Origin of the sequence: Eisenbergiella tayi (assembly GCF_001881565.1) — a bacterium.
GTDB classification, from domain to species: domain Bacteria; phylum Bacillota; class Clostridia; order Lachnospirales; family Lachnospiraceae; genus Eisenbergiella; species Eisenbergiella tayi.
In genome coordinates this window covers 125,966-183,636 of record NZ_MPDJ01000001.1, presented here as the reverse complement: position 1 = coordinate 183,636, position 57,671 = coordinate 125,966, and the positions used below count along the sequence as shown (strand labels likewise).

Here is a 57,671-nt window from a genome sequence, read left to right as displayed (position 1 = left end):
ATGTAAAGTCGGCGCTCTGCCGATACGATATGCGGGCCTGGATGGCGTGCGCCAGGAGTATACCGCCGAACGGCTTACCCATGACAGGAAACCGCCTGTTTAGCTCCGAACACTTCCTGCTTTTCTCTTTTGACTGGCTGTATTTCATTACACGGCAGAAATTGGCGAGGAATTGAGGGAATGATGAAGAGCCCCCTCTTTATTTACCAATAAAACCTTAGCATACACAGATCATAAAATAACAAGGCTGTTCCCCACCGGAGCCGTCCTTCCTCCATTCATATCCCTACCTAATATTAAGGAAATTGAAACATCCCGTCCCCGCCGCCCGCCCTTGCCTCCCAGGGTAGCAGGGCAGGGAGGCAAGGGCTGCGGCGGGGACGGGATGTTTCAATTTCTACCCCCTTCCGCAAAATTTACCGTTGTGAACTACCGCCGGATATGGTACTATTTATGGAAAAGAATTTTTTGGGAATCTTAACAGAAATGTAGGAAAAGACAGGAGAGGAGAGAACGACTTGAGTACAAAAGAGCAGAAAGTAAAAGTAGATGCGGATTATTCCCTGATGCCCGTACCCGGGCACGCGCGCCGGAATATCGTGACCATGTTCATGATTATGCTGGGGTTCACCTTTTTTTCGGCAAGCATGTGGACCGGCCAGGAACTGGGGGCCGGACTTGATTTAAGCGGTTTTATCGGATCTTTGCTGCTGGGCGGCATTATTCTTGGTATTTATACGGCATTACTGGCCTATGTTGGCTGTAAAACCGGATTATCCATGGATTTGCTGGCCCAGCATTCTTTTGGCAAAAAGGGATCTTACCTTCCTTCCGCGCTGATCAGCTTCACGCAGATAGGATGGTTTGGTGTCGGCGTGGCCATGTTCGCCATTCCCGTAGCCAGGCTGCTCGCGCCGGATAAACCCTGGATGGTTCCGCTTCTGGTTGCTGTCGCCGGAATCTGTATGACCGGCTCCGCTTTTTTCGGAATCCGTGCCATGACCATTGTAAGCTATATTTCCGTGCCCCTGATTGCCATGCTGGGGATTGCGGCCATGGTGATCGCGGTGCGTACCGGGGATGCCAGCCTGACGGAAAAATTTGCGGAAAGCCAGGGACTGAGCATCATAACCGGAGCGGGAATGGTTATCGGCTCCTTCGTCAGCGGAGGTACGGCCACCCCCAACTTCGCCCGTTTTGCAAAGACACCGAAAGCGGCTGTCTGGACAACCATCATCGCCTTTTTCCTGGGGAACAGCCTGATGTTCTGCTTCGGCGCATTCAGCGGTGTGTATGTGGGCGGAAATGATATTTTTGAGGTTATGATCGCCCTGAACCTCACGCTGTTCGCCGTCATCGTACTGGGACTGAATATCTGGACCACCAACGACAACGCGCTGTATTCCGCAGGACTTGGCCTCTCCAATATTACAAAAATAAAGAAAAGCCCGCTGGTTCTCATTTCCGGCGCGCTGGGTACCATCACCGCTATCTGGCTTTATAACAACTTCACAGGCTGGCTGAACGTTCTCAACTGCACCCTTCCTCCGGTAGGCGCCATCCTTGTGCTGGGATTTTTCTGCCATAAGGAGGACTATGCCCAGGATAAGGAAAATACCCTGGAGGTGAACTGGTTTGCCATAGCCGGAGTCGTCCTGGGCGCGGTCATCGCCAATGTGGTGCCGGTGGGAATCGCATCCATTAACGGCATGGCTGTGGCCTGCATCTGTTACCTGGTGGGAGAAGCGGTAAATAAGAAAGGGAAATAAGAAATGCTGATTAAGAATATTCATCTGGAAAACAGTGTGGAATGTACGGACATCCGTGTTTCAGACGGAGTTTTTGAAAAAATCGAATCCGGGATAGATGCCCTGCCGGGAGAAGAGGTGATAGACGGAACCGGATGTATGATTCTGCCGCCCTTCATTGAATCCCATGTACATCTGGATACCTGCCTGACCGCCGGGGATCCGGTGTGGAATATGTCCGGAACTCTGTTTGAAGGAATTGAGTGCTGGAGTCAGAGAAAAGAGAAGCTCACCAAACAGGACGTGAAAGACCGTGCGGGAAGGGCGATCCGCATGCAGGCGGCAAACGGAGTACAGTTTGTAAGAACCCATGTGGATGTGACGGATCCCACACTGGTGGCTATGGAGGCCATGCTGGAGCTGAGGGAAGAACTGAAGGACGAGATCACCATTCAGATAGTGGCGTTTCCCCAGGAAGGTATTTTAAGCTATCCTAACGGAAAAGAGCTGATGGAAAATGCGGTGAAAATGGGAGCCGACTGTGTGGGCGCCATCCCCCATTTTGAATTCACGCGGGAATACAGTGTGGAATCCCTGAACTTTGCCATGGATCTGGCGTACCGCTATGACCGCCTGGTGGATGTACACTGTGATGAAATAGATGACGAAGCATCCAGAGGCCTGGAAACGCTGGCGGCGAGGGCCTACGAAATGCAGATGTTCGATAAGGTGACGGCGAGCCATACCACGGCCATGCATTCCTATAATAATGCCTATGTCAACCGGCTGATGAGGCTTTTGAAAATGAGCCGCATTAATTTTGTGGCGAATCCCCTTGTGAATACCCATCTGCAGGGACGCGTGGACACCTATCCCAAGCGCCGCGGCGTAACCAGGGTAAAAGAGCTTCTGGAGGCCGGCCTGAACGTTTCCTTCGGCCATGATGACATTTTCGACCCCTGGTATCCGCTGGGAACCGGAAATATGAGGGATACCGTGTTCATGGGCCTGCACGTATGCCAGATGATGGGCTATGAGGACATCATGAATTCCTATAAGCTCATCACACACAATGCGGCCCGTACCCTTCACCTGGGAGAAAGCTACGGAATCCGGGAAATGAATCCTGCTGATTTCATTATTCTGAACGGGGATAATTTCTACAATGCCCTGAATAAAAAGAGCGAAATCCTGTATTCCTTCCGGAAGGGAAAAATGCTTGCCAAAACCATTCCTGCGCAGACAGAAATCTGTTTCTGACAGCTGACGGAAGGTAAGTTAATATTGTCAAAGAGCCAATGCGGCTTTTGAATAACCCAATTAACTATTAAACTTATGAGGAGGAAATGTAATTATGGGTGAAAAGACCATGAGGCAAAAGCTGATTCTGGGCATTCAGCACACCCTCGCCATGTTCGGGGCCACCGTACTGGTTCCCGCGCTGACCGGGCTGAATACCTCGATCACACTGTTTTGTGCCGGCCTGGGTACACTGCTGTTCCATTGGATCACAAAGAAAAAGGTGCCCGTTTTCCTGGGCTCCAGCTTCGCATTTATGGCGGGTATTATGGCCATTATCGGAGACTCCAGGATGGGGGATCCGGATTTTATGGACAAGCTGGCTTCTGTAAAGGGGTCACTGATTATCGCCGGTCTGGTTTATGTATTGTTCGCCGGCCTGATCAAGATTTTCGGGTATGAAAAGGTGAACAAGCTGCTTCCCCCTATCGTAACCGGGCCTATCATCATTGTAATCGGGCTGCGTCTGAGCAGCACAGCCATCAGCAGTGCATTCTATTATAATGGGGAATTCAGCCTGAAGGCCGTACTGGTCACTGTGGTTATCCTGACGGTAGTAATATGTGTATCCATTTTCGCAAAGGGTATCTTTAACCTCATGCCCATTTTATTTGCCATCATTGCAGGCTACCTGGTATGTCTGCCTCTTGGCTTCTGTGATTTTACCGCAGTAAGGGAAGCTCATTTCCTGTCCTTCATGGATAAGGATATTATGGCACAGCTGCTGTGCATACCTAAATTCAGAGCGGATGCCATCCTGGCTATCGCGCCTATCGCCCTGGTAACCATGATTGAGCATGTGGGCGATATTACTACCAACGGAGCGGTGGTAGGAAAGAATTTCATGGTGGATCCTGGAATTCACAGAACCATTCTGGGCGATGGTCTCGCTACCGCGCTGGCAGGCCTTCTGGGCGGCCCCGCCAATACGACCTATGGGGAAAACACCGGCGTTCTGGCTGTTACCAAGGTATACGACCCTTCCGTTATCCGTATTGCGGCGGTATTCGCCATGATTCTGGGTATCTTCGGAAAGTTCGGCGGCTTTATAACCAGTATTCCTTCCCCTGTTACAGGCGGTATCAGCATCGTGCTTTACGGTATGATTTCCGCGGTAGGTGTCCGTATCCTGATTAACTCCAGGCTGAACTTCGGCAACAGCCGCAACCTTCTGGTTGCTGCCATCATCCTTGTCCTGGGTATCGGCTGCGACAGCATTCCGGTATACGGCGCCGTTACTATTTCCGGCCTGGCGCTGGCGGCAGTTGTGGGAATTATTCTGGCATTCATCCTTCCTGAGGGAGAGGACAGTGTGCTGAGCTAAAAAGAAAAGGCAAAAAGGTATCGGAAGCGGCAGAAAAATCTGCGTTGCTTCCGGTACCTTTTTTAATTTTTGCGGCAAATTATAGTAATCCTATTTCTCTTTTATAGGTGTGATGGATAACGTATACCCTAATGGTGCAAGTACCTTGAGCAAGGTATCAAGCTGTGGTGTGGATTTCAGACTTTCTATTCTTGCGATTGCGGGTTGTTTCACTCCGCTTAATTCAGCAAGTTCTCTCTGTGAATATCTTTTTTTCTCTCGAGCTTCAATCATTTTTCCTATGAGTTCCACTTCAAGATTTGTCTTTCCTTTCCCCAAAACAGATAGATATAGGAGTATTGACTAATAAAAAAGTATTGCCGGAGCGTATTTGGAAGCAGACGGACAAAATGTTCCGCCATGAACAAAATGTTCCAAAACGTCCTGTAATCCGGCCGGAACATTTTGCATGCCGCAGAATTTTCTGGCAGTTGAAAAAGCTTAAAGAAGAGCCTTATACTTAGCCCTGTCGAACGGACATTCAAACAGCCGGAAAATAGAAAGGCGGATAGGATGCCGGTAAAAGGATTGGAGGATAAATATGGAAAAGAGCACGGCAGGGTTTATTGGCAGACAAAAGAAGCCCGGCGAAAAAAAGAGATACGGAAGAGGGGTTATCAAGGAAAATATGCAGATTTATGCATTGATGCTTCCTACCCTGGTACTGATATTTATTTTCTGTTACATACCCATGTACGGACTTGTGATAGCTTTTCAGGATTATGTGCCGGGAGCCCCGTTCCTGGGAGAAGGAGTAAAGTGGGTAGGATTAAGGTGGTTTGATAAATTTATTTCCGGCCACTATTTTTCAAGGCTGATAAAAAATACTCTTATCTTAAGCGGCCTGAATCTGCTGTTTGGTTTTACCGCACCGATTTTTTTCGCATTGCTGCTGGATCAAATCAAGCATACCCGTTTTAAAAAATTTATCCAGACGGCCAGCTATATGCCCTATTTCATTTCTACTGTGGTAGTGGCAGGCATGGTTATCTCGTTCATAGACACAGACGGGCTGGTAACAAATCTGCTTATGCTGCTGGGGTTTGACCGGAAGAATTATCATGTGGAGCCATCCGCCTTTCCATGGATATATACGATTACTAATGTATGGAAAAATTTCGGATTCGGAAGTATTCTGTACTGCTCCATTATATCCTCCATCGATCCCGGACTTTATGAGGCGGCCAAGCTGGACGGCGCCAACCGCTGGCAGCAGGTCTGGCATGTGACTATTCCGGGACTGCAGGCAGTAATTGCCATCAACCTGATTACCACGGTGGGAGCTATCCTGGCTGCAAACTCCGAACTGATACTGCTGCTGTATACACCCGCTACTTATGATGTGGCAGATGTTATCGGCACCTATACTTACCGGCTCGGTATTCTGGAAGGGCAGTACAGCTATACAACGGCTGCAGGATTGTTCACAGCTGTCATCGGTTTTGCCTTTACCTATGCGGCCAATAAAATCAGCAATAAACTGACAGGTTTCGGTTTGTGGTAGAGGAAGGAGAAGGAACAGGGATGAAAAAGCAGAATAAAAACAAAATCAAAGAGGGTAACCGGGCTGTAACGGCAGTCCTTTATATCCTTGCGGCAATAGCGGCATTCATAACTCTTTACCCTATGTATTATGTCCTTATTTTATCGCTCAGTGAACCGGCCTATGCCGCAACCATGCGGGTTTATCTGGTACCGAAGGGGTTTAATCTTTCCGCCTTCCAGGTGCTGGTCACCGATATGAAAATGTGGAGGGCATATGCCAATACGGTACTGTATGTGGTACCTACCACGATACTTATGATTGCCACAAGCACGGTAGTGGCATTCGGCCTGAATTATAAAAAGCTGATGGGAAGAAAATTTTTAACCATGTTTCTTCTGATTCCCATGTATTTTGCAGGCGGGACGATTCCCTCTTTTCTTCTTATCGTAAAACTGGGATTATATGACAGCCCATTTTCCCAGGTTATTCCGGCCTGCTTCTCCATATGGAATATCATCCTGGTAAAGGCTTATTTCCGTTCCATACCGGAATCTCTGACGGAGGCGGCAAGGATTGACGGGGCCAGCCTGTTACAGGTGCTTCTTAAGGTATTTGTGCCTCTGGGGAAACCTATTTTTGCGGTTCTTGCGGTTTATACGATTGTGGGTGTCTGGAACAGCTGGTTTTCCGCCATGCTTTACCTTCCTCATACGGAATGGCAGCCGCTTCAGATGTATCTGAGAAGGATACTGGTGGAATCCAAACAGACGCTGACACAGGTAATGGATGCGGCAACGGCCAAAGAACTGGCCATGAGGCAGCTTTCCAATGCACAGCTGAAGTATGCCATGATTATATTTACGACACTTCCTGTGTTGTGTACCTATCCTTTTTTCCAGAAGTATTTTGTCAAGGGTATGGTATTGGGCTCTTTAAAAGAGTGAACGATTAAGATTTCATCCTTTTCCTTTCGGGGAAAAGATGTAATATATTGAATAAGAAGAAGGAGGAAGTTATGCAAAGAACAAAGAAATTCCAAAAGGTATGGGCGGCGGTGCTGTCGGCGGCGATGATAGCGGGTACGCTTACAGGGTGTGCAAAGGAATCCGGCACGGAACCCGGGGAAACCGGATCGGCAGCGGCGAGTGCTGCGGCGGAGGCCGGAGAGGAGCTGACAACTATCAAGATTCTTGGCGTGGACAACAAGGCCACGGATGATTCCGGAAATGCCGTTTATTTATCGGACTGGGTGAACGGGGACAGCAAGATGTGGCAGAAGCTGACGGACGATCTGGCTGAAAGAGGGCTTCGTCTGGAACTGGATCTGATTCCGGAGGATCAGTATGAAACGGTAGTGCAGACTCAGATTGCTGCGGGACTTACCTGTGATATCGTAAATATCAACGGAAGTACAAGCAATAAAAGGACAGTGGATTATAAAACACTGATGAATCTGGTTAAGCAGGGAAAGCTGGTTGCCCTGAATGATATCTGGGACAATTATTCCGACGGTACGGCCAAAGAATTTTTTACCACGGGGTTCGGATCGGAAGTGGAAAAATTGAATGTTATGGAGGATGGAAATATTTACTGGCTTTCCGCCTGTACAATCGGGGACTATAATGGCGATGTATGGGGCGGTTTTACCGGGTCGATGATCCGGAAGGACTGGCTGGATAAGCTGGGTCTGGAAAAACCGGAAACTACGGACGAACTGTTTGAAGTGCTCTCTGCCTTCCAGACGCAGGATGCCAATGAGAACGGGGAGCCGGATGAAATCGTAACGGTGGACTATAACACATTCGGAAACGGTATCGCACAGTTTTTCGGACTGGGCACGCAGGCCTGTTTTGTGGACTATAATACAGGAAAGGCAACAAGCCCCTGGTACCAGGATGGTGTGAAGGATTATATTGCCTTTATGAAAAAGCTGTGTGATGCAGGCCTGCTGGAAACCTCCGGACAGGGAAATGAGAAAAAGGCTGAGAATAAGGTTTCCATGATCAGCAGCTGGTGGATATCCACCTGGGACGAACCGGGAGTCATTGTGAAAGAGGGACAGGCGGCGCCTTATTTTGTAGGGACACTCTGCCGGGGAGTGGAAGGGATCGATCCTCTTGTCACCAGACAGAACGGAATTCAGAAGGGAACTTATGAGTATGCGGTAACATCCAATGCAGATAAGGCAGCGATAGGAAAGCTTCTTGATTATCTGGCTAGTGAAGAGTACAGCGTGCTTTCCGAATTCGGTATTGAGGGTTATACCTATGAGGTAACGGAAGACGGCAAGAAAAAGAAATTACCGGCCAATGATATCAGTGAGGTACAGATTATGTCTAAGCTGCCGGCACTGTGGGTAAATAATTCCATTCTTCCCCGGGTAGAGGTGACGGATCGGGCACAGGAGCTGATTACCTGTGAGGAGGCCGGCCTTACGATGGGATATCCGGATACCGGCTTTAAAGAAAAGGCGGAGGTTATCAAGGATATCTATGAGAATGAAGAGAAATACAGCTATGCCATTATGGATACGGAAGCCAATCTCGCGGCGGCTACGGAAGAGGAAACGGAACGGATGACGGAAATCAAAGCGGATTTCGACACCTATTATCAGGAACTGCTTACCAAACTGATTTTGGGGCAGGCATCCATGGATGACTGGGATTCTTATATCAGTGACATGAAGGAGCTTGGCCTGGACGAATTAATTTCCATAACACAGGAAAGATATGACAGGGCACAGCAGTAGAAAACAGAATAACGGAAATAACGCCGGAGCGAGAGCACTTTAGTTGTTCCGCGTCCGGCGTAAGTGTATAATAGCTGTATCAATTCGGGGGATGGTGGGGTTATGTTTGGGTTTTGGGAAAATAAGTTTTTCAGGAATCTGTTTCTCACATTTTTCTGGCTGATGGCGGTGCTGATACTGGTTTTTGGGGGTATCATTTCCTTTCAGCTGGAAAAAGGAAGACAGGCGTCCGTACAGCAGGAGCTTCTGCGTAAGGTGGAACGGATGACACAGGCGGTGGATGAAAAGTTTTCTACGGTGGATATGATTGCCACCCAGATCGCATCCAGTACCTGGATTCGTTATGCAGGGACGCAGTCCGATATTTTGTATTCCCGGATGGATACTTTGAAAAAACAGGAAATTTCCCAGACAATAGGCAACGAGAACGATATTCTCAAAATTGCCAAATCCACTGCAGTCCTGTTCCCTCAGAAAAATATGGCTATAGACAGGGTATCCTTCTGGGAATGTGAAAGGTACTTTAATTCCGTAGGCCTGTATCCGGAGCTGTTGGATAAACTGATGGAGGCACTGAAGGGAAATTACAGTACCCAGGTACTGTATACCGATGAGCAGGTGAAAGCGGGCTATGACAATTTTATTATTGTGAAGCAGCTGCAGTATGATGACAAGCCGAGACAGGTTTTGCTTATCTATGTGGATGGAAAGCTGTTTGACAAGTTTATCAGGGACAATGTTTCAGACACGGTCCGGTTTGGACTGTCCTTTGACGGTATGCCTGTTTATGAATGGAACAGCAAAGATGCGGAGACCGCCGGGGAACAGATATTTGTGAAAGAGGTGCCCTCAGGGATGTACCGCTGGAATTATGAATTCACTGTGGATATGAGTTATATCAATGGAAGCGGGCCGGCGGCCTATTCTCTGATTTTAGGCTGCTGCGGCCTTTTGCTGCTTGCGTTCGCGGCTTCTTATCTTCTTGCCAGGCTGACACACAGGCCGATCAGCATCCTGGCAGAGCGGTTCGGAATGAAGAAGTCCCACCATGTATATGGCCTTGAAGATATCGAAAAATCCTATCAGGAGCTGAACACAGAAAAGGAAGGGATGGAATCCCTGGCCAATCAGTATTATGAAATTGGAAAGGATGATTTCCTCGGCAGCCTTCTGGAGGGAACCTGTGAAAAGGAAAAGATAAAGGAGCATATAAAGCAGTATCATCTGGGGTTTCAGGAGGATATGGCTTATCTGATAATACTGCTTCCGTTTTGGGAAGAGGATCGACAGAAGGCATTTATCGGAGCGCTGCTGCAGCTTCAGCTGGATTGCTACAAGGACGGTTTTCCGGTGGCGATGTACCATACCCAGGGTATGTATTATCTGATTCTGCCCTCGGAGCAGGGGAAAGAAGCGCTGCTGAGAAAAACGGAGCAGCTGTGCATCATGGTGGATGAACTGCTTCCGGATATGGATGTGGAGCTGTATTTCGGGCGGCCCCATCATGGATTCCAGGGAATTCACAGGGCATATGATGAAGCGAGGGAAAAAATGCTGGGAGGAAACAATCCGGATAAAATCAGATATTACTATCCGCTGGAACTGGAAATAAAAATTATTAATTATATGAGGATTGGCCATTTTGAAGATGCGGAAGAAATCTGCAGGCATATCAGGGAGGAAAACCAGAGAAGACAGCTGCTTCCCGGTGAAGCCCGGAAGGTTACGGGACTGCTTTTTGAGGTGTTCTACCGGTTTTCTGTGGACATGCAGTTTGAACTGCAGAGAGATACCTGTGGATATGCGGAAGCAGAAGAGGTTCAGGATGTGGATAACATGTGGGACGCATTGCTGGAAATCCTGGAGGCCCTGAAGAGAAGCTTTAATGAAAACCAGAACCTAAAGTCTCTGGGGTATGACATCGTGGAATATGTCAAAGCGCATTTTACCTCTTCCGGACTTTCCCAGCAGGATATTGCGGATCATTTCCGGGTATCCAGGCCTACGGTTTCCAAGGTCTTTAAGGAAACCATGAAGGTGAATTTTATTGATTACCTGCATAAGCTCCGCGTGGAGCAGGCCAAGATATTTTTTGAGCAGGAAAACTATAATGTTCCCGCAGTAGCACAGCTTTGCGGATATGAAAATGAAATTACCTTTAAGAGGGCATTTGTGAAAAATGAAGGAATGACGCCCAGAGAATATGTAAAAACAATGGATGGAAGGCTGCGCGATCCATCCATATGTTCAATGAAAAGCGGGAGAAAAGCGGAATGAATAAATTAAAAGCAACGGGACTGTCCCTTAAGGGCAGCTATTGCCAGGAAGGGAAATGGTATGATATACCGGAGGAATCCATAAATGACAATGGTTTTTTCTATGAAAAGGAAGGCGCGGCCTATTCCCTCAGGCTGACGGAAACGGAATATGGCTGCGATTACAGGCTGGAACAAAAGGCATCCTGTAACACCAGGCTGCGTTTCCGGCTGCAGGGAGAAGGAGAGGAAGCTTTCCATGTGATTCCCTGCAATATTTACGGTGACAATAATATTGACCGGGTTAAGCCGGGAGAGTTCCCCAGTCTGACAGACAAATACCCGGGAACCCGGTTTTGTTCCCCGTTCTGGGCGTTCCGGGCGGACAGAGCGGCCATGCCGCTGACGGCAATGGTCATGGGAGAGCTCTCCGTGGGTATTTCCATAGATCCCTATTCCGATGTGCAGGGCGGATACATACACAACGGTATAGAGGCAGGCCTCCCTGCGCTGGTGGGAGTTTCCATTGGTTATGAAAATTTCCCTTCCACCTTTGTGGACAAGGGAAATGCAGGAGAGCCCACTTCGGAATATGCCTTGCAGGCATCTGCCGGAGGTTCCGTTTATCTGTATCCTCACGGAGGGAAAGAGGCAGTCCATCAGATGATCCGGGAAGAATACGGGAAGAGACATGAAAGGGCTGTTTATAAAAACAGCCTGCAGGAAGCGGCAGCCGCGATGGTGGATGCGTTTATCCGTCTGAACTGGAACGAGGAGTGGCAGGCTTATACGGATATGTCCTGTAAACCGACGGAAAACACCGAACTGAAAGCATGGAGGCCGGTATATGAAATAGGCTGGACGGGAATCGGGGAGCTTGCCTGCCCTCTTGTGGCGGCGGAGGAACTGCTTCCGATTTCCCGGGAGTCTTTTGGAAAGGCAAAAACAGGGGAAGAATTAATCGATCAGATAGTGGGGGCATATAATCCGGTTTCCGGCCTGCTGAACGATCTTGTGGCTCCCATTGATTCCTCCGGTTCCCTGGTGAACGGGTGGTGGATTTGGTATCATATAGCCTCCGACTGCCATTGTGCCTATAACAATGGAAAGGCGGTTCATGAAATCCTGAAAACCGTCTGCTTCCTGAAAAAGAGAGGGAAGGCCTATCCTGTAAACTGGCTGGATACCTGTCTTAAGGTGCTGGATACCATGTGTATGCTTCAGGGGGAAGATGGAAATTATGGTTATACATACAGTACGAAGGAGAAAAAAGTGCTGGACTGGGACGGTTTTGCCGGCTGCTGGTTCCTTCCCTGTATGGCTTATGCCTATTCGCTGACCGGAAAAGAAGCCTATCTGGCAAGCGCCCGGAAAGCTGAAACCTTTTACCGGAAATATGTAAAGGAATTGAATTGCTACGGAACACCCATGGATACCTGGAAGGCGGTGGACGAAGAAGGAAATCTGGCGTTTATCCGCGGTACAAGGCTTCTTCATGAAATAACCGGAGAGAAGGAATATCTGGAGGATTTGGAGAGCGGCGCCTGTTACGAATATTTGTGGAGATACGGTTTCCGGACGAGACCGGAATACGCCCCTGTAAATAGCGGCTGGAATGCCTGCGGGGGTTCAGTCACCAGTATATCCAATCCCCATATTCATCCGATGGGGGTGATCGCAGATGATGATTTACGATATCTGGCAGATCAGACCGGAGATGAATATCATCGTTCCAGGGCGGATGACAGTACGGTCTGGCTGATGCAGAACCTGGAGTGCTATCCTGAGAAAACCGGATACGGAAGGTATGGAGTGGTTTCCGAACGCTGGTGCCCCAGTGACGGCCTGGTAACCGAAAGGTACAGTGACGGTACGCCCTATAGTTCCTGGTTTACCTATAATATGTGGTCGGCTGCCAATATCCTCGAGGCCCTGACAGACATTATCGGCAAAGAAGTGTAAGGCGTTTGGAACGGAATCAGAAAGGTTTGGGTTTGTAAATGAAAATTCAGAAATTGAATAATAACTGGCAGATGAGAATAGCCGGTGAGGATATCTGGCTTCCGGCCAGGATTCCCGGTTCCATTTACCAGGATCTGACAGATGGCGGAAGGCTGGACGACCCTTACTGGAGGGATAATGAAAAGAAGGCCCTGGCCATTATGGAGAATCATTTTGTATACCGGTGTGTTTTCCGGAAAGAGGAAAAGGAATATTCCGAAGCAATTCTGCGGTTTGAAAGCCTGGATACTCTTACAGAGATACATCTTAATGGAAGAAAACTGGGAAATACGGAAAACATGCACCGTATTTATGAGTATGAGGTGACAGATATTCTGGCGGAAGAAAATCTGCTGGAGATTTTCTTCCGCCCGGCACTTTCCTATATCCGGGATTGCCAGGAAAAGGTACGGGCAGAAGGCTGTATCGATGCCATGGACGGCTTTGCCCATATAAGAAAGGCTCATTCTATGTTTGGCTGGGACTGGGGGCCCAGGATTCCTGATGGGGGGATTCTCAGGGATGTGACTGTGTGTTACAGGGATGCTGCCTGGATAGAAGATGTTCATATCAGGCAGAGGCATGAAGAGGGATATGTGACACTGGCCATTCAGGCAGAGATGGGAAAAGGCGGCAGGGAAGACCTTCCTTTATTCTATGAGGTATCGGTTACGGCTCCGGACGGTGCAAAACTCAGGGAAACAGGCTCACCCCGTGAGATCAGGATAGACAACCCTATGCTGTGGTGGCCTAACGGCCTGGGCAGTCCGAATCTCTATGAAGTGGAAATACGGCTGTTTGCGGGGGACAGGCTTCTTGATACCTGGAAAAAAAGAATCGGTCTGCGCACCATAACCATACGGCGGGAAAAGGATGCCTATGGAGAAAGCTTTGCCACGGAAGTCAACGGGCAGCAGGTCTTTGCCATGGGCGCCGATTATATCCCTCAGGATAATATTTTCGGGCGGATCCGGAAGGAACGCACCAGGAAGCTGCTGGAAAGCTGTGTTATGGCTAACTTTAATACCATCCGCGTATGGGGCGGCGGCTATTATCCGGAAGATTATTTTCTGGATCTCTGCGATGAACTGGGGCTTATGGTCTGGCAGGATTTTATGTTCGCCTGCGCAGTTTACGAGCTTACCGATGCCTTTGAGGAAAATATAAGGGCGGAATTTGCCGACAATATCCGGAGGATGCGCCATCATGCATGCCTTGCGCTCTGGTGCGGCAATAATGAAATGGAAATGTTCGTGGCCGGCGGCGGATGGGGAAATACGCCAAAACAGATGAGTGATTATTTTAAGATGTATGAATATATTATTCCCAAAATGCTGAAGGAATACGATCCGGATACCTTTTACTGGCCGGCAAGCCCTTCATCCGGAGGAGGCTTTGATGATCCGAACTGTTATGACCGGGGAGATGTGCATTATTGGGATGTTTGGCATGGAGGAAAGCCCATAACGGAGTTTCGGAAATTTTATTTCCGCTATCTCTCCGAATTCGGCTTCCAGTCGTTTCCCACGATGAAAACCGTGGAAAGCTTTACCCTTCCCCGGGACAGAAATATTTTTTCTTATGTTATGGAAAAGCATCAGCGTAATAATTCTGCGAATGGTAAGATAATGACTTATATGGAACAGGAATACCTTTATCCTTCTGACTTTGCGACCCTGCTGTATGCTTCTCAGATGCTTCAGGCCGAAGCGATAAAAAATGGAGTGGAGCATCTGCGCAGACACAGAGGACGCTGTATGGGAGCCGTTTACTGGCAGCTGAACGATATCTGGCCGGGGGCTTCCTGGTCTTCCATTGATTATTACGGCAGATGGAAAGCGCTTCATTATTATGCAAAAAGATTCTTTGCCCCGGTACTGCTTTCCTGTGAGGAAGAAAGCCGGATGACACAGGAGCGGAATATTAACGCGGAGAAGCCGGATTTCAGAAAGTCTGTAAGATTCAATATTTCCAATGAAACCTTTGAAGAAAAGCATATGGAAGTTTCCTGGACAGTGAGAAATGTCGGCGGCGGGGAACTGGACGGAGAGAATATAATGCTTACCATCCCTCCTTTTTCCTCCGAATGGACACGGAAATGGGAGCTTCCCGATCTGGATGCGTCCAGGGAATATGTAAGCTATTCTCTGAAAGAAAACGGTGCCGCAGTTTCACAGGGAAGCGTATTATTTACCATGCCGAAGTATTTTGAATTCATGGATCCCGGGCTGACTGTGAGCAGCGATGGGGATACAATAACGGTGCAGGCGGAATGTTACGCCAAGGGTGTAGAAATCAGGAATGAGAATGAGGATCTGATTTTATCCGATAATTATTTTGATATGGACGGCGGGGAAAAAACAGTGCGTATTCTTTCCGGCAAGCCGGATGGGTTAAGAGTAAGAAGTGTCTATGATATCCGCTGATGTGAGAATCGGAAGTATTCTATACTGAAAAATACAACAGACCGGGGCAGCTTACGTGATTGTAATCACAGCTGCCCCGGTCCGTTATTTTACTTTTTATTTCGTATAATTATATCACCGGAACTGCATTCCACGCGGATCCAATTTTCATATTCTTTCTCAAAGGTATAGTAAACCTCACCCAGTTTGTGGTCGGCCACTTTGATTTCACCGTAGTCGGTCTTTAAATCATATCCGTAGCTTTCTGACGATGCAGGGGCGATATCCACATAACCATAGTCGGATTTGACGGTAAGATTGCTGAAGAGGAAAGCGTCTGCGGTCATATTCCCGCTGCTGAGCTTAAGGCTGGCATCGGATGCGGAAATCTCATTCAAATCCACATCACCGTAATCGCTGTCGGCGCTGAACCGGCCCAGTGAGGAATTGCTGATTTTCAGTTTGCCGCTGCTTAAGGAAAGAGCGGTAACAGCGGTAATTGTTGAATTATCCAGACTGCAGTCCCCATAATCATTGGATACCTTCAGGCTTTCCCCGTTCAGGTTTTCCGCCTTGAATTTGCCGGAACTCAGTTTCATATCCATATTGGTGCAGGAAATATCGCTGAGAGAGACATCCCCATAATCATTTACCATGGTAAGCTCCTTTGCTTGAAGTCCGGATATTTTGGTGGCTCCGGAAGAGGTGGATACATACAGGGACGTAAAGTAAGTATCCGCAGGAACATAAACAGTCACATATTCTTTGGCGGAAGGCCAGCTTCCGGAAAAAGTCATATTGAAACCGGAAAGGAACATTACCGGGCTGCTGTTATTTCTCTTGCCGTCCCTTACCATAAGCTGTCCGTCCTTAACCTGGATAACAGGGGGATTCCAGGCGACAAGCTGGTACTCCACTCCATAGTGGTCGGATGGCTGAATGCTGATATCCGCATAATCGATTTTAATATCCAGGCTGGTAAAGGCCTCCAAATCATTGATGGTATCGGAAAGGACTGAGGGGCCGTTCTCGGAATTTCCATAGCTGTTGGCAGAAAAGACGGTCAGCCCTTTTCCCGGCTGGTAGCCTATACCGTTGAAACGGCCTCCAAACACCCATCCGAGAACCGACAGAAGCAGACCGGCGGCACAAAGCACAGCGCAGGAAATGAAAAATTTATTACGTTTACGCATGACGTTCTCCTTTCTTTTTTAAAATATTCCCGAAAAGGCGTACCAGGTTGATTAAGACATAGCGGCAGAGCTGGAATACGCCATATACGGCGAGAAGCCCCAGTCCGGTACAGAACAGTCCTGCGCCAAGGCAGCTGATCGCGGTGGCGGGAGCAGAAAAGAGTACGGTGAAGCTGGCGGCAACGGCAACCGGCCCGCATATCAGGAAAGCAAAGGCGGCCATCGCAAGAGCGGCGAGTACCATCAGTATGCAGAGCAGGAACATGATGAGTACACATAGAAGCATCAGTGCAAAGGGAAGCGCGATGGGAACGGCGCAGACGGCAAGTATGCCGATCCAGAGGGCGTTCATATTCCTGCGCAGGCCCTTTTGCGGGACAGAGGCCTTATGAATGGCCATATTGGTAATTATCTGTTCGGCCGCGGTATCAGGGCTTCCCAGATCCTGAATGGCCTGCTGTTCCCTTTCCGGCCCTGCATCTTCAAAGTATTCTGTAAAATAGTCCATAGCCTCATTAAAATTTTCTTTTGGCAAAATCCGAAGCCGCTTTTCCAGCGCGTTCATATATTCGGTCCTGTTCACTTTTCCTCACCTCCATAGGCAATTTCGTTTATAGCATCCACATACTTTTTCCATTCATTATCCAGATATTCACAGGTTCCCCGCCCGTCCGGCGTTATTTTGTAATATCTCCGGTTGCGTCCCTGGAATTGCTGATCGTAGGTATCCACCAGACCATTTTCCTGGAGTCTTTTTAAGATGGGATAAAGAGTGGAGTCTTTGGTATTGGAAACGGTTTTTAACTGTTGGCTGATTTCGTAGCCGTAGCTGTCGTCTCTGGAGACGACGGATAAAATTAGGAACTCCAACAGCGGCGTGCTGAGTGGATATATCATATAATCCCTCCTTTAGTATATATTTTCTGTAGTTATATCTATGATTTAAGTATATTATAGATTGTATAATATATGCTGTCAATATATATAAGAAATTCTTAAGCTTCTTAAGGAAAGCTTTGGAAAGCCCGTCATAAAAATGAAAGGCTCGGACATATTCCTGTCCTTCTTTTCATAATGTATATAAGACAGTGGCTGCAAAGGATTTTGACAGTCACTTTCCAGGACAAGATAAAGGAGTGGGAATGTGTTTGAGACAAAGAGCATCAGAGAAACATGTGTACAACTGGACAGTGATATAGACAAAGGACTGACAGAAAAGGAAGCCGCGAGGCGTTATGAGGAGAACGGGAAGAATGAACTGAAGGAACCGCGGAAAAAGACGGTGGTGGAATCCTTTCTGGAGCAGCTGAATGATCCGCTGATATATGTGCTTCTTGCGGCAGCTGTTATTTCCCTTCTGCTTCATGAAATCAGCGATGCTGTGATCATTGCGGTGGTGGTGCTTATGAACGCTGTTGTCGGTATGATTCAGGAGGGAAAAGCCCAGAAGGCCCTGGATTCCCTGAAGAAGCTGACAAGCCCTCATGCTTATGTGATCCGGGAGGGTAAGGAAAAGGAGATTCCGGCTTCGCAGCTTGTGGTTGGTGATATTGTATGTCTGGATGCAGGCTGCCAGGTTCCCGCAGACCTGCGTCTTACCAGAACAAGCAGCCTGAAGGTGGAAGAGTCGGCGCTGACTGGGGAATCGGTTCCTATTGAAAAGGATGCTTCCTTTATCGCAAAAGGGGCAGGAGGCGGCTTACGCAGAGAGGCTTATGAGGAAAAAGGGCTGGAAGCCGCCGGAAAAAAGGCCGCAGGAAACAGAAAGGATACTCATATTCCTTTAGGGGATCGGTATAATATGGCTTTCATGTCCACCATTGTGACCTATGGCAGAGGGGAAGGGATTGTGACTGCCACAGGTATGGATACGGAGATCGGAAAAATCGCATCCCTTATTAATGAAAGCCATGAAGAGCTCACTCCTTTGCAGAAGAGGCTGGGAGAACTGGGAAAAATACTGAGCCTTCTGTCTCTGCTTCTGTGCGCGGCCCTCTTTATGATAGCGCTGCTCCAGAAACGGAATCTGATTGAAATGCTGATTACCGCCATATCCCTGGCAGTGGCGGCGGTGCCCGAGGGGCTTCCCGCAGTAGTAACCATCTGTCTGGCCCTGAGTGTCACTAAAATGGTAAAGGTACATACGATTGTCAGGAAGCTTCCTTCCGTAGAGACGCTGGGGGCGGTGAGCGTGGTATGCTCCGATAAGACCGGCACTCTGACCCAGAATAAAATGACGGTGGAGAGCTGTTTTACAAACCAGAAGATTTTTGGGAAAAAGGATCTGGGGAAGGAAGAGCATAAGGAATTTTTAAAGGGGATGACCCTGTGCAATGACGGTGTCCTGGAAGGGGGAGAACGCATTGGGGATCCCACGGAGCTGGCTCTGCTTGATTTGTCAGCCCGTTTCGGAATGCGCAGGGATGAACTGGAAAAGGAATTTCCGCGTACCAAGGAGCTGGCCTTTGATTCCAACCGGAAAATGATGTCTACCTTTCATCAGAGAGGAAACCAGACAGTTACTTATACAAAAGGGGCGCCGGATGAGGTGCTGAAAAAATGCAGCAGCGTTCTGATCTACGGCAGGACGGTCCCTCTGACGGAGCAGCAGCGAAAACAGATCAGGCAGGCGGTGGAGAGCATGTCTTCCCAGGCATTGAGGACTCTGGCGATCGCCATGCGGGTCGGCGGCAGCGGCCCGGTGGAGGAAGGCCTTACCTTTGTGGGCATGGTGGGGATGAAGGATCCGGCCAGGCCGGAGGCAGCCGGTGCGGTAGCCCGTTTCCGGGATGCGGGGGTATCTACGGTGATGATCACAGGGGATCATGTGGATACTGCCTTTGCCATAGGGAAGCAGCTGGGGATAGTGAGCCGCCCGGAGCAATGTCTGACCGGGGAGGCTGTGGCGCATCTGGATGAGGAACGTTTCCTGCAGAAGCTGGATACCGTGCGGGTGTTTGCAAGAGTATCTCCGGAACATAAAGTACGCATTGTTAAGGGCTTTAAGGCGAAAGGGAATATTGTGGCAATGACGGGGGACGGCGTCAACGATGCTCCGTCCCTGAAGGCGGCGGATATCGGGATTGCAATGGGAATGACGGGAACAGATGTGGCGAAGCAGGCCTCGGACATCATACTGACGGACGATAACTTCGCTACGATAGAAAAAGCCATTGTGGAAGGGCGCGGAGTCTATGAGAATATAAAAAAATCCGTTATTTTTCTCCTTTCCTCCAATTTAGGGGAAATCATGACCATGTTCCTCGCCGTACTGTGCGGCCTTGCCTCGCCTTTGAAATCCAGCCATATTCTCTGGATTAACCTGATTACCGATTCCCTTCCGGCACTTGCCCTCGGAGTGGACAACAACGATGCGGACGGACTGATGAGACGGCCTCCCCGTGATCCGAAGGAGAGCCTGTTTGCCGGAGGCGGCCTTGCCTGTACCTGTTTTTACGGACTGCTGATAGCCGGTATCAGCCTTGCGGCCTTTTTTACCATCCCCTATGCGGTGATACTTGAGAGGCAGATTCCTCTTACCATAAATAATTTTGCAACAGTGCTTCAGCATGAAGCCATACTCAACCGGGCACAGACCTATGCCTTTACGGTTCTGGGCATGTCTCAGCTGTTTCATGCAGTGGGGATGAGGGACGTGAGAAAATCGATATTCAAGATGAAACATTTTGACAATAAACTGATGATCGCTGCCTGTGTCCTGGGATTCCTTCTCCAGTTTGCCGTAACGGAAATACCATTTCTTACAGCGGCCTTCGGGACGGCCCATCTGACCTTAAGAGAGTGGCTGCGCCTCGCATTTCTGGCCTCATTTCCGCTGCTGGCCCATGAACTGATGATCCTGTTTTCCTTCGATTTCGTGCGGAAAGGGAACAGGAAACAGAAGCTGTCGGCAAAAACGGCTTCGGAGTACATGCTGTAAAAAACTTAATCAGAAAAGATATGTGCCGATATTATACAGTGGTCCGAATTTTCTAAAACTGCTCCCGGTCCGGCGATCGGGAGCAGCTGAAGAAATCCGGGATGTTATTTCATTTTTTTAATCCTTTCCAGTAAATCTACAATCAGCCTGGCCTCTTCTTCATCCAGCTGGCGGATATATTGGATTGCCCTTTGCTGTATTGGCGTGGTGTGTTCTGACTCGTTGAAGAATTTCATTGGTGTTACACCCAGATAATCACAAATATAAAGAAATTCCGGCATAGAAGGCAAAGCACGGCCGGAGGCAATACTATGGATATAACTGGTGCTGTGTCCTAATTCTATACTCATTTTTCTTTCCGGAACATCCTTCTGGAGTCGAAGCTCGGTAATTCGGTCACGAATAAATTTTTCATCCATTATCATCGGCCTCCTCCCATGTGATAATCATAATATACGTCAAGCTTATTTTCGAATATTTATAGCGTCTGATATTGTTGAAACATACGCTGATATCGTCTATAATTGTTAAAGAAAGATGCATATAATATACATATGCCATAGGAGAAATTACAATGAACAAAAAGAAGATCTACAAAAAAGTGGCTAAAGAATATGGAGTGAGTGTACAGGAAGTGAAACAGGAGATGCAGACGGCTCTGAAATATGCATACGGGAATACACCTGATGACGGTGTGACAAGAAAGTGGCAGAAGAAGGTCCCCAGCAAAGCGGAAGTACCCACTCCTGACGAACTGCTGCGTTACGCCAGAAGAAATTACAATGAAATATAAAGCATAATCGGTGTGTCTGATTCATTTCATCATTTTTTTGTTTAGTTCCATAAAGATAAGAAGCCTCCACAATTTGTGGAGGCTTCTTATCTTATGAGGGGGGAGATAGTTTTCAACAAAATTTATAAGTTGTTGTTCATCTATCTGTCATTTATGATACCGGAAAAATGTGTCCGAAGTGTGTCATAATTCAAAAAATCCTATAAAGATTATGAAGGAATTCTTTAGATAATCTTAATTGAGTAAAAACACTCCGTTAGGGGAAAATGATATCAGTTATAGTTTGCACGTGCCCTGCGCCTTGTGCCCTCCGCCGGCCGGCTTGCCTTTCCGGTTCGGACTCTCTTCCCGGCGTGCCTGTGTACCCTGCGCAGGCACGCCAGTGAGTGCTTGCACTCGCTTTCACTCTGCCAAAAACGCAGCGGTACTAAGATTGCACAGGACGCAATCTAAGGACCGGCGTTTTTAGAAGGCCTTTGCAGGGTACACAGGCACGCCGGGAAGAGAGTCCGAACCGGAAAGGCAAGCCGGCCGGCGGAGGGCACAAGGCGCAGGGCACGTGCAAACTATAACTGATATATAAAAAAACAGTAAACAAAACTGACTAACTATTTACAAAAAGTCAGTCAGTTGTTATAATACACAAAAAGGCAGTAAGGCAGGTGACAGGATGAGGATAAGCAAAGAACCGGAAGTACGCAGGGCAGAGCTGGTAAAAGCCGCCCGGGAACTGTTTGACAGGAACGGGATCAAGAATACCCAGGTCAGCCAGATCGTGGATAAGGTGGGAGTGGCCAAAGGACTTTTTTACTACTATTTCAAGTCAAAGGATGAGATTGTAAACGAAGTGGTAAAGGAGGTTATGTCGGAGCTCAGGGAAGATTCCGAAAGAATCCTGGCCGATGAATCTCTTACTTTTTATCAGAAGGCATCGGAGTTCATTGTGCTGTATATGCATATGATTGATCAATTTTCCGGTGATGAAGAGAAGAATCTGGCTAATATGCTGGAGGTGATTTCCGGCAATTCCATCGCCCAGGATGCCAATGAACTGCTGCAGCGGCAGATAAACCGCCTGTTGGAGGAAGGGGTAAGGGACGGGGTGCTTACGATAGACTATCCTGAGGAAACGGTGCGGACTCTTATTTTAGGGCTGCTTGCCCAGTCAAGGAAACAGCTTCTTTCCATGGAGCAGATCATAACCATTATTGAGCAGGCCATGCACTTGCCTGCAGGTTCCCTGAAAAAGGGAGGAGGAGTATAATATGACACAATACAGCGAATCGTTGGATGCGGTAGTAAGCGGGTTACAGAGCAGCCGGACAGAAGGGCTGACAAGCACCCGGGCAGAGGAACGTCTCCGGGAATACGGCCCTAACCAGCTGCGGGCTAAGAAAAAGAAAACGAATCTGCAGCGTTTTTTTGAGCAGTTTAAGGATGTGATGATACTTATTCTGATCGCTGCGGCTGTCGTTTCTTTTATTGTGGCGTGCAACGGACATGAAACATCTGAATTTTTTGAACCGCTTCTGATTCTGCTTATTGTTATTCTCAACGCCATCATGGGAATGGTGCAGGAAAGCAAGGCGGAAAAGGCCATGGAGGCCCTTCAGAGCATGTCGGCGCCTCATGCCAGGGTTATCCGTGACGGCAAGGAAGTGGTAATCGATGCCGTGCAGGTGGTGCCGGGGGATATTATTCTTGTGGAAGCCGGTGATAATATACCTGCCGATGCCAGGCTGATAGAATCGGCCAGCCTGAAATCGGAGGAATCCGCGCTTACAGGGGAATCGGTTCCCAGTGAGAAGGACGCTTCTCTTCAGATAAAGGAAAACGCTCCTCTGGGAGATCGGGCCAATATGATTTATTCCGGTTGCAGCGTGGCTTACGGACGCGGCCGGGCTGTCGTGACAGCCACCGGTATGAATACGGAGATGGGACATATTGCAGGCCTTCTGGAAGGGGAAAGCGATACACAGACTCCCCTGCAGCAGAAGCTGGCACAGCTGGGCAAGTATCTGGGATTTCTGGCTATTGCCGTATGTGCGATCATTTTTGTGATAGGCCTGATTGACGGTATTCCGGTTATGGAAATCTTTATGACAGCGGTTTCCCTTGCGGTATCAGCCATTCCCGAGGGGCTTCCCGCAATTGTTACCATCGTTCTGTCTATCGGCGTCCAGAGGATGGTAAAACAGAACGCCATCATCAGAAGGCTGCCCGCCGTGGAAACACTGGGGAGCGCATCTGTAATCTGTTCTGATAAGACAGGAACCCTTACCCAGAACCGGATGACCCTGGTTAAAGCCTACGATGCCGCAAGCGGCAGCCTTACCGATGTTTCGGGACAGGATTCCCCTGAGATCAAAAGACTTCTGGAGTACGGCTCTCTCTGCTGTGACGGCTCGGTTATTGAAAAAGACGGAGAGATCCAGCATATCGGAGATCCTACGGAAACCTGTATCGTTTATGCAGCCATGAAAAACGGAAGCCCCAAGGAAAAACTCGCGCAGGAATATCCCAGGCTTACCGAGCTGCCCTTTGATTCCGACAGGAAGCTGATGACGGTGGTGTGCAGGATAGATGGAAAAAATGTGGTGATTACCAAGGGCGCCTTTGATTCCATGCTTCCTATCTGTACCTCAGGAGATATGGATAAAGCACAGGAGCTGGTAAACTCCATGAGTTCCGACGCCCTCCGTGTGCTGGCGATCGGCTGTAAGGAGATTGATGAGGTGCCTGAAAACCCGACCATACAGAAGCTGGAAAACGGCCTTACCTTTATGGGACTGGTGGGTATGATTGATCCGCCCCGTCCGGAGGTACGTGACGCGGTTGCCGTCTGCAGGAAGGCGGGCATCAAGCCTGTGATGATTACCGGGGATCATGTGGTTACCGCTTCTGCCATTGCCCGGGATCTGGGGATCCTGGAAGAAGGAGATAAGGCCATTACCGGTGCTCAGCTGGGAGAAATGAGTGAAAAGGAGCTTACCGAAAAGGTGCGCCATATATCCGTATATGCCAGAGTGTCTCCGGAAGATAAAATCCGTATCGTGAAAGCATGGCAGGATCAGGGTGAGATTGTCGCCATGACCGGTGACGGCGTGAACGATGCGCCTGCACTGAAGGCGGCCGATATCGGCTGTGCAATGGGAATTACCGGAACGGACGTGGCAAAAGGCGCGGCGGATATGACGCTGACGGACGATAACTTTACCACGATTGTATCCGCAGTGAAGGAAGGCCGGGGAATTTACGGGAATATCAAACACGCGGTTGCCTTTTTGCTGGGAACCAATATCGGAGAGGTGCTTACCGTATTTCTTTCCATGCTGTTCTGGAAGCAGAGCCCGCTCCTTTCCATGCAGCTGTTATGGATTAACCTGGTAACCGACAGCCTTCCCGCCATTGCGCTGGGAATGGAAAAGGTGCCTGACGATGTGATGGAGAAGAAACCCAAGCCGAAAAATGAGGGAATCTTCGCTCATGGGCTGGGAGTCCGGATTGTGCTTCAGGGTGTTATGTTTGCGGCGCTGACCTTATTCGGCTTCTGGCTCGGCTGGAACGAAACCGGCACGATAGAGGCCGGACGTACCATGGCTTTTATGGTATTGGCAAGCACACAGGTATTCCATGCTTTTAATATGCGTTCCAACCATTCCCTTTTCAAAACCGGCTTCTTTACCAATAAATATTTGAACGGCGCGGCGGCGCTGTCCCTGTTCCTGATTGCGCTGATAACCTTTGTCCCTCCGTTTGCCCTTGTGTTCGGCCTGACAGCCCTTCCCGGACATCTGTATCTGATTGCCCTGGGACTGGCATTAATTCCTATTATTGTTCTGGAAATTGCCAAGGCGGCAGGAATGATTAAGCATCATCAGTAAAGCGGTTTTTACTGGCACAGGCTGCCGGAGCAGTCAATGTCCGGCAGTGGGCGGGGGGAAATACAGGTATGGATATGGAAACATGGTTCGCCCCGGCGATAGAGCTGGGGCAGTTGGTCAAAGAGTACCGGGAAGCGGCGCCCGGGGAGAAACAGAGGCTGGAATGGCAGATCAGAAATTCGGATTATCTTTCCCGGCTGCATATTCTGCAGAGCTACAGCGGAGCCGGTTTTTTGCAGGGGCTTCTTCCGGAAGAGAAAATCAATGTGATCAGAAAAGATTTTTTTATGAATCCGGCAACGCCGTCTCCGCAGCCGGAAGGAGAAAGACATTATCAGATGCCTTATCACCGGCATGATTACCTGGAGCTTATTTTCGTGCTGCGGGGAAAATATGTCCAGTCCATAAATGGGGTTCTGCATGAGCTGAAGGCCGGAGAGGTATGTATGCTCAATCCGAATGTGATTCACAGGGATGAAATATCCGGGATGGAGGACAGGGTTTTGTTTATGGGCTTGTCCTCCGGCTTTTTGAAAGGCGAACTGACCCGGTTTTTTGCGCCTCATCCGGAAATAGCCGCATTTATGGAAAACCAGTACGGCCGCACGGATCAGCAGTATATCTGGTTCGGACGGAAGAATTTCGCACCGGTGCAGGCTCTTCTGGAGCAGATTGTGGAAGAGGATGAAAGGAAGCTTCCGGGGCATCATCTGGTGATAAAAGGATATCTGGTCCGTCTGTTCGGGCTGTTGGCGGAAAACCATAATTACGTCTGCCATTATCAGAGCCGAAGTGAGATTGAGGAAAACCTGGTGGCTGAAATATTGAAGTATATGGAGGACCATCTTGCCGATGTGGACAGGACGGGCCTTGCCGCGTTCTTTCATTTCAACCCGGATTATCTGAACCGTTTCCTGGTGCGTATGACCGGAGAAAATTATTCTTCCAATCTTCGGCGGATACGGCTGCAGCGGGCGGCAGAAGAGCTGAAGCACACGGATAAAAGTGTCAATGATATTATCCATGGACTTGGGTTTTCCAATAAAGGACATTTTAACAGGATGTTCTCTGATATGTACGGCATGCTTCCCGGAGCATACCGGAAGGAACAATAACAAAATAATAGAGATTCCCAAAAGAGAAAACAGGGTGGTTAGATTTCAGAAAGTCTGAATCGGTAACCACCCTGTTTTTGTCTATCTGTTCATGATACTGAAAAGCTCCTTGTACGGTGCTATATTTGGTGTACAGAATATACAAAACAAAAAGAAGGAAAAGGAGGAAGGGATGGACAAAATAACTTTTTTGGGAGCGGGAAGCACCGTTTTTGCCAAAAATGTGCTGGGAGACTGTATGATGACGGAGCCTTTACGGGAATTTGAGTATGCACTGTACGATATTGATCCGGAGCGTCTGGAGGAATCTTATCTGATGCTTTCGAATATCAATAAAAATTCCAACGGGCAGAAAGCGAGGATCGTCAAATACAGGGATCGCCGCGAAGCGCTGCGGGGAGCCAGGTATGTGATCAATGCCATTCAGGTGGGCGGATATGAACCCTGTACGGTGACGGATTTTGAGATTCCGAAAAAATATGGTCTGCGCCAGACTATCGGGGACACGGTGGGAATCGGCGGGATTTTCAGGGCGCTGCGTACGATTCCTGTGATGCTGGACTTTGCGGAGGACATGGAAGAGGTCTGTCCGGACGCCCTGTTTTTAAATTATACGAATCCCATGGCCATGCTCACAATGGCTATGCTCCGGTCATCCTCCATAAGGACGGTTGGAATCTGCCATTCCGTTCAGGTGTGTGTGCCGCAGCTGCTTTACCGGCTGGGACTGCCCCAGGATCATGTGAAGTACAGGATAGCAGGAATCAATCATATGGCCTGGCTGCTGGAAATCACGCGGAACGGAGAGGACTATTATCCGGAAATCAAAAGACGCGCTAAGGAAGGCCCTGTTTACAAACCCTATACGAAAGAAATGCTGAAGGATTACCCTCAGCTGCTGTATCCGGATTATGAGTTTACTCCTGAGAAGCATGATGATCTGGTCCGTTTTGAAATCATGAAGCAGTTCGGCTGTTATGTCGCGGAATCCAGCGAACACAACGCCGAATTCATGCCGTATTTTATCCGGAAAAACCATCCGGAGCTGATCGAAAAATACCAGATCCCCCTGGATGAATATCCCCGGCGCTGCCGGATTCAAATCGAACACTGGAAGCAGCTGAAAAATCAGCTGGTGGGCAATGAGAAGCTGACCCATACGCGTACCCATGAATATCCGTCCTATATTCTGGAGGCGCTGGAGACAGGGAAGCCCTTTACCTTCGCAGGAAACGTCATGAATGACGGGCTGATTGAAAACCTGCCGAAGGACTGCTGTGTGGAGGTGACCTGCGTGGCGGGACAGGGGGGAATCCAGCCCTGCCATGTGGGGAACCTGCCGCACCAGCTGGCGGCTTTGAATATGAGCAATATCGGAATGCAGCAGCTGACCGTGGACGCGGCGCTGACACGAAGCCGGGAATGTATTTACCAGGCGGCGATGCTGGATCCCCATACGGCTGCGGAGCTTACCATGGATGAAATACGCAGCATGGTGGATGAACTGATCGAGGCGCATGGCAGCTGGCTGCCGGAATTTAAGTAACCGTTGTGGCAGGCAGGGGGAAGCAGTGCCGGGGCCTGCCGGTAATCTATAAAAAGGAGAGGATTTCTTATGAGTGAAACAATGACCCGGAACAAGTATGGTTCGGATATGGAAAAACCGGTAAAACACAAAAACATGGCATCGGGAAAGGAAGTGCTTGGGCACGCCCTGGGCGGCGTGGGACAGAATACGGTATATGCACTGTGGAGCGGCTTTATCACGGCTTTTTATACGGATGTATTCGGCATGAATCCGGCGGTGATGGCAGGCATCTTCCTGTTTGCCAGGATCTGGGATGCGGTCAATGACCCTATGATGGGAATCATGGCCGACCGCTCCAAAAGCCGGTTTGGGCGTTACCGCTGCTGGCTTCTGCGGATGCCGGCCGTTGTGGCGGCCTGCCTGGTTTTAAACTTTACCGTGCCCCATTTCGGAACGATGGGAAATATTATTTATGCAGCGGTTACCTACATATTGATGGGAATGGCTTTTACCAGCGTGGATATTCCCTATTGGAGCCTCCCTGCGGCCATGACGAGTGATCCCACGGAACGGACGAAAATATTTACAACAGCGACACTGGGAACCAATCTGGCAACCACAGTGGGCAATATGCTCATTCCGATCCTGCTGGTAGCTTTCGGCGGAACCGGCAGTGCCCATGCATACTTCATGACCGCAGTCATATTCGCGGTTGTCGGCTGTTCTCTGTATCTGACCTGTTTCGGGCTGGTACGTGAGCATGTGCAGGCCCCTACGGAAAAGTTCAGCTTTGCGCTGGCATTCAAATCTCTTTTTACCAATAAGCCCCTGTTCTGTATCATGATTACCAACCTTGTCATAAACCTGGCATTTATCATGAAGATGACATTGAATTATTATTATACAACCTATACACTGGGAGATGTAAAGCTGATGTCGCTGATGAGCCTGATCACCCTGCCGAGCATACTTCTGGGAACGGCGGCAGCGCCTTTCCTGACAAAGCTGGTGGGAAAGAAAAAGACCCTTTTAGGGCTGATGATCGCAAACCTTGTAATCAGTGCGATATTCTGGCTGGTGGGATATGGAAGCATTCCCCTTGTCCTCTTAATGGGAGCGCTGCAGATTCTCTGCGTAGGAGCATCCTTTGTTGTAATCAGCTCCATGACGGCGGATACGATTGAGTATGGGGAATGGATGACCGGACAGAGAAATGAAGGCGTGATCACCTCCACACGTACCCTGATTACAAAGGCTGCATCCGCACTGGTCGGCGTTGCCGTTGCTGCGGTCCTAACCATGACCGGCTACGTGCCCAACGTGGCACAGTCCGCACAGACAATGGGAGCCTTCCACTTTGTGGTTTCGTTCCTGCCGGGCATTGTCATGATGATCGGCGCGATTCCCATGTTCTTCTACAGCCTGACGGAGGAAAGGCATGCGCAGATCATGGAGGAGCTCAAGGAACGCCGTGCACAGAAGGAAAGCGATAAATAATCCTATAGATAAAAAAGACTGCATTGCGGCTTTACAGTTGCTGGAAAATAAAATCGGAAACTGCAGGCGCCAGAATATCCGGCGCCTGCGGAGAAAGGAAGAGAATTGAAGGAAAGAACTGCATTTAATGACAACTGGCTTTACAAGCCCTCTTTTGACGCTGCGGATCCGTTTGGTGCGGCGGAAACGGAAGGATATGTACAGGTGGAGCTGCCGCATACCAACAAAATTCTTCCCTATAACTGTTTTGATGAAGCGGAGTGTCAGTTTATCAGCTGCTATAAGAAGATTTTCCGGGTGAAAAGGGAATGGGAGGATAAAACCCTTCTGCTGGAATTTGAAGGAGTGATGCTGGCCTGCGAAGTCTGGTGCAATGGGATTCCTGTTGGCGGACACGAAGGCGGCTTCACGCCGTTTCAGGTGGATTTGACAAAAGCGGTAAAGCCGGGGGAAGAGAATATCCTGATCGTGAAGGTGGATTCTACGGAACGAAAGGATATCCCGCCCTTTGGCAATGTGGTGGATTACCTGACTTATGGAGGCATTTACCGGGAGGCATGGCTGACCGCGGCGGAACCGGTGCATCTGTCACGGCTGTTTCTGGACTGCCCCGAACCGCTGGAGGAAGAAAAAACGCTGCACTGCAGCTGTGAAATCACGGCCCGGCAGGCGTGTAAAGCTATGGTGAAGGTGACGCTGTATTCCCCGCAGGGAGACAGGGTTGGGGAAAAGACGGAAGAAGTTGCCCTGCAGCAGGGGAAAGGAAAATATCTGGTTACCCTTTCGGATCTGAAAGGAATCGAATTATGGGAGCCGGATACGCCGGCGCTGTATACGGCAGAAGCCGAAGTTGCGGTTTCGAAAGAGCGGGATATCTGCCGTGAGAGATTTGGATTCCGGCTCGCGCGTTTTACGCCGGAGGGATTTTTCCTGAACGGACGGAAAATGAAGCTGATCGGCCTGAACCGCCATCAGTCCTGGCCCTATGCAGGCTATGCCATGCCGCGCCGGATACAGCGGAAGGATGCGCAGGTATTGAAAGAGGAACTGGGATGCAACATGGTAAGGACCAGCCATTATCCGCAGTCGAGGCATTTCCTGGATGCCTGTGATGAGCTGGGCTTACTGGTAATGGAGGAAATTCCGGGCTGGCAGCATATCGGTGACGAGGCGTGGAAGGAACGTTCCCTGAAAGAACTGGAGGATATGATCATCCGGGATTACAACCGTCCCTCAATCGTGCTCTGGGGAGTGCGCATCAATGAATCGCAGGACGACCACAGCTTTTACGAACGGACAAATGCGCTGGCTCACAGTCTGGATGGCGGCAGGCAGACGGGAGGAACCCGGTATATCCAGCGCAGCGAGCTGCTGGAGGATGTATATACCTATAATGATTTTACACATGACGGCGGGAAAGAGGTCTTTCGTCCCCAGCCGGATACAACCGGCCTGGAATACCCGGTGCCGCTCCTGGTTACCGAGAGTAACGGGCATATGTATCCCACAAAACGATTTGATCAGGAACAGCGTCTGACAGAACATACGCTCCGGCATCTGCGGGTGATCAACGAAAGCCTGGGCAGAGAGGATCTGGCAGGCGGCATAAGCTGGTGCGCATTCGATTACCATACCCATGGATGCTTCGGGTCGGGCGATAAGATCTGTTATCATGGTGTCATGGATATGTTCCGTAATCCCAAATACGCGGCATATGCCTATTCCTCTCAGAAGGATCCGAAGCGGCAGATTGTGATGGAGCCTGTTACGGCGGCAAGCCGCGGGGAAAAAGATGGCGGAGGGATGGTTCCTTTTTATGTGATGACGAATTGTGATTTTGTCAGGGTATATAAAAACGGGAAGCAGGTTGCGGATTTTTATCCCCAGAAGGAGGAGTTTCCTCATCTTGCGCATCCGCCGGTGATGATTGTGCATCTGATGGAAGCGGATGTGCTTTCCGTTTTTTCTGAGGAAGACAGACTGCAGTTTCAGGAATATCTGGGAAAGAGAATGAAGGAAGGGACACTGACCGGATTAACGCAGGAGGATATCGCTTATCTGGCTAAAATGGCGCAGAAGTATGGCCTTGATATGAGAGGGCTGGTCACAACTGTGATTAAATCTGCGGGCGGCTGGGGTGACGCTTCGAATAATCTGGTGCTAGAGGGATATTTGGATGACAGGGCTGTCTGCCGGCGTGAAATCGGGGAAGGAAAATATGCCGCGGGAATTGCTGTGAAAGCGGATGACACCGTTCTTTTCACGGATGGGGATACCTATGACGCCACGAGAATCACGGTGGAGGCCATCGATAATATGGGCAATCGGATGCCTTTTATTCAGGAGTGCGTGGAGGTGACGCTGGAAGGCCCGGGCAGATTGATTGGGCCGGCACGTTTCCCGCTGATCGGCGGGAGCTCTTCTTTCTGGGTTCGGACGGTCGGGGAAACAGGCAGCCTGAGGATTTTTATAGAAGGTATGACAGGGAAGGCGGAGTGTACGCTGAAGATAATGGCCGGAAGCGGCGAAACGGGAGAATAGCGGGAATTTTGGCAGGTAGGGTGCTGTTTTGTGCACCTTACCTGTTTCCCTTTGCAGAGGTTCTGTTTAATGATTTTATGCTTGATATTCCGACTGAAAAGGATATATGCCCTGTCAGTGTTAAAGGCCTGTGAAGGCACAAAGACAGAAAATATAAGGAACAAAAATAAAAGGTAAAAATCTAAAGAAAAGTTGACATTCTAACAATGATAAAGTATCATAATAATAGTCTTATATAAACACGTGCGTTCGCACATTCCGGCAGTTTCTGCCACGAATCACATTTTATGAACATGGCAGGAATTGAAACAGAAGTCCGGCGAAATGGCTTTTTCGATCCCTGCCGCATCAAGGAGGTATGGATGAAGAGAAAGACATGGATATCCCGGGAGCTGGACACTGCCGGGATAAAGGCACAGTATGACGAGCATGTAAAACGTATCCTGGGGAGCCGGCAGGTTCTGGCCCGGATATTAAAAGGTACGATTGAGGGGTACCGTTCTTATTCCCCGGAGGAAATAACTCTCTGGATTGAGCCTGATATCGAAATAGCCAGCGTACCGCTGTGTCCCGGCGAAGAAAAAATGGATGACCGGCTCATAAACGGGGAGAACACGGAAAGCAAGGTTCCGGGAGAGGGAACGATAACCTACGATATCCGGTTCCGTGCTTTTCTGCCGGGCAAGAACAAAAAAACGGAAATCAAGCTGCTGATTAACGTGGAGGCCCAGAAGAAATTTTATGTAAAATACCGTATTGTAACCCGCGGGATATTTTATGGAGCCAGAATGCTGTCTGAACAGCTGGACCGGGAATTTTCGAATTCCGAGTATGATAAACTTAAGAAGGGGACCGAAGGAACACTCCATGGTTTTCTGAATACGCTTCTGTCACCAGAAATGGACAGGAAGGAAAAAGAAGAGTCGCTGGAGCGGGATTACGGAATGAAAATGGAATATGAACTGGGAGAGGAGCTGAGTGAAATGTGCAATCTGAGTGAAGCGATTGAAGAGAATGCAATCAAAAAAGGGAAGAAGCAGGGCCTCAGGGAAGGGATTCTGCTGACTAAAAAAGTAATAAAGCTTTCTGCGGAGGGCATGAGTGAAGCAAAAGTCGCGCAGACATGCGGAATTACTCCGGAAGAGGTTCATGAGATACTGGAAGATTAATATAAAAAGTTTATTGTATCATTGATAACCGGATCCGGAAAAGCTATGATAAAGGTAGAGCGCTGATGTGGAAAACAGCTTGTTTAAGTTTCTGCAATTCGTTAGAATAACACTACAAAAGACTGGAGTTAGAAAAATGGTAGAAACAATTCAAACATACATTTTAATGCATAAGGAAATCCCTGTGGCCAAAATCCGTCTGGACAGTGCGACTGCCTCTGTTTCCGCTGTTGTAGAGTTATTTGACACGGCCCATATTCCGGTGGGTATCCCTGTAAAAAAGGGTAAAATTGACCGCGCTGCGCTCAATGCATGGTGGCAGGGACGGGCAATCCCTGCAAGCAGATCCGGTCTGCGCCATGCGCTGGAGGAACTGCACATCAGTTCCCCGCATGCGTTATTGGAGAAATGCCTTGGGCTTTCCCTGTCGGACCAGTATTGGATTTGCCCTGTCGACAGACAGGTTTCATGGCATGAAGTTAATTTCTTTGAAAATTCCTTTACTGAAGATGTTGGTAATATCCTGTTTGGGCACCCATCCAGCGGAGGAGAGGTAAGCCTGATGTCACCGGATAATACCTCAGATGGCTGGTTAAAGAAAAAATGGACGATCATGGATGGAAAACGCTTTCTGCTTAAAGGCGGCAGCGGCGCGACTCAGCAGGAGCCGTACAACGAGGTGCTGGCAAGCAGAATCATGGAGCGGCTGCATATTCCTCATGTACCTTATACACTGGCCGTACCGGAGGATTACCCATACAGTGTATGCGAGGATTTCATTGATCCGGATACGGAGCTGGTAACGGCATGGCACATTTATCAGACACAGCCAAAACCCAATCACGTTTCGGTTTATCAGCATTATCTGAACTGCTGTGAAGCGTTGGGTATCCCCGGCGTAAGGGATAGTCTTGATCGTATGCTGGTATTGGATTATTTGATCGTCAACGAGGACAGACATCTGAATAATTTTGGCGCTGTCCGTAATGTCAACACATTAGAATGGACGGGCTGTGCGCCGATTTACGACAGCGGTACGTCCCTCTGGTTTGACAAGCCATGGACGATGATAAGCGCCGGGGCAAAGGCAGCCAGTAAGCCGTTTAAGACCACTCATGACGAGCAGATTAAGCTGGTGTCCTCTTTTGACTGGCTGGATATTGACGCACTGGCAGGAATTGACGAAGAACTGCGGGAACTGGTAAAAGGCTCCCTCTTTATCGATACGACCCGTGCAGACGCTCTCTGCGCCGCTTTGCGGGGGCGCGTGGAACGGCTGGCTCAGGTAGTGGTTGAAAGACGAAATTTATATCCCATTGATGACCGTGCGGCTGATGTGGCGGAGGATGTAGCATACAGCGGGGAGGAAACCTGAAAAAGATAGTGAAACACTAAAAAACTGATAATTCATAAAGTGCAGCGCCGCCCGGCAGTGGTTTTTATCATTACCGGGCGGCGTTTTTGCGCTGAACAGTGGGAGCGTACGGTTTATTGTAAGTCAAAAGAGAATAATTGTTTTGCTGGATGAAACTCTATCACACCGATTCGTTCTAGTGTGCCATTAAAAGGTAATTCAGTATCTAATAAAATAGCTATTGCTTTAAGCAGTTTTTCTTTACTGATTTCTATGGTCAACTGACAGTCCGGTTTCCATATTCCTTCATTAAATACATCAAAACCAAATAATTCACCATATCGATCACATTCACTTCTGATTTTGGTTTGTAAATCCAGAATTTGCTTTGCAGCAGCCATATCTATACTAATAAAGGGTTTTTCGTTAGGATAAAAATTATATGTCTTAAAATGAATAGGGAATTTGGAAATAGTTTTCGATAGACTAAACAGAACTTCTTTTATTTTATCAATATCTGCATTTTGATACATCATAAATTTTATATGAGGATTATTTTCTGAATTAGATAAATAATCATCAATGCCAGCATCGGCAAGGCACATCCATAAATTTTTTATCTTATGATCCGTTTCTTTATCAAAATATCCTACTAGAGCATACGGCATAAACATACCCCCTTGAATAAAAGTTATTTCATAAATTTATTATAACAAATGCTATTAAAAGAGTATATATAGTTTAAAACTTATAGTCGGAATAAAAATGGACGAATTAATATGCATTTCTTATACTCACAAATTCGAACTTTATTTCAGGCAAGTGAAAATGAGTACCCATCCTTCTTTAAAATCCCTCTGTTTACAGATAAAAATCAGCCCTGTATAACCAGCATTTTCTTTCTCTCCATAACCTCGCAACTTTTTTTAAATGATAATTACCAATTTTCCCCTTATGATAAACCTGTAACCAAGATACATTTGCAAATATACAAAAACCGGTGCAGGCATCTGTAAACAATACACATCCTGTATTCCGGATCAATGAACAGAAAGGAAGTGAGGATATGTTTGTAATGTATAATGCGGACACCATGAAGGTTCCGGTCAGGGTTTGGCTTAAGGAGGAAAAGGATCTGGAAAAGGGGTGTATGGAACAGGCATATCATTTATCCCGTCTTCCCTTTCTGCATAAATGGGTAAGCCTGATGCCCGATACCCATACCGGAATGGGCATGCCCATCGGAGGAGTCATAGCCGCCAAAGGCGTGGTGATTCCCAATGCCGTAGGCGTGGATATCGGCTGCGGCATGGCTTATACCGAGACGAACATACGGGTAGAGGACATCAGAAATGTAATGACCGGAAATGGCAGCCTGATTCAGGCCATTGTCGGGGATATCATGCGTAATATTCCGGTAGGCTTTGCCCACCACAAAACAGAAATGCCCTGTTACACCCTGGATGTCGCGTTTGAGGAAATGGACCGTTATGAAGAGGATGCCGAGCTTCTGGGCCAACTGGAGGCGGGATATTTTCAGATAGGGACGCTGGGAGGAGGAAATCATTTTATCGAGCTTCAGGAAGATGATAACGGATACCTTGCGGTGATGCTTCATTCCGGAAGCCGGCATTTTGGAAAATCCGTCTGCGATTATTTTCATGCCAAAGCGCGTGAACTCAATCAGAGATGGTACAGCCAGGTGCCCGATGAATACCGGCTGGCCTTCCTGCCGGTGGATACAAAGGAAGGGGCGCATTATTTGAACTGGATGCAGCTTTCCATGGATTTTGCCAAAGAAAACAGAGAAAAGATGATGCTGGCCGTGAAGGCAATCCTGGAAAAATGGATCGGAAAATATACCGATCTCACCCTGGAATTTTCCGGCGATATCAACTGCCACCATAACTATGCCGCCCTGGAGAATCATTATGGAGAAAATGTATGGGTCCACCGGAAAGGTGCGGTCAGGGCGAGGAACGGCGAACTGGCGGTGATACCCGGAGCCATGGGAAGCTACAGCTATGTGGTGATGGGCAAAGGAAATCCGGAAAGCTTCTGCTCTTCCTCTCACGGGGCGGGACGGCAGTATTCCCGGAAGGGAGCCATGGCGGCCTTCACCTGTGAAGAAGTCATGCTGGATTTGCAGAAGCAGGGCGTTATTCTGGGAAAAAAGGGAAAGGCGGATGTGGCGGAAGAAAGCCGGTTTGCCTATAAAAATATCGAAGACGTCATGGATAACCAGACCGATTTGGTGGTGCCTGTAAAACGGCTGAAAACCATTGGCGTTATTAAAGGATGAAACTGTGGGAGGTTTACAGGGCCGTGTATTTTCGGGAAACCGGATGACACGGCGTGCCTCACCGGTGCCTCCGCCTCTGGCGGAAAGGTATTCCGGACAGTTTGCATAAGGATAAATTCCTGCCTGTCAGGAAAGTCCGAAAGATTATGATTTGTCGTGGGTTCGAATCCCACCGTGTACAACACGTAGCTAAGCGGGTATAGCGATCACATTACAGAAAAAAGAAACTGTTCCGTCTTCGCAGTCTCATTCTGCGGCCAGTGTCCCTTTGGATACCGCTTCGGCGGGCGTGAGGCAGGCGGCGCCGGGTACGGCGCATGCCACCCTCCCGCTTTCAAAGAAGCTGAAAATCGGACCCGCCAATGGGTGAGGAAGCGGAGCAGGATGCTTTTTTCACAAGTAAGACAAGAAAGGAAGTAAGAGAACATGACAAACTTTATTATCAAAGAACAGGAATGCGGCTATCTGTGCAGGAACGGTAAATTCCTGCGTCTGCTTACAGCCGGTAAATATACATATCCCAGGGCTTTCGGCTATACGGTGGAAATCGTCCCTATGACAGGAGAGGTAAAAACCTGCGGCATCCCCGAGGAAATTCTCATGCAGGATAAAGGCTTCGCATCACGGGTGGTAAAGGCAGTTATTCCTGATGAATGTATTGCCCTCCGTTTTGTGAATAAGGCTTACCGGGAGGTGCTCACCCGGGCGGAAACATTGTTCTGGAATGTATATGAAAAGAACGAATTCCAGATGGTGGACATTACCCAGCCCTGTATGGAGGATACCCTTCCCCGTATTTACATGGATTTGATGCCTGCTAAATACTACAAGAAGATTACGATTAAGGACGGAGAAACAGGCCTTCTGTACTATGATTTGCGTTTTGAAAAGCGTCTGGGCACGGGCACGTATTATTTCTGGAACTACGGCCGGGAGGTGAGCTGTAAGATTTTCAATATGAAAATCCAGCAGCTGGACATTACCGGCCAGGAAATCCTTACCGCGGATAAAGTGGGAGTGCGCCTGAATGTGGTGATGAATTATCGGATTACCAATCCGGAAAAGCTGGTGGAAAAGGTGGACGGTGTGGCTTCGCTGCTCTATACCCGTGCCCAGCTCATCCTCCGGGAGCATGTGGGCAGATACCGCCTGGATGAACTGCTTTCCCAGAAAGAGGAGCTGTCGGGAATCATTCTGGAAAAAATGAAGGCCAATGAGGAAGAATACTGTGTGGAAATTGTAAACGCAGGAATTAAGGACATCATCCTCCCCGGTGAAATCAGGGATATTATGAACACCGTGCTTGTAGCGGAGAAAAAGGCTCAGGCCAACGTCATTATGCGCAGGGAAGAGGTGGCTTCCACACGCAGCCTTCTGAATACGGCGAGGCTGATGGAGGAAAACAAGACCCTCATGCGCCTTAAGGAAATGGAATATCTGGAGAAAATCTGTGATAAGGTGGGTAATATTACACTGAACGGCGGAAAAAGTGTCCTGGAACAGCTTTCCGAACTGACAGTGGGAAAGGATGCGTCCTGAATGATTTCAAAAGGAGTATGAAATCAGATAACTACAGTAATAATGGATACATATGTATAAATTGTCAGATAATTTATGCGAAAATAAGATATTATCAAATTATCTGATAATTTAAAAAAATTTCCTGTTTACAAATGATAAAAATTGCTTTATAATAACCCACAGGTCGCAAAGAGGCGGATTTAAGTCTCTTTGCGGCCTTTTTTGCGTATCCTGAGGATACGTGATGACAGAGGAGCAGAGATTAAAACGCACAGGGAGAGGAGTAAGATTATGTTTGATGTGAAAAAGGAAGTTCCCGAAGCACCGCTTTATAGACAGCAGTTTGAGCATGATAACTGCGGCATTGGTGCCTGCGTAAACATCAAAGGAACCAAATCCAGGGCAACCGTGGAAAATGCCCTGAAGATTGTGGAGAACCTGGAGCACCGTGCCGGAAAGGACGCTGAAGGAAAGACCGGCGACGGCGTGGGAATTCTGACCCAGGTGCCTCATACATTTTTTAAAAGAGTGACAAAGCCTCTGGGGATTCAGCTGGGCGGAGAAAGGGAATACGGCGTAGGCATGTTCTTTTTCCCGCAGGATGAGCTGAAAAGAAACCAGGCTAAGAAGATGTTTGAAATCATCGTGGAAAAAGAAGGACTGGAATTTTTGGGCTGGCGCGAGGTGGCCTGTGTCCCTGATGTCTTGGGACAGAGGGCGGTAGAGTGTATGCCGTGCATTATGCAGGGGTTTGTTAAGAAGCCTGCGAACACGCCGAAAGGGATTGAATTCGACCGGAAGCTCTATGTGGCGCGCCGGGTTTTTGAACAGTCCAGCGACAACACTTATGTAGTATCACTGTCCAGCCGGACGATTGTATATAAAGGAATGTTTCTGGTGGGGCAGCTCCGTACCTTTTTTACGGATCTGCAGAGCGAGGATTACGAATCAGCTATTGCAATCGTGCATTCCCGTTTTTCCACCAACACCAATCCCAGCTGGGAAAGGGCTCATCCCAACCGTTTTATCGTCCATAACGGAGAGATTAACACGATCCGGGGCAACTATGACAAGATGCTGGCCCGTGAGGAAAATATGGAATCCGAGCATCTTCATGGCCTCCTTCACAAGGTGCTTCCGGCGATTGACCCCAACGGTTCCGATTCCGCCATGCTGGATAACACACTGGAATTTCTGGTGATGAGCGGCATGGATCTGCCTCTGGCCGTCATGATCACCATTCCCGAGCCCTGGGCAAACAACAAGACCATGTCCCAGTCAAAAAGGGATTTTTATCAATATTATGCAACCATGATGGAGCCATGGGACGGCCCGGCCTCCATACTTTTTTCTGATGGGGATATCATGGGAGCCATTCTGGATCGCAACGGCCTGCGTCCCTCCCGCTATCTGATCACAGAGGATGATCAGCTGATCCTTTCCTCTGAGGTGGGGGTTCTGGATATCGAGCCTACCAAAATCAAGGTAAAGGAACGTCTGCGCCCCGGCAAGATGCTGCTTGTGGATACCCGGAGGGGTGAGGTGATTGACGATGACCAGCTCAAGGAAGCCTATGCATCCCGCCAGCCTTACGGCGAATGGCTGGATAATAACCTGGTGGAGCTGAAAAATCTGAAAATCCCCAATGAACGGGTTCCTGAGTTCTCCGCGGAGGAGAGGCACCGTCTTCAGAAGGCATTCGGATACACCTATGATGAGATGAGAACCAGCATCCTTCCTATGGCTGAAAACGGTGGGGAAGCGATTGCTGCCATGGGTGTGGACACTCCTCTGCCTTTCCTGAGCAAAACCTACCATCCGCTGTTCCATTATTTCAAACAGCTTTTTGCCCAGGTAACCAATCCGCCCATCGATGCAATCCGTGAGCACATCGTGACCTCGACCACCGTATACATCGGAGCCGAAGGAGATGTCCTGGAAGAAAAGGCGAAAAACTGCAATGTATTAAAAGTAAATAATCCGATTCTGACCAATACGGATCTGATGAAAATAAAAAGTATGAAGGAAGACGGCTTCAAAACGGCGGTTGTTCCCATTACCTATTATAAAAATACGAAGCTGGAGCGGGCGATTGAGCGTCTGTTTGTGGAAGCGGACCGGGTATACCGGGAAGGCGCCAACATTCTGATCCTCTCCGACAGAGGGGTGGACGAAAACCATGTGGCAATTCCTTCCCTGCTGGCCGTATCCGCACTGAACCAGCATCTTGTCAAAACGAAAAAACGCACCAGCGTGGCTTTGATTCTGGAATCCGGCGAGCCCAGGGATGTCCACCATTTTGCAACCCTTCTCGGCTACGGTGCCTGCGCCATCAATCCCTATCTGGCCCAGGAGAGCATTAAAGAGCTCATCGACAACAAAATGCTGGATAAGGATTACTATGCCGCAGTGAATGACTATAACAAAGCCATTTTAAACGGTATTGTAAAAATCGCATCCAAAATGGGAATTTCCACCATCCAGTCCTACCAGGGCTCCCAGATTTTCGAAGCCATCGGCATTGATGAGGATGTGATAAATAAGTACTTTACGAACACAGTATGCCGTATTGGCGGCACCTCCTTAGAGGATATGGAAAAGGAAGTGGATGCCCTCCACTCCATGGCCTTCGACCCCCTCGGCCTTGCCACAGATCTCACTCTGGACAGCCCGGGACATCATAAAATGAGAAGCGGCGGCGATGAACATCTCTACAATCCTGCCACCATCCATACACTGCAGGAGGCCACCAGAAGAGGGGATTATGAACTCTTCAAGCAGTATACGGCCCTGGTGAATGACGAAAATTCCATCAAAAACCTGCGGGGCCTGATGGATTTCAAATATCCGGAAAAAGGAATTCCCCTGGAGGAAGTGGAAAGCGTGGACTCCATTGTCACCCGTTTTAAAACCGGTGCCATGTCCTATGGCTCCATCTCCAAGGAAGCCCATGAAACGATGGCTATTGCCATGAATATCCTTCATGGAAAATCCAATTCCGGCGAAGGCGGAGAAGACGTGGAACGCCTCAGCGTAGGCCCGGACGGCTTAAACCGCTGTTCTGCCATCAAGCAGGTTGCCAGCGGCCGTTTCGGCGTTACCAGCCAGTATCTGGTAAGCGCTCAGGAAATCCAGATCAAAATGGCGCAGGGAGCAAAACCCGGCGAAGGCGGCCATCTGCCCGGAGGAAAGGTATACCCATGGGTTGCCAAAACAAGGCACTCCACACCCGGCGTCGGCCTGATTTCCCCGCCCCCGCACCATGACATTTATTCTATCGAGGATCTGGCGCAATTGATCTATGATCTGAAAAATGCCAATAAATATGCAAGAATTTCCGTGAAACTGGTATCCGAAGCAGGAGTGGGCACCGTAGCGGCAGGCGTTGCCAAGGCCGGCGCACAGGTCATCCTGATTTCCGGCTATGACGGAGGAACAGGAGCCGCTCCCAAGAGCTCCATCCATAATGCGGGACTTCCCTGGGAGCTGGGGCTCTCGGAAACCCATCAGACCCTTATCCAGAACGGCCTGCGCCAGCGGGTACGCATTGAAACCGACGGTAAGCTGATGAGCGGCCGGGATGTGGCGATTGCCGCAATCCTGGGTGCGGAAGAATTCGGTTTTGCAACAGCGCCCCTCATCACCATGGGCTGTGTCATGATGCGTGTCTGCAACCTGGACACCTGCCCCGTGGGCGTGGCAACCCAGAACCCGGAGCTGCGCAAGCGGTTCCGCGGAAAACCGGAATATGTCATCAACTTCATGCGTTTCATCGCGGAAGAACTGCGGGAATATATGGCGAAGCTGGGTGTACGCAGCGTTGACGAACTGGTGGGAAGAACGGATCTTCTTGCCCAAAAAGAAAACCTGACCCCGGCCCAGAAAAAAATAGACATCAGCGGAATTCTGGGCAATCCCTATGCCGGAAAACCGGGCTCCATTTTCGACCCGAAAAAGGTATATGATTTTGCCCTGGAAAAGACACTGGATGAAAAAGTCCTTCTGAAACAAATGACCAAGGCTATGGAGAACGGACAGAAACGCAGCATAGAAGTGGACGTCGCCAATACCGACCGCGCTTTCGGCACCATACTGGGTTCCGAGATCACAAGAAAATTCGGAACCTCACTGGAGGATGATACCTACCGCGTTCTGTGCAAGGGCGCAGGCGGCCAGAGCTTCGGCGCTTTCATTCCCAAGGGCCTTACACTGGAACTGGTAGGCGACAGCAACGACTATTTCGGAAAAGGGCTTTCCGGCGGCAAGCTGATCGTATACCCTCCCAAAGGAAGCCGCTTCAAGTCCGAAGAAAATATCATCATCGGAAACGTAGCCCTGTACGGGGCCACCAGCGGAAAGGTATTTGTGAACGGTGTGGCAGGAGAACGGTTTGCTGTCCGCAATTCCGGCTGTCTGGCTGTAGTGGAGGGTGTGGGAGACCATGGCTGTGAATATATGACAGGAGGCCGCGTTGTGGTTCTGGGCCATACCGGCAAGAACTTCGCGGCGGGCATGAGCGGCGGCATCGCTTATGTGCTGGATGAAGGAAATGACCTTTACATCCGCCTGAATAAAGAAATGGTTTCCTCCCATGAAATCACCTCCAAATATGACATACAGGAACTCAAGGAAATGATCCAGGAGCATGTGGCCTATACCAATTCCGAAAAAGGAAAGGAAATACTGGAGCATTTCGAAGAATACCTGCCTAAATTCAAGAAAATCATCTCTCATGACTATGAACGGGTACTCACCACCATCGTACAGATGGAGGAAAAAGGCCTGAGCGCCGAGCAGGCACAGATAGAAGCCTTCTATGCCAACATGAGAAAATAGCCAACATGATTTTCATACTGTGAAAAGACTGAACAGTCATTTTCATGGAAAAATACCGCAGCCAGCGGCAGAAAGTGAGGAAGACATGGGAAAACCAACCGGATTTATGGATTATGATAGAAAAGTAAGCCGTGCTGAAGAACCGGCGAGCAGAATCAAACACTTTAATGAATTCCACCAGCACCTGTCCAGAGAGGAACAGCAGCTTCAGGGTGCACGCTGTATGGAATGCGGCGTGCCCTTCTGCCAGTCCGGCATGATGCTCTGCGGAATGGCGTCCGGCTGCCCTCTGCACAACCTGGTGCCGGAATGGAACGACCTGGTATACACCGGAAACTGGGAACAGGCCTACGAACGCCTGAAAAAGACAAATAATTTCCCCGAATTTACGGCCCGCGTATGCCCCGCCCTCTGCGAGGCGGCCTGCACCTGCGGCCTCAACGGCGAACCCGTTTCCACCAAGGAAAACGAATACGCCATCATTGAAAATGCCTACGAAAAAGGCTATGCCGCCCCCAAACCACCTAAACAGCGCACCGGCAAAAAAGTGGCTGTCATAGGAAGCGGCCCCTCCGGCCTGGCAGCCGCCGACCAGCTCAACAAACGAGGCCATACAGTCACCGTTTACGAACGTTCCGATCGTATCGGCGGCCTGCTCATGTACGGAATACCCAACATGAAACTGGAAAAAGATATCGTACAGCGCAAAGTAAAAATCATGGAAGAAGAGGGCGTCACCTTCCTCACCGGAATTGACGTGGGAAAAGACATCAAACCCTCCCAGCTCCTGAAGGAATACGATCGCATCATACTTGCCTGCGGAGCATCCAACCCCAGAGATCTGAACGCCCCCGGCCGCGACGCAAAAGGAATCTACTTTGCCGTTGATTTCCTTACTGCCAACACCAAAAGCCTCCTCGATTCCAACTTCACCGACGGAAAATACGTGGAGACAAAAGGCAAAAATGTCATCATCATCGGAGGCGGCGACACCGGCAACGACTGCGTGGGAACATCCATCCGCCACGGCTGCAAATCCGTGACACAAATAGAAATGATGCCCAAAGCCCCCGACCAGAGAGCCGAAGACAACCCCTGGCCCGAATGGCCCAAAATCTGCAAAACCGACTACGGCCAGGAAGAAGCAATAGCCCTCTACGGCCACGACCCGAGAATTTATGAATCCACAGTCAAGGAATTCATCAAAGACAAAAACGGAAACCTCAAGGCCGTTAAAATCGTAAAACTAAAACAAGAAAAAGACCCAAAAACCGGAAGAATGAACATGAAAGAAATACCCGACACCGAACAAATACTCGATGCCGACATCGTACTCATCGCAGCCGGATTTCTGGGAAGCCAAAAATACATTACCGACGCATTTAAAGTAGAACTCAATGCACGCACTAATGTTAAGACGGAAGACGGAAAGTATAAGACAAACGCTGATAAAATATTTGTTACAGGCGATATGCACAGAGGTCAATCACTTGTCGTGTGGGCCATAAGAGAAGGCAGAGAAGCAGCAAGAGAAGTTGATGAGAGTCTGATGGGGTATACAAACGTGTCGCCCCAGTAGGCGGTGCGAAAAGAAGCGAAAGGAAGGACCGGAGGAAGAGCTCGCTCTCCCTCCGGTCCTTCCTTTCGCTTCTTGAACAACGGATGGCTCGCTCTGCGGACCATCCGTTGTTTTCATAGGCTGTACACCGCCGGCCTCCCCCAACACCCCACCTCCCCAGGGCAGGCAGCGCCAGCGCCCCTGCCCGCTTCCCTTTGATACTCTTTTGGTGCACTCTCCCCCCTATAATACCATTAACCCCAAAACCCAAAAACCAAAATAGGAAAGGAGCCCCCTATGAAAAAAAACTAAAAACACCCCCACCCCATCCCCCCGTCCCATTCATCTTATCCCCCTCCTCCTTATCCCCCTTCTGCTCCCCGCCTGTACCCCTGCCTCCGCCCAGCCCATCCCTCAGGAAACGAAGGAAACTCAGGAAATTCAGGAACCCATATCCTCATCGCCTTCCACCCAACCCGCCAACGAAATCACCCTCCCCAACCCCATGGAAGAAATGTCGGATATAATGGAACTCCAGTCCACGCTCTCCTTCACCATGCTGGACCTTCCCGCCTACTACGCAGAAGAAGACCCTCACTACTACATAATTGACGGCACCCTGGGAGAAATCCAATGCAAGGTTGCCGGCAGAGACGTTGTCATCCGCCAGCAGGAAGGCTCCGGAGACATTACCGGCTGGTACGATGTGGCCTATAAAGAGCTGGAATACGACGGCATGCCCTGCCATTACGGGAAATCAGATGACACCTTCATCGCATGGTGGGAAGACGCTGACTACTCCTACGCCGTTACCGTAACGGGCATCAATGAAAACGACTTTATCAATGAATACATATACGAACTCAGCCAGATGTCACAGCGAAATTACCTGGAACAGATCGGCTTTGAACGAACCTATCCCGGAACCACCCCCCGGGAGGATACGAAGCAGCTAGAGGAAGAATTAGGAATTGCCATATTGGAACTCCCCGAAGGCTACGACCATTTCGAGCCTGTGTATTTCGGAATTACGGACGACACCGAATCCGGTTTTATTTCATATAAATGCGGCCTTGTATATACCAGCATTGATCTTATCACCGGCCGCCAAAGAGAAACTGAATTTGACGATGAAGATTTCCAACCCGTGGAACATAACGGGATAAACGTGGAAATAGCTCAAATGACCGGCCCTTCAGAAGGGGTTATTGTTTCCGAGTGGTCCGATGGAGCCTGCTACTATACCATGATAACCTGCTATCTGGAGTTAGACGAGGTGAACGCCATATTAGAGCTGCTGACTGCGTCAGACGGAGAGTAAACCGCGGCGGCAGGCAACCGGTTACCGTTCAGACCCTGCCGTGCACCTGCTGCACGGCAGCGGAGCCGTTAAACCAGTGGCCGCAGAACATCCGCCCATCCCCGAAAGCGGATTAAATGGGCGGATGCAAACCCAAAGGAACGGCAGGCAGCGCCAGCGCCCCTGCCCGTCTCCCCTTATCATCACAGCCACCCAAACGCCTGCACCATAGAAAGCACCAGATTCCCCACCCCATGCGCCATCCACCCAGGCACAATAGATCCTCCGGATCCCTTTTCCGTCAGCCACCCCAGCAGCCACCCGCTGAACCCCGTAATCAAAGTAATTACCAAAGCCTTCAACGGCGTAGTCACAAAGAAAAACATAACCCCATGAAGCGCCCCGAACAACAGCCCCTGGACCACATTCCCCACAGCGAACCCAAACTTAGCAATCAACCTTTTCCCAATAAACCCCCGGAACAAAATCTCCTCCGAAAGCCCCGTCTGAATCATCCCAAAAAGAAAGGCAGAGGGAAAAGCGCTCCATCCCATCCCTGCATAAGAACTCTGCACCGTAGCATTCGCCGGCAGCAGATGAGGAATCCACCACACCTGCGAAACAACACAAAGCACGAAGAAAAACAAAATACACCCGCCCACAGCCAGCCAGCTGCCCCTGACACCCTTCAGCCCGATCCACGAGAAAAAATTTTCCTTCCGTCTCGCCGTAACCAGCCACCATATAAAAGGAATCAGAGAGAACATAAGAACCTGAGAAATCACATTAAAAAACATCGATACCATATCCATAAAGAACCTCCTTAAGTTTGCTTGTTGAGTTATTGTATTAATATAATAATACAATAACTCACCCCCCAGCCAATGTCAAGCACATAAAAATAATTCCTCTTAAATATTGTCATCACTAACCGCTCCCGCCTCCCGCCCATCCCCGCCGCCGAAGGCATTTTCAAGCCTTTTCATTCGCCCCTATTTCATCCGCACTTCATTTTCAGCCTCACTCTGGACACCGGACACCGCAAGATGATATGATACAATTATCATTACAGCAACCAATTGCTGCAGTATGTAAAAAAGTCAGAGTCCACAGCAGCCCTATGCATCGTATATTCCCCCGGCCGGCTTGCCTTCCCGCTGCGTTTTCCCTCTCCGGCGGGTCTGTATACCCTGCAAAGGCCTTCTAAAAACGCCGGTTCTTAGATTGTGTTTTGTACAATCTTAGTACCGCTGCGTTTTTAGCAGAGTGAGAACGTGCCTGCGCAGGTATATAGACCCGCCGGAGAGGGAAAACGCAGCGGGAAGGCAAGCCGGCCGGAGGAATATACGATGCATAGGGCTGCTGTGAACTCTGACGGAAAGAAGAAAAGGAGAAGCTTATGGATTATCAGAAATTAACCCAGGGGGAAATCAAACAGGCGCTGGATTTTTCCGCCGCGCAGATAAAAAAGTATCTGCCGCAGTTTACGGATAAATTCCAGAATGCCTACAGCGTGAATCATTTCTACGAGCCCATCGATAACGTGGACTGGACCAACGGATTCTGGACCGGAGAAATATGGCTTGCCTATGAACATACCAAAGATGAGGCCTTCCGGAAAGCGGCGGAGATACAGGTAAAGGACTACCTCCGCCGCATCGATAACAAAATCATGGTAGACCACCACGATATGGGCTTTTTATACACCCCGTCCTGCGTTGCAGCCTGGAAACTCACAGGAAACCGGACAGGAAGAGAAGCGGCGATCAAAGCCGCAGACCAGCTCATCAGCCGTTTTCATGAAAAAGGAGAATTCATCCAGGCCTGGGGCGCTATGAATGCCCCGGAAAACTACCGCCTGATCATCGACTGCCTTCTGAACCTCCCGCTTCTGTACTGGGCATCCGAAGAAACCGGTGACAGCAAGTACAGGGATATAGCAGAAAAACACATCCATACCGCTTTAGCCAATGTCATCCGCGAGGACGGTTCCACCTGGCATACCTTTTTCTTCAATATGGAAACCGGAGAACCGGATCACGGGGCTACCTGCCAGGGCTACAGAGACGGATCCGCCTGGGCAAGAGGACAGGCCTGGGGTGTTTACGGAACGGCGCTGGGCTACCGGTACACCAAAGAGGCCAAATATGTGGATGCTTTTCGTACCGTAACCGGCTATTTCCTGGAACACCTGCCGGAGGATCTGGTACCCTACTGGGATTTTGAATTTACCGACGGTTCCGATCAGCCCAGGGATTCCTCCGCTGCTGTCATAGCGGCCTGCGGTATGCTGGAAATGGCGAAGTACCTGCCGGAAGAAGATGCTGACTATTACAGGACAAAAGCATCTGAAATCATGAAATCCATTTATGACAATTATGCCGTAAAGGATCACGAAACTTCCAACGGCCTGGTGCTCCACAGCACCTATTCCAACCATTCTCCTTACAATACCTGCAACCACTGCGGTGTGGATGAATGCAACTCCTGGGGAGATTATTTTTATATGGAGGCGTTGACCAGGTTGTCAAAGGATTGGGAACAGTACTGGTAAAACAGCTATAATGTTTCTTGCCTTTTATACGGATGAAATCAGTTGCAGAACTGCTATTTCACCCGGTTGACGAAATAGAGGACTTATAAACACCGTAAATTCATTATAAATATGAATTTACGGTGTTTTTTTACTATCAGGTAATCAAAGTACCAGTTTTCAGAAAAAGTATTGTTCAAAAAGAGATAAGATAGGTGATGATATGAAATCGGTTTCTGAAATAAAGCCGATTTTCTTACAGAGCAGAACTTTTGAAAAGAATAAATACTAAAAAATAAACAAAAAACACGCCCTTTAAGCTCTGCAAAACACATGATTTTATACCAAATGTACAAAAAACATAAAAAACAAAAAATATTATGTGCAAGCTGTTGACATTTAGAAAGCTATTACATATAATTATCTCATGAAATGGGTTTCAAGAAAAGATTCATTAGTAAGCTTATCGGAATTTATGAGTAGCAGGAGGAAAAGAGATTGAGTAAAGAGAAATCGAAAGCGACAGTTGCCGCGCCAAGAAGAAAGGAAAGGACGTTTTTCCAAAATGTTGTCCGTTATCGGGTACTGATTTTTATGTGTCTTCCGGCGATTATATTTTTCTTCGCATTCAGCTATATGCCGCTGCCGGGAATCTGGGTGGCTTTCGTAAAATATAACTACCGAAACGGCATTTTCGGAAGCAAATTTGTAGGTCTGCAGAACTTCGAATTCCTGGCACAGTCAGGTAAGCTGCTGACACTTACCAGAAACACACTGCTTTATAACCTGGCATTCATTCTGCTTGGAAATCTTCTGGCTGTATTTGTGGCGATACTGCTGAATGAAATGAGAAGCAAATGGTTTAAGAAAGTATCACAGACGATGATGTTTCTTCCTTACTTTATATCGCAGGTTCTGGTAGGCCTGCTTGTATACAGCCTCCTGAACTTTGATACCGGTTTTGTAAACAGTATCCTGACTACGTTGGGAATGGAAAAATGGCAGCCCTATGCCGACCCGAAAGTATGGCCGGTACTGATGGTAATCATTTATCTGTGGCAGCAGACCGGATATAACTCCGTAGTATATTTTGCAGCTATTATGGGTATTGATGCCGAAATGATTGAAGCGTCAAGAGTAGACGGAGCCAACGGATTCCAGAAAATCCGCTATATCATCCTTCCTTCCCTGAAGCCCACGATTGTAATTCTCATACTGTTCGCGCTGGGCGGCATTGTAAAAGGCAACTTCGGTTTATTCTATAACATAATCGGATCCAACTCCATTTTGTATGGAACCACAGATATTATTGAGACCTTCGTATACCGGGCAACCATGACAGATTTCAACTTCTCGACTGCTTCTGCGGTAGGCCTGTACCAGTCCATAATCGGATTTGTAATTGTTATGGTAGTCAATTATATTGTGAAGAAAATTGAACCGGATTATTCCCTGTTCTAAGTAAAAATGGAGGTCAATCATGGCAAAGAAACAAGATATGGATTTACAGATGTCCGGAGCTAAGGTCAAGCTCGGAAAATCAGATATAGTAATCAGAGGGGCCGGTTATATATTAATCACCATTTATGCACTGGCCTGTATCATTCCATTCCTGCTTATTATAGGAACGTCCTTTACAAACGAAGCCATCATCCATGCAGAAGGGGTACAGCTCATTCCCAAGGGATTTTCTCTGGAAGCTTATCAGATGGTTACAAAAAACGGAAACATATGGAAATCTTACATATTAACTATAGTTATGACCGGGGTGGGTACCTTCCTGGGGCTGTCTATTATTTCCATGACAGGCTACGCGCTCCAGAGAAAGGATTTCCCTTTCCGTAATGCGATTTCCTTCTATATCTATTTTACAAGCCTTTTCTCAGCAGGTCTGGCTCCTTATTATCTGCTGATGACACAGACATATCATTTGAAAGACAGCTATCTGGCAGTATTGCTGCCCCTGATGATGTCACCGTGGCTGATAATACTGATGAAAAACTTCGTAAAGGCGATACCCCATGAGATTACGGAATCGGGTAAAATTGACGGCGCCGGGGATATGAAAATTTTCACAGCCCTGATACTCCCCATGCTTAAGCCTGCACTGGCTACTATCGGCCTGTTCCTTGCCCTCAGCTATTGGAATGAATGGTACCAGTCTTCCCTGTTCCTCAGTACAAAGGTGGCTATTAAGCCGCTGCAGTATACACTGTACGAGGTTGTTAACAAAATCGACGCTTTGAAGAACTCAGTTGCCGGACAGTTTGTTAACGTAGTGGATATCCCTCAGGAAGGTGTTAAAATGGCGAATGCCGTGCTGGCAACAGGCCCTATCATTCTCCTGTATCCGTTTGTACAGAAATATTTTATAAGCGGTATTACGGTTGGTGCGGTTAAAGGTTAATTTACATATTAAAAGAATACGGTTCTTACTCTGCAGGTGAGCAGAGATCATATAAAGGAACAATTAACGAATGGAAACGGAGGTAGAGTATGAAAAAGAAATTACTCGCAATTTTACTGGCGGCCACTATGGTAACAGGCCTTGCCGCCTGTGGAAACAGCAATTCCCAGACAACTACGGATAACGGGGCTGCAGCAGATACGGCAGAAGCCGATAACAGCGCAGCAGCAGATGATTCGGCAAGTGCCGGTACATCAGCAGATTCTTCTGACCCGTGGGCAAATGTGGACACATCTGAGCATGTGAAGATCACCTATATGACAACTGGTGACAGGCCTTCAGGAACAGAAGCAAAATACGAAGAAATGATGACCGAATTAAACAAAATCCTTACCGAGAAAGTAAATGCGGAACTGGAGATTTACTTCATTCCCTGGACTGATTATCTTACAAATTATAACCTGACACTGGCTCAGATGGACGGTACCGTAGACCTGGTCGGAACTGCTTCCGACTGGCTGGATGCATGGCCGAATTCCAAGAACGGCGCATTCCTGGAACTGTCCGAAGATATGCTTAAAACCTATGCTCCTAAAACATGGGAAAGCGTAAGCCCTGAACATTGGGATATGTGCAGATATAACGGCGAGATTTATCTGATGCCGGAAGATAACTATGCACAGTGGACCAACCATGGTTTCATTTACCGTCTTGACTGGGCGAAAGCTGCAGGACTGGATAAGGTTGACAGCTGGGAAGATATGACAGAATACTTCCGTTATGTAAAGGAAACTTATCCTGACATGATCCCCTGGGATTCCGATGGAACACATCATACACAGCTGGCAGGCGGCTGGGTTTCTTCCCATACTAATTTTGTAGCCATTGACGGTATCAGCACCGGCGCACTCTGGGGCGGTACAAGAGATGACCTGTATACAGTTACAACTCCCGCTTATACAGATACAGATATGATGGTTGAGTTTGCAAAGACGATGAAGGAATGGGATAATATCGGTGTCTGGAGGACAGACGTTCTGAATGTTGGTTCTACCACAGCCCGTGATGACTATCGTGTCGGCAAGACCGCAGCGGATCAGCATCATACCCAGACCTGGACAGATTTAGTAAGCCCTACCAGCCAGAATAAGATTTATCAGGATGATCCTAACGCAGAATCCGGTTTCTTCTATTTCGGTGAAGAGACAGGAAACGTAACCGCTCTGTCCATTACTCACGGTGCAATGGCAGTTTCAGCAGGAAGCGCCAACCCGGAAAGAGCACTTATGGTTTATGACCTGCTGAGAAATGATCCGGAATGCTATCAGCTGCTTTGCTATGGTATTAAGGGTGTGTCATGGGATGTAAATGACGAAGGTCTCCGTGTTGAACCTGAAGGATACAATGCAGATACAGACAACATCAACGGAACAACCAATTTCTGGTGGGGACGTAATGATGATTTGGAAATCAGAGACGCGACAAGAGCATGGGATAAGATCGATGCACTTTATAACGAATATGATTCCATTAAGATTGACTATCCTTATGGCCAGTTCGTTCCCGAAGTAGATGATATCCAGGCAAAGATCAACAATGTAAATGAAACATATGTAAACTATATGAAACAGATTGCTTTCGGTAAATATTCCGGATCCGCTGAAGATATCGTTGCAGAAATGCAGGCAGCCCTGAAACAGGCTGGTATTGAAGATGTAACAGCAGAACTGCAGGCACAGTTCGATGCACTGTATAAATAAGAAGGAAACTTCTGATTAACAGCACGCAGCCTATTGCCGGCCGCATACTCCGGTATGCAGCCGGCAATTTGCATAATAAGCGGCTGTTTAAAGGCAGGGAAAACTTTTGAATTCGATAAGACTGATAATATGGAATATCTGTGTCCTCTGGAACCCGGTATCCTCATTATCTTTAGAATAGATGGCAGCAGAGGGAAAAGGAGAAGTGGAAATGAAAAAAGGAGTTTTTGAAATCAGGGATGATTTCTATTTGGACGGCAAACCTTTTAAAATAATATCCGGAGCGGTTCATTATTTCAGAATCGTTCCCGAATATTGGCGTGACAGGCTTGAGAAGCTGAAGGCGATGGGGGCGAATACAGTGGAAACCTATGTCCCCTGGAATATGCACGAACCCCAAAAAGGGAAATTCGTATTCGAAGGTATGCTGGATATCAGCAGGTTTATCCTGCTTGCCCAGGAGCTGGGTTTATATGTCATTGTCCGCCCTTCCCCTTATATCTGCGCGGAATGGGAGTTCGGCGGCCTTCCTGCCTGGCTTTTGAAGGAAGACGGCATGCGGCTTCGCGGCTGTTATGAACCATTTCTGGAAGCCGTCCGTGAATACTACAGCGTATTGTTTCCCATACTCGTTCCCCTGCAGATTCACCACGGCGGCCCTGTTATCCTGATGCAGGTGGAAAATGAATACGGCTACTATGGCGATGATACCCGGTATATGGAAACCATGAAACAGCTTATGCTGGATAATGGCGCCGAGGTACCGCTGGTAACCTCCGACGGTCCAATGGATGAGTCGCTTTCCTGCGGAAGGCTTCCCGGCGTGCTGCCCACCGGAAACTTCGGTTCCAAGACAGAAGAGCGTTTTGAGGTGCTTAAAAAGTACACAGAGGGCGGCCCTCTTATGTGCACGGAGTTCTGGGTCGGCTGGTTCGATCACTGGGGAAACGGCGGGCACATGCGCGGAAACCTGGAAGAAAGCACAAAAGATCTGGATAAAATGCTGGAGATGGGACATGTAAATATCTACATGTTTGAAGGCGGAACCAATTTCGGTTTTATGAATGGCTCCAATTATTATGATGAACTGACCCCGGATGTCACCAGCTATGATTATGATGCGGTGCTGACGGAAGCCGGAGATTTTACCGTTAAATATGACAAATACAGAGAAGTTATCGGAAAATACACACAGCTTCCCCAGGTAACTTTTTCAACGGATATAAAAAAGAAAGATTACGGCGCCCTGAAGGTACAGGAGAAGGTAAGCCTGTTCCGGGTACTTGACGATCTTTCCTCACCCGTAAGCAATACGTTCCCGATTCCCATGGAAAAACTGGATCAGAGCTACGGTTACATCCTGTACCGTTCAGCGCTGGAAAGAGAGCAGAACCTGGAAAAAATCCGTCTGTGGGGAGCGAATGACAGAGCGAATATCTTTGTGGATCAAAAGCCGCTGATCACTCTTTATGACAGGGAACTGCTAAAAGAAGCGGAGGTAAAGGCAGATTTTGAATCCGGCGCTCTTCTGGATATTCTGGTGGAAAATATGGGCCGTGTGAATTTCGGTCCCCTCATGGAATCCCAGCGCAAAGGAATTGCAGGCTGCGTGCAGCTCAACGGCCATATGCATTATAATTGGGAAATGTATACACTGCCGTTTAATAATCTGGAAAAGCTGGATTTTTCAAAAGGCTATGAAGAAGGGACACCGGGCTTTTATAAGTTTGTTTTTGAGGTGGAGGAAGCTGGAGACACCTTCCTGGATTTCGGCGGCTGGGGAAAAGGCTGTGCCTTCCTCAACGGATTCAATCTGGGACGGTTCTGGGAAATAGGGCCGCAGAAGCGGCTGTATATTCCTGCGCCGCTGCTTAAAAAAGGCAGGAATGAAATTATTTTATTTGAAACAGATGGAAAGACGGCTCCTGAGATCAGCCTGAAGGCGGAGCCGGATATAGGATAAAATCAGGAATGGTAATGGAAGCTTTGTTCGGAAAACCTTCAAATTTGTCTGTAAGCGTGCCGGAATAACGTACAAGAGCAGGATTTTTTGAAAATTTGTATTTTACCGATTTTTTTCTGAAAAGACTTGGTTAATTCCCGGGTATGTATTATAATAAAAATAGTAATGATACCGGTTTCAAAAAGGCGCAGATTGGTAATTTGTGCAGGAAAACTGAAAACGGGGGAGGAATAAAGTGGAAAAAGAAACGATCAGTATATATACAATTGCAAAAGAAGCAGGCGTATCACCGGCCACGGTTTCCAGAGTCCTTACAGGCAATGCGAAGGTGAGTGAAGAAAAGAAGAGCAAAGTGGAGGCTCTGATCAGGAAGTATGATTTCAGGCCCAACGCGCTGGCAAGAGGCTTAAGCAGTGTGGAGACCAAGATGATTGGCCTGATGGTCTCCGACATACGGAACCCGTTTTATGCGACTATGGCGGTGGAATGCGAAAAAGCGGCGAATGAAAACGGCTATCTGCTTTTATTGTGCAATTCCCTGGGGAGCAACGAGATGGAGGTTTCCTATCTGGAAAAGTTTTCGGGGCAGAGGGTGGATGCTATTATCCAGATCGGCGGAAAAGTGGATGAGCTGGTATCCGATACCAGCTATGTGGAAAACATCAACAGAGTGGCAAACACGACGCCGATTCTGATTACGGGTAAGCTGGACGGCGCGGACTGTTACCAGGTGAATATCGACGAGGGGCAGTCCATGGAGCTGCTGATGCAGTTTCTCATTGAAAACGGCCATCAGGATATCGCTCTGATGGGCGGACGTGATAATGTTAAATCCACACTGGATAAAAGGCTGCGTTACCGTCAGATGCTTCGGAAGTATGGAATTCCTGTCAGAGAGGAATACATTGTAGATGGAAGCAGCTATGATATCGAAAGCGGCAGTGCCGCGATGTACCGGTTTATCAGAGAGGATCACCCCATGCCCAGCGCGATCATCGCCATCAATGACTTCACGGCGGTGGGGATTGTACGGGCGCTCAGGGAGCAGGGCATGCGGATACCGGAGGATGTGTCCGTGGTGAGCTTTGATAATACCTATATTGCGGAAACCTGCATGCCCAGGCTGACCTGCGTGGGTTATGATTATAAGCTATTCGGCAAGCTTTTGATAGAAACGGCGATAAAAGCCATCCATAATGAAGAGCCTCCCCGGGTACAGATGGTGAAGTCGGGCCTGGTAATCCGTGATTCCTGCAAACAGCTGAAGTGAAGACGGAACGAGCGCTTCAACCGGCCGGGAAAGGGAAATGGTTTATATGTTTTACCGGATAAACCTGCAGTATCTGCCTTCGGTCAGACTGGCAGATTCGGTGGTGATTGAGCCGCCCTATGTGCACAGGCGCAGAAAGGCAGACGAATATATTGTATATCTGATAAAAAAAGGGGTCATGTATCTGGAGGAAAACGGAGAAACGGTAACGCTCCAGCCGGGGGATATGTATGTGCTGGACCCAAGATATATCCATGTGGGTGTGAAGGCCTCCTGGTGTGAGTATTTCTACGTGCATTTCCGGCATCCGGATATGGAGCCCCTTGAAGAAGAGACAGAAAAAGGACTGCAGAAGCTTTTGCTGGAAAACAGGCAGGCTTCTGTCCAGAGTGATATTTTCAGCTATGAAAAGTGTGAAGGCCAGAGCCTTTACCTTCCGAAAAGCTATCATATCCATGATTACAGCAGCCTGGTGAAGGTGACGGAGCTTCTGAATGAAGCGATGGAGCGGAATATCACCCAGCTGGAAAATTATAAAATTCTGCTGGCCTGTAAGGTGCTGGAGGCCTTCGTGGAAATAAGCAGAAGCTGCGTGACGGAGGAAACGGTGGCCTATGTGGAGAAGCAGCCCCGTTCTTACCGGAATGTGCAGGAGCTTTTGAATTACCTGAACAGGGAATATGCGGCAGATATTACAGGACAGTCCCTGGAAAAAGAGTTCGGCGGCAATTTCGATTATATGAACCGGACGTTTAAGAAGGTAACGGGACAGACCATCTTTAAATATCTGAACCGGGTTCGGATAAATCATGCCAAGGCGCTTATTCTGAATTCACCTCTGAAGATGTCCAGGATTGGAGAGAGTGTCGGATTCCCTGACGAGTATTATTTCAGCAGAGTCTTTAAAAAATATACCGGAAAATCCCCCACGGAATATGCCAGGGAAGGAATGAACGGAAGAAAAAACGGGAAGTGACCGAAAGGTTATTTCCCGTTTTTTCTTCCGTTCGCGCAGCTCATTGCCAGCAGATGAAAGTCCATGCACCGGTTATCGTGATAAAATCTTTTCATAAGCTGGGCCAGGGGATGGTTTTCCAGCCCGCCGCTGGGATCATGGTGCCGCAGGTATTTCTGAAACGGTATCGTATTATTCCTGGAAACACGGAGGAAAAAAGGTTCCGTATCCTGAAAAACGGCATCGACAAGGCAGCAGATCAGAAGCTGCTGTTCCCTTTTGCAGACGATACGTTCGGACTGGTACATGACTTTTCCCGAGGAGGAAAGAAAGCGCATGGTATAGAAGCCCAGCCCCCGCAGTGAGGGGCCTTCCTTCAGGGAAGGGAAGCCGCCTGATGAAGGAAATCCTATGGACTCATATACTTCAAGCCAGATAGAGCGCCCCTTTTTCAGGCGGCAGCTGAAAGCAATGTTCTGTGCAAAATTTTCCGTTTCCGATCCATCAAATTCAATTCCCATTTCCGTCATGAAGCAGATGGGATCGTATTCCATCACCTCCCAGTGAAGCGCCCCCTTTCGTGTACGATCCGTAAGGGCTGCCAAGAGCCTGCGGATTTCCAATGAATCAAATTCCATGCTGTGTCCTTTCGCCGGAGTAATTTCCGAATGATTTTTATGTAGTGGTGACTCAAACATCGCACAAGCCCCTGTCCCTTCCGGCCAACGATTGGGGGACTGCCGTCCGGATGGATGCCTTCCCCTCAGCCGGCTATGCAGGAATCCCTGTCTCTTATCCACCTCTAGATGTGTATAAGAGACAGGAAATTATGACCGAATTAAACAAAATCCTTACCGAGAAAGTAAATGCGGAACTGGAGATTTACTTCATTCCCTGGACTGATTATCTTACAAATTATAACCTGACACTGGCTCAGATGGACGGT

Annotated in this window: 39 protein-coding genes; 31 read left to right on the top strand and 8 right to left on the bottom strand. The window is 48.6% G+C overall.

From position 1 onward, the window contains the following. Positions 1 to 518: 518 nt before the first annotated feature. The 3 genes from codB to BLA28_RS00760 all read left to right on the top strand — a co-directional run bounded on the left by codB (position 519) and on the right by BLA28_RS00760 (position 4,371). Positions 519 to 1,769 carry a cytosine permease gene (gene codB, locus BLA28_RS00770; protein WP_069155658.1) on the top strand — a complete coding sequence of 417 codons (1,251 nt, stop codon included), beginning with the start codon at positions 519 to 521 and terminating at the stop codon, positions 1,767 to 1,769. A gap of 3 nt (positions 1,770 to 1,772) precedes the next feature. After that, on the top strand, positions 1,773 to 3,008 hold the full coding sequence (codA, locus tag BLA28_RS00765; RefSeq protein WP_069155657.1) for a cytosine deaminase: 1,236 nt from the start codon (positions 1,773 to 1,775) through the stop codon (positions 3,006 to 3,008). Positions 3,009 to 3,102: 94 nt separating this feature from the next. After that, complete coding sequence (locus BLA28_RS00760; protein WP_044971715.1) at positions 3,103 to 4,371, top strand: uracil-xanthine permease family protein; 1,269 nt, start codon at positions 3,103 to 3,105, stop codon at positions 4,369 to 4,371. Positions 4,372 to 4,461: 90 nt separating this feature from the next. Here the strand turns inward: BLA28_RS00760 and BLA28_RS00755 are convergent, their stop codons facing one another. Further along, positions 4,462 to 4,662: a helix-turn-helix domain-containing protein gene (locus tag BLA28_RS00755; protein WP_242880542.1), complete on the bottom strand. Its 201-nt coding sequence runs from the start codon at positions 4,660 to 4,662 to the stop codon at positions 4,462 to 4,464. Positions 4,663 to 4,951: 289 nt separating this feature from the next. Here BLA28_RS00755 and BLA28_RS00750 point away from each other — a divergent pair, with 289 nt between their 5' ends. From BLA28_RS00750 to BLA28_RS00725, 6 genes are all read left to right on the top strand, one after another. Then, positions 4,952 to 5,914 carry an ABC transporter permease gene (locus BLA28_RS00750; protein ID WP_009254318.1) on the top strand — a complete coding sequence of 321 codons (963 nt, stop codon included), beginning with the start codon at positions 4,952 to 4,954 and terminating at the stop codon, positions 5,912 to 5,914. Between the two features lie 20 nt (positions 5,915 to 5,934). After that, positions 5,935 to 6,840 carry a carbohydrate ABC transporter permease gene (locus BLA28_RS00745; RefSeq protein WP_009254317.1) on the top strand — a complete coding sequence of 302 codons (906 nt, stop codon included), beginning with the start codon at positions 5,935 to 5,937 and terminating at the stop codon, positions 6,838 to 6,840. 71 nt (positions 6,841 to 6,911) lie between these two features. Further along, positions 6,912 to 8,645 carry a type 2 periplasmic-binding domain-containing protein gene (locus tag BLA28_RS00740; protein ID WP_044970036.1) on the top strand — a complete coding sequence of 578 codons (1,734 nt, stop codon included), beginning with the start codon at positions 6,912 to 6,914 and terminating at the stop codon, positions 8,643 to 8,645. Positions 8,646 to 8,747: 102 nt separating this feature from the next. Further along, on the top strand, positions 8,748 to 10,922 hold the full coding sequence (locus tag BLA28_RS00735; RefSeq protein WP_069155656.1) for a helix-turn-helix domain-containing protein: 2,175 nt from the start codon (positions 8,748 to 8,750) through the stop codon (positions 10,920 to 10,922). Then, positions 10,919 to 12,862 carry a hypothetical protein gene (locus BLA28_RS00730; RefSeq protein ID WP_141702848.1) on the top strand — a complete coding sequence of 648 codons (1,944 nt, stop codon included), beginning with the start codon at positions 10,919 to 10,921 and terminating at the stop codon, positions 12,860 to 12,862. Before BLA28_RS00735 ends, BLA28_RS00730 begins: the two co-directional genes overlap by 4 nt. A gap of 38 nt (positions 12,863 to 12,900) precedes the next feature. Further along, positions 12,901 to 15,327 (top strand): beta-mannosidase, encoded by a 2,427-nt coding sequence (locus BLA28_RS00725; protein WP_069155654.1) that lies wholly within the window; start codon positions 12,901 to 12,903, stop codon positions 15,325 to 15,327. Between the two features lie 89 nt (positions 15,328 to 15,416). Here BLA28_RS00725 and BLA28_RS00720 read toward each other — a convergent pair whose 3' ends face one another. The 3 genes from BLA28_RS00720 to BLA28_RS00710 are packed head-to-tail and all read right to left on the bottom strand — an operon-like array spanning position 15,417 to position 17,396. Beyond that, a complete protein-coding gene (locus BLA28_RS00720) occupies positions 15,417 to 16,499 on the bottom strand; it encodes a DUF4097 family beta strand repeat-containing protein (RefSeq protein WP_069155653.1) in 1,083 nt (360 codons plus the stop codon). Continuing rightward, positions 16,492 to 17,082, bottom strand: a complete 591-nt coding sequence (locus BLA28_RS00715) for a DUF1700 domain-containing protein (RefSeq protein WP_069155652.1) — start codon at positions 17,080 to 17,082, stop codon at positions 16,492 to 16,494. Before BLA28_RS00715 ends, BLA28_RS00720 begins: the two co-directional genes overlap by 8 nt. Continuing rightward, positions 17,079 to 17,396: a PadR family transcriptional regulator gene (locus BLA28_RS00710; RefSeq protein WP_009254310.1), complete on the bottom strand. Its 318-nt coding sequence runs from the start codon at positions 17,394 to 17,396 to the stop codon at positions 17,079 to 17,081. The genes BLA28_RS00715 and BLA28_RS00710 overlap by 4 nt, the downstream gene beginning before the upstream one ends. A gap of 247 nt (positions 17,397 to 17,643) precedes the next feature. Between BLA28_RS00710 and BLA28_RS00705 the strand changes: the two genes are divergently transcribed. Next, positions 17,644 to 20,439 carry a cation-translocating P-type ATPase gene (locus BLA28_RS00705; protein ID WP_069155651.1) on the top strand — a complete coding sequence of 932 codons (2,796 nt, stop codon included), beginning with the start codon at positions 17,644 to 17,646 and terminating at the stop codon, positions 20,437 to 20,439. 104 nt (positions 20,440 to 20,543) lie between these two features. Here BLA28_RS00705 and BLA28_RS00700 read toward each other — a convergent pair whose 3' ends face one another. Further along, entirely contained in the window at positions 20,544 to 20,858 is a 315-nt protein-coding gene (locus tag BLA28_RS00700) for a helix-turn-helix domain-containing protein (protein ID WP_071698983.1), read from the bottom strand. Between the two features lie 155 nt (positions 20,859 to 21,013). Here BLA28_RS00700 and BLA28_RS00695 point away from each other — a divergent pair, with 155 nt between their 5' ends. The 9 genes from BLA28_RS00695 (at position 21,014) to BLA28_RS00655 (ending at position 34,341) form a co-directional block, all read left to right on the top strand. Next, the gene (locus tag BLA28_RS00695; protein WP_009254307.1) at positions 21,014 to 21,232 is read left to right on the top strand and encodes a sporulation initiation factor Spo0A C-terminal domain-containing protein; all 219 of its coding nucleotides are present in this window, start codon (positions 21,014 to 21,016) and stop codon (positions 21,230 to 21,232) included. A 670-nt stretch (positions 21,233 to 21,902) separates the two neighbouring features. After that, the gene (locus tag BLA28_RS00690) at positions 21,903 to 22,496 is read left to right on the top strand and encodes a TetR/AcrR family transcriptional regulator (RefSeq protein WP_025485444.1); all 594 of its coding nucleotides are present in this window, start codon (positions 21,903 to 21,905) and stop codon (positions 22,494 to 22,496) included. A 1-nt stretch (position 22,497) separates the two neighbouring features. Beyond that, positions 22,498 to 25,116, top strand: a complete 2,619-nt coding sequence (locus BLA28_RS00685; protein WP_069155650.1) for a calcium-translocating P-type ATPase, PMCA-type — start codon at positions 22,498 to 22,500, stop codon at positions 25,114 to 25,116. A 68-nt stretch (positions 25,117 to 25,184) separates the two neighbouring features. Next, positions 25,185 to 26,231, top strand: a complete 1,047-nt coding sequence (locus BLA28_RS00680; protein ID WP_069155649.1) for a helix-turn-helix transcriptional regulator — start codon at positions 25,185 to 25,187, stop codon at positions 26,229 to 26,231. Between the two features lie 172 nt (positions 26,232 to 26,403). Further along, on the top strand, positions 26,404 to 27,777 hold the full coding sequence (gene melA, locus BLA28_RS00675; RefSeq protein ID WP_069155648.1) for an alpha-glucosidase/alpha-galactosidase: 1,374 nt from the start codon (positions 26,404 to 26,406) through the stop codon (positions 27,775 to 27,777). Positions 27,778 to 27,846: 69 nt separating this feature from the next. Beyond that, the gene (locus BLA28_RS00670) at positions 27,847 to 29,256 is read left to right on the top strand and encodes an MFS transporter (RefSeq protein ID WP_069152179.1); all 1,410 of its coding nucleotides are present in this window, start codon (positions 27,847 to 27,849) and stop codon (positions 29,254 to 29,256) included. Positions 29,257 to 29,361: 105 nt separating this feature from the next. Continuing rightward, positions 29,362 to 31,797 carry a glycoside hydrolase family 2 protein gene (locus BLA28_RS00665; protein WP_069155647.1) on the top strand — a complete coding sequence of 812 codons (2,436 nt, stop codon included), beginning with the start codon at positions 29,362 to 29,364 and terminating at the stop codon, positions 31,795 to 31,797. Between the two features lie 362 nt (positions 31,798 to 32,159). Next, positions 32,160 to 32,966, top strand: coding sequence for a hypothetical protein (locus BLA28_RS00660; RefSeq protein WP_071698861.1), 807 nt, complete (start codon positions 32,160 to 32,162; stop codon positions 32,964 to 32,966). Between the two features lie 136 nt (positions 32,967 to 33,102). After that, entirely contained in the window at positions 33,103 to 34,341 is a 1,239-nt protein-coding gene (locus tag BLA28_RS00655) for a HipA domain-containing protein (RefSeq protein ID WP_071698860.1), read from the top strand. A gap of 113 nt (positions 34,342 to 34,454) precedes the next feature. Here BLA28_RS00655 and BLA28_RS00650 read toward each other — a convergent pair whose 3' ends face one another. Continuing rightward, on the bottom strand, positions 34,455 to 34,988 hold the full coding sequence (locus BLA28_RS00650) for a hypothetical protein (RefSeq protein WP_071698859.1): 534 nt from the start codon (positions 34,986 to 34,988) through the stop codon (positions 34,455 to 34,457). Between the two features lie 398 nt (positions 34,989 to 35,386). Here BLA28_RS00650 and BLA28_RS00645 point away from each other — a divergent pair, with 398 nt between their 5' ends. From BLA28_RS00645 to BLA28_RS00625, 5 genes are all read left to right on the top strand, one after another. After that, entirely contained in the window at positions 35,387 to 36,622 is a 1,236-nt protein-coding gene (locus tag BLA28_RS00645; protein ID WP_044968821.1) for an RtcB family protein, read from the top strand. Positions 36,623 to 37,048: 426 nt separating this feature from the next. Beyond that, on the top strand, positions 37,049 to 38,161 hold the full coding sequence (locus BLA28_RS00640; RefSeq protein ID WP_044968820.1) for a slipin family protein: 1,113 nt from the start codon (positions 37,049 to 37,051) through the stop codon (positions 38,159 to 38,161). Positions 38,162 to 38,434: 273 nt separating this feature from the next. Beyond that, positions 38,435 to 42,979 (top strand): glutamate synthase large subunit, encoded by a 4,545-nt coding sequence (gltB, locus tag BLA28_RS00635; protein WP_069155597.1) that lies wholly within the window; start codon positions 38,435 to 38,437, stop codon positions 42,977 to 42,979. An 85-nt stretch (positions 42,980 to 43,064) separates the two neighbouring features. Further along, a complete protein-coding gene (locus BLA28_RS00630) occupies positions 43,065 to 44,558 on the top strand; it encodes a glutamate synthase subunit beta (protein ID WP_009254229.1) in 1,494 nt (497 codons plus the stop codon). A gap of 493 nt (positions 44,559 to 45,051) precedes the next feature. Next, the gene (locus BLA28_RS00625) at positions 45,052 to 45,858 is read left to right on the top strand and encodes a hypothetical protein (RefSeq protein ID WP_069155596.1); all 807 of its coding nucleotides are present in this window, start codon (positions 45,052 to 45,054) and stop codon (positions 45,856 to 45,858) included. 182 nt (positions 45,859 to 46,040) lie between these two features. Here the strand turns inward: BLA28_RS00625 and BLA28_RS00620 are convergent, their stop codons facing one another. Continuing rightward, the gene (locus BLA28_RS00620; protein WP_069155595.1) at positions 46,041 to 46,649 is read right to left on the bottom strand and encodes a CPBP family intramembrane glutamic endopeptidase; all 609 of its coding nucleotides are present in this window, start codon (positions 46,647 to 46,649) and stop codon (positions 46,041 to 46,043) included. A gap of 587 nt (positions 46,650 to 47,236) precedes the next feature. Between BLA28_RS00620 and BLA28_RS00615 the strand changes: the two genes are divergently transcribed. The 7 genes from BLA28_RS00615 (at position 47,237) to BLA28_RS00580 (ending at position 56,746) form a co-directional block, all read left to right on the top strand. Beyond that, positions 47,237 to 48,391 carry a glycoside hydrolase family 88 protein gene (locus BLA28_RS00615; RefSeq protein ID WP_069155594.1) on the top strand — a complete coding sequence of 385 codons (1,155 nt, stop codon included), beginning with the start codon at positions 47,237 to 47,239 and terminating at the stop codon, positions 48,389 to 48,391. Positions 48,392 to 48,868: 477 nt separating this feature from the next. Then, positions 48,869 to 49,831 carry an ABC transporter permease gene (locus tag BLA28_RS00610; RefSeq protein ID WP_069155593.1) on the top strand — a complete coding sequence of 321 codons (963 nt, stop codon included), beginning with the start codon at positions 48,869 to 48,871 and terminating at the stop codon, positions 49,829 to 49,831. Positions 49,832 to 49,850: 19 nt separating this feature from the next. Then, entirely contained in the window at positions 49,851 to 50,777 is a 927-nt protein-coding gene (locus tag BLA28_RS00605; protein ID WP_081329779.1) for a carbohydrate ABC transporter permease, read from the top strand. 89 nt (positions 50,778 to 50,866) lie between these two features. Next, positions 50,867 to 52,537 (top strand): DUF3502 domain-containing protein, encoded by a 1,671-nt coding sequence (locus tag BLA28_RS00600; RefSeq protein WP_069155592.1) that lies wholly within the window; start codon positions 50,867 to 50,869, stop codon positions 52,535 to 52,537. A 211-nt stretch (positions 52,538 to 52,748) separates the two neighbouring features. Continuing rightward, positions 52,749 to 54,500, top strand: coding sequence for a glycoside hydrolase family 35 protein (locus BLA28_RS00590; protein ID WP_069155591.1), 1,752 nt, complete (start codon positions 52,749 to 52,751; stop codon positions 54,498 to 54,500). Positions 54,501 to 54,735: 235 nt separating this feature from the next. Continuing rightward, the gene (locus tag BLA28_RS00585) at positions 54,736 to 55,770 is read left to right on the top strand and encodes a LacI family DNA-binding transcriptional regulator (RefSeq protein ID WP_009254218.1); all 1,035 of its coding nucleotides are present in this window, start codon (positions 54,736 to 54,738) and stop codon (positions 55,768 to 55,770) included. A gap of 37 nt (positions 55,771 to 55,807) precedes the next feature. After that, entirely contained in the window at positions 55,808 to 56,746 is a 939-nt protein-coding gene (locus tag BLA28_RS00580; protein ID WP_009254217.1) for a helix-turn-helix domain-containing protein, read from the top strand. Positions 56,747 to 56,754: 8 nt separating this feature from the next. Here BLA28_RS00580 and BLA28_RS00575 read toward each other — a convergent pair whose 3' ends face one another. Next, positions 56,755 to 57,363: a hypothetical protein gene (locus BLA28_RS00575; protein ID WP_069152233.1), complete on the bottom strand. Its 609-nt coding sequence runs from the start codon at positions 57,361 to 57,363 to the stop codon at positions 56,755 to 56,757. Positions 57,364 to 57,671: the final 308 nt, after the last annotated feature.

Bases quoted from the DNA above. Each gene is read 5' to 3' on its own strand.
- codA (WP_069155657.1), top strand. From the start codon at position 1,773: ATGCTGATTAAGAATATTCATCTGGAAAACAGTGTGGAATGTACGGAC.
- BLA28_RS00760 (WP_044971715.1), top strand. From the start codon at position 3,103: ATGGGTGAAAAGACCATGAGGCAAAAGCTGATTCTGGGCATTCAGCAC.
- BLA28_RS00750 (WP_009254318.1), top strand. From the start codon at position 4,952: ATGGAAAAGAGCACGGCAGGGTTTATTGGCAGACAAAAGAAGCCCGGC.
- BLA28_RS00745 (WP_009254317.1), top strand. From the start codon at position 5,935: ATGAAAAAGCAGAATAAAAACAAAATCAAAGAGGGTAACCGGGCTGTA.
- BLA28_RS00740 (WP_044970036.1), top strand. From the start codon at position 6,912: ATGCAAAGAACAAAGAAATTCCAAAAGGTATGGGCGGCGGTGCTGTCG.
- BLA28_RS00735 (WP_069155656.1), top strand. From the start codon at position 8,748: ATGTTTGGGTTTTGGGAAAATAAGTTTTTCAGGAATCTGTTTCTCACA.
- BLA28_RS00730 (WP_141702848.1), top strand. From the start codon at position 10,919: ATGAATAAATTAAAAGCAACGGGACTGTCCCTTAAGGGCAGCTATTGC.
- BLA28_RS00725 (WP_069155654.1), top strand. From the start codon at position 12,901: ATGAAAATTCAGAAATTGAATAATAACTGGCAGATGAGAATAGCCGGT.
- BLA28_RS00720 (WP_069155653.1), bottom strand. From the start codon at position 16,499: ATGCGTAAACGTAATAAATTTTTCATTTCCTGCGCTGTGCTTTGTGCC.
- BLA28_RS00710 (WP_009254310.1), bottom strand. From the start codon at position 17,396: ATGATATATCCACTCAGCACGCCGCTGTTGGAGTTCCTAATTTTATCC.
- BLA28_RS00700 (WP_071698983.1), bottom strand. From the start codon at position 20,858: ATGGATGAAAAATTTATTCGTGACCGAATTACCGAGCTTCGACTCCAG.
- BLA28_RS00695 (WP_009254307.1), top strand. From the start codon at position 21,014: ATGAACAAAAAGAAGATCTACAAAAAAGTGGCTAAAGAATATGGAGTG.
- BLA28_RS00690 (WP_025485444.1), top strand. From the start codon at position 21,903: ATGAGGATAAGCAAAGAACCGGAAGTACGCAGGGCAGAGCTGGTAAAA.
- BLA28_RS00685 (WP_069155650.1), top strand. From the start codon at position 22,498: ATGACACAATACAGCGAATCGTTGGATGCGGTAGTAAGCGGGTTACAG.
- BLA28_RS00680 (WP_069155649.1), top strand. From the start codon at position 25,185: ATGGATATGGAAACATGGTTCGCCCCGGCGATAGAGCTGGGGCAGTTG.
- melA (WP_069155648.1), top strand. From the start codon at position 26,404: ATGGACAAAATAACTTTTTTGGGAGCGGGAAGCACCGTTTTTGCCAAA.
- BLA28_RS00670 (WP_069152179.1), top strand. From the start codon at position 27,847: ATGAGTGAAACAATGACCCGGAACAAGTATGGTTCGGATATGGAAAAA.
- BLA28_RS00660 (WP_071698861.1), top strand. From the start codon at position 32,160: ATGAAGAGAAAGACATGGATATCCCGGGAGCTGGACACTGCCGGGATA.
- BLA28_RS00655 (WP_071698860.1), top strand. From the start codon at position 33,103: ATGGTAGAAACAATTCAAACATACATTTTAATGCATAAGGAAATCCCT.
- BLA28_RS00650 (WP_071698859.1), bottom strand. From the start codon at position 34,988: ATGCCGTATGCTCTAGTAGGATATTTTGATAAAGAAACGGATCATAAG.
- BLA28_RS00645 (WP_044968821.1), top strand. From the start codon at position 35,387: ATGTTTGTAATGTATAATGCGGACACCATGAAGGTTCCGGTCAGGGTT.
- BLA28_RS00640 (WP_044968820.1), top strand. From the start codon at position 37,049: ATGACAAACTTTATTATCAAAGAACAGGAATGCGGCTATCTGTGCAGG.
- gltB (WP_069155597.1), top strand. From the start codon at position 38,435: ATGTTTGATGTGAAAAAGGAAGTTCCCGAAGCACCGCTTTATAGACAG.
- BLA28_RS00630 (WP_009254229.1), top strand. From the start codon at position 43,065: ATGGGAAAACCAACCGGATTTATGGATTATGATAGAAAAGTAAGCCGT.
- BLA28_RS00625 (WP_069155596.1), top strand. From the start codon at position 45,052: ATGTCGGATATAATGGAACTCCAGTCCACGCTCTCCTTCACCATGCTG.
- BLA28_RS00620 (WP_069155595.1), bottom strand. From the start codon at position 46,649: ATGGATATGGTATCGATGTTTTTTAATGTGATTTCTCAGGTTCTTATG.
- BLA28_RS00615 (WP_069155594.1), top strand. From the start codon at position 47,237: ATGGATTATCAGAAATTAACCCAGGGGGAAATCAAACAGGCGCTGGAT.
- BLA28_RS00605 (WP_081329779.1), top strand. From the start codon at position 49,851: ATGGCAAAGAAACAAGATATGGATTTACAGATGTCCGGAGCTAAGGTC.
- BLA28_RS00600 (WP_069155592.1), top strand. From the start codon at position 50,867: ATGAAAAAGAAATTACTCGCAATTTTACTGGCGGCCACTATGGTAACA.
- BLA28_RS00590 (WP_069155591.1), top strand. From the start codon at position 52,749: ATGAAAAAAGGAGTTTTTGAAATCAGGGATGATTTCTATTTGGACGGC.
- BLA28_RS00580 (WP_009254217.1), top strand. From the start codon at position 55,808: ATGGTTTATATGTTTTACCGGATAAACCTGCAGTATCTGCCTTCGGTC.
- BLA28_RS00575 (WP_069152233.1), bottom strand. From the start codon at position 57,363: ATGGAATTTGATTCATTGGAAATCCGCAGGCTCTTGGCAGCCCTTACG.